The sequence below is a fragment of the Flagellimonas zhangzhouensis genome, from assembly GCF_900102925.1.
GTDB lineage: Bacteria > Bacteroidota > Bacteroidia > Flavobacteriales > Flavobacteriaceae > Flagellimonas > Flagellimonas zhangzhouensis.
Window position 1 is genome coordinate 115,344 of the sequence record NZ_FNKI01000003.1, and the last position, 57,671, is coordinate 173,014.

The following is a 57,671-nucleotide window of genomic DNA, read 5'->3' on the forward strand; positions in this document are numbered from 1 at the left end:
ACACACCTAAATGGTTAATTGATACCTCAGTTTTACAGAATATTGATCATTCGAGCTATTTTGAAAACTTAAGAAGGGTGCAATCTCGACAACTAAACCAATTGATGGGTATTGAAACCTTAGGTAGATTAATCAATACGGAAACTTTGGATGGCGAACAATATGGCGCCTATCAAATGTTGAGCGATTTACGAAAAGGCATTTGGAAGGAGGCCTATCAAAATAAAAGCGTGGACCTGTACCGAAGAAACCTTCAAAACACCTATTTGGAACGATTGACGGAACTGCTTTTGGATGAACATTCTGCTAGCTACAATGTAGAAACCTCTGATGTAAAAGCATTGGCATACGGCGAATTAAAAGCATTACAAAGTACATTGAAAAGGGCCAAAAATGGTAACATCAATGCTATGACCAAATATCATTATGAAAACACCATCGCTAAAATTGACAGTGCGCTGGATGAATAAACTTTTGTTTTTGGCTTAGTCGACAATCCAATTTTTGAATAAATAAATAGCCATTTATAATTGGGCTTGACTAGGGTGCTTTTTTTGCTAAATTTGCCATCAGCCATAATTTAATACTTGAAATGGGAAGAGCATTTGAATTTAGAAAAGCACGAAAAATGAAACGTTGGGCCGCAATGTCCAAAGCGTTTACTAGAATTGGAAAAGATATTGTAATGGCAGTTAAGGAGGGTGGCCCTGACCCCGATGCCAATTCCAAGCTGCGTGCTGTAATTCAGAATGCCAAATCGGTGAACATGCCAAAAGACAACATCGAGAGAGCCATTAAAAGAGCCTCCGATAAAAGTCAAGGTGATTATAAAGAAGTACTTTTTGAAGGCTATGCACCACACGGCATTGCCATTTTAATTGAAACCGCCACGGACAACAATACCCGTACGGTAGCCAACATTAGAAGTTATTTTAATAAATGTAACGGTAGTTTGGGTACATCAGGTTCGGTTGAATTCATGTTTGACCATACCTGTAACTTTACCATAAATGCTGAAGGTCTAGACCCAGAAGAATTGGAACTGGAATTGATAGACTTTGGTGCTGAAGAAGTTTTTGTGGATGAAGACGGAATCCATATTTATGCACCATTTGAGAATTTTGGGGCGCTTCAGAAAGAGTTGGAATCCAGAGAAATTGAAATCATCTCATCTGGCTTCGATCGAATTCCACAGGTGACCAAAGAGCTCAATGAAGAAGAGACTGCCGATGTAGAAAAGCTTTTGGAAAAAATTGAAGAAGACGATGACGTTCAGAACGTTTTCCACAGCATGCAAGAATAATCTAAAGAGACCAAAATAAAAAAGGGGCAAGATTAAATCTTGCCCCTTTTTTTATCTAAATCTTTCTTAAGAAATACTTTGTGTCAACTTTAGCATTTTGTCTGCCAAATCTGCAATGGCAGCCGAGTATCTTTCATCCCACTCTTCCAATCGTTCTGTTGAGCTAGAGGAAATTTCGTATTCCAATCCAGGAAGAATCCATGAAGCATATCCACTAAAAGGATCGGTAGATGCGTACAATGATTTGTACCATGAACCAAAATACATTCCTTTTTCATCAATAAAGCTCTTTTCCAAAGCCAACAATTGTTTGTTGACATCTTTGATTTCCTTTTTGGATAATTTACCACTGGCCAAAGCAGTTTTAATTGCACTGGTCAATCCCTCTGCATTTTTTTCCAAAACAGCAATGGATTGCTCCACTTTGTCAAATCCACCAAAGCCTTCATCATACTTTTTGATTTTTTCAACCGCATTGGCAAAGTGACCCTTTAAATCAGTCGCATAGCGTTCCACATCGTAAGGAATCACTTCTGCATTGGCCATTCTCAAGGTCATTAAACCAGTCCACTGTTCAATGGTTCCTCCCATTTGAAATTCTGGATCCACGAACTTTTCATAAAAATTAAAGCTATCGTAGTTGGTGTGGTACAAGGTTGGGCCACCTGCTCCCCCGCTTAACGATGGAACTCCTACGTGCATATAAAAAGCAATATGGTCAGAACCACCTCCTAAGTTTCCTATGCTTGGCTCTTCTTTATTCCCTCTCCATTGGTCATAAAGGGTTTTTTCGGTGTAAGGATAGTCCACTTTTTGTGCCATTTCTGTCACCAAGTTTTTCAAACTTGGAGCCGAAGAAGCACCAAAGTTTTTACCAGAAACTCCTCCATCAAAATTTAAATAGGCCACTGCTTTGGCATCGAGTTCATCGCGCTTTTGCTCCACCCATTCCGAAGAACCGATCACGCCATGCTCCTCAGCATCCCAATGGGCAATAAGTATAGATCTTTTAGGCCCATTTCCACTTTTTACCAATTTTCCAATGGTTTCACTTAATGACAACAACATAGCAGTTCCACTATTCGGGTCGGTTGCACCAAAGGCCCAAGCATCATAATGACAACCCAAAATGATCCACTCATCTGGATAGGTTGTTCCTTTAAAAGTTCCCACCACATTATTGATACGAACAAATTCTTTGGGTTGATCCACTTTTAAACGAACGGTCAACTCATCACCACCATCCAATCGGTAAGTGTAAGGAAGGCCTCCTTGCCATCCGCTAGGAACAACAGCACCTTTCATTTTTCCAATAATCTCCTTTGCCGATCCATAAGATAATGGCAAAACAGGAATGGTATGCAAAGTGGTTTCGGATGGGTCCAAGCGCTTGATTTTTTTCTTTCCATCCAAAGGTAGCGATGGCTCAAAAGGTGTTAAGGGATCACCCTCGTAATCCGTGGTTAAAATAGAGCCACGCTGAATGGCACTTTCATTAAAGTTATGTCCTTCTGGGTATACCAAACCTTTGGTGTAACCACTATCAGCAGGATCGGTATAAATTATAAGTCCAGCAGCGCCAAATTGTTCGGCGAACTTCGCTTTGAAACCTCTAAAGTTTTTACCATAACGGGCAATGACGATTTTTCCTTTGATGTCCACTCCCATTTCCACCAATTTTTCGAAATCTTCTTTGGTTCCGTAATTGGCATACACCACCGTTGAAGTCACATCTCCACTACCTGAATAAGCGTTCCACCCTTTTTCCAGAGTTGGGTCGGATGAAAATCTATCTTCCTTTAAAATATCTTCTCTTTGGTTCAATGGCATACGGTGCGGCGTTACCAATTCCACCACTGAGGAACCACCCGTGGATGTCATGTAAATATCATAGGGATATTTTTCCACTTTCATTCCTGCATTTTCCATAACGGAAACCATATAGTCAGCCACTTCTTCATTGGCTTTGGTTCCAGAAACGTGTGGTTTTGCAGTCAACGTTTTAAGGTGCTCCTTGAATTTTGGAAAATCAACGGTTTTTAGGAAGGTGGATTCCAGAGTTTCCTGTTCTGCTTTTGAAGCAGAGCTATATCCTTTCCATTCCTGGGCAGATACAATTGAGGTTGATATCAACCCTGCAAAGGCCAATATCCGAAAGCAATTCTTTCTTGAATTTTCAAGCTTCATAATTTGAGTTAGTTTTGGTTCCTCAAATATAACGGTAATAAGGTTTAGAATTAAAGGAGAAAGCCCCATCTTAAAATAAACAAGGGCAAGTTTTACACCTGCCCTTGAAGTCATCAATATTGTTTGAAATTATAATCCGAATTTATTTCTGGGACAAAAATTTTATTTCATCAGAATATTTGGTTTCCATTTTAATGGATTCAACCTCCAACAACAAAATTTCACCATCTTCAACATCGTATGGTTTCCAATTGGGCAAACCTTTTCCATTTGGGTTACCCGATTTGGCAAAATTGACCCAATAGCTAGACATTTGGTCTTCAAAAACTCGCTCTTCAGGTTTCCAAGGCCGCTTCCATTGATCTAATGTATGCAAGGCAAAAGGAACCTCTGAAGTATGAAATGCGCCATAATTGGGAAAATCGGGCTTGTCTGTTGGCACGTGCTGAAACTCATAGATCCAAGTTTTTTTTGAATTGAATTGTGCTAATTTATGTGCTGGAACTCCTGCAAAATCTAAAAGCGCTAACTTCTCCTGCTCCTTTTGTGCTTCTTCATTATTGTTCACTTTAAAAAGGGTTTGAAAGGCATCAAAACGGTTGGCAAACCTATCCCGACCCAATTGGTTAAAACTTTCTTGTGTTACATTTGGTGGTGTTAAAAAATTACCGTCGCCCGTAACCCATCCTGTCAAAATGGGAACTTGATTTTGTTGTCCACTTTCAAAATGTGCAGCGATATCGTCTGGTAAAAAGTATCCGTCTGAAACTACCCCAAAACGTCCTGCAGTAGGTTGATTGCCCAATTTCAAAATACTGTCAGCTGACATATCTCTCAATTCTGCTAAATTTTGGGCTCCTGCCAATTGCATAAACGTTTCTCCTTGCTGTTCCGCATCCTCAAGATTTTGCATCAAACGTCCAGATAAAATGCCTCCACTTTGCGCGATGGCCTTATGGAAAAATCCATTGGCTAAGGGAGAGGCAATTTGCGCATTTACACTAAAAGAGCCTGCTGATTGTCCTGCAATGGTAACGTTATTTGGATCACCACCAAATGCTTCAATATTATTTTTGACCCATTTTAGTGCCTGCAATTGATCCATTAAACCATAATTTCCAGAGGCATTGTATCCAGATTCTTCACTCAACTCGGGATGGGCCATAAAGCCAAAAACGCCGACTCTATAGTTGAAACTGACAAACACCACTCCTTGTTCGGCCATATCCTGCCCATCGTAAATATCACAATTGGCTGACCCACTGCTAAAACCACCGCCATAAATCCATACAAAAACAGGCAGTTTTTCATTTTTGCTTTTCGCTGGCGTCCAAACATTCAAGTAGAGGCAATCCTCACTCAAAGGTTCAGGCTTTGCAATAAATTCTTCCGTCCAAGAGAAAAATGGCTGAGGAGTATTTTGGATAGGGCTTGGTCCAAATTCAAAACAATCTTTAACACCCGTCCAAGACTCTGCAGGTTGCGGAGCTTTCCACCTTAAATCACCAATGGGAGGTTGTGCAAAAGGTATTCCTTTAAAAATTCGGACATCCTTGTTTTCATACCCTTTTACTTTTCCATCTTGGGTGCTTACAATATTTTGAGCCAAAATTGATAGTGGAAATAGGGCTATCACCAATAATAGCCCATTAACCAATTTTACTTTGCGCATATTGAATTTCCTTTAAATTATCTTCTCTCTATTCAAATTTGGAGGCATCTAAATTGAAGAATCGAACTGCGTTGTTAAAGAAAATATCTCTTTTTTGCTCTTCGGAAAGGTAGTTTGCACTTTCAATAACTTGAATAGAGGTTTCAAACAATTCTGGCCACATCATAAAATCGGTTCCATATAAAATTCGTTTTCCGAATCCTGCCTGTACCAATCTTTTAAGGTAATCGTGAATTTCTTCCAAAGGATAGGACCAGATAAATCCAGCCAAATCCACATAAACATATGCATTGGCACCCATTAATGCAATCATTTGGTCGGCCATGGGATAACCTGCATGCATTACCCAAATTTTCAATTTAGGGTGTCTTGCCAACATATCTTCCAACAAGAATGGCTGTCCCAACGACGCTCTATAAGCAGGTCTGGTAATATTGATGGTTCCGTTACCACCAGTTCCCATGTGAATCCCTACTGGAATTCCCAATTCTTCAGCTACACCAAAGTACTCGTCCAGCGACATATCGCTAGGTGACATTCCTTGGTATTGTGGAGCCACTTCTCCCATTACTTTGTAAAAACCAGTGGAAAGTGAATCGCGAAATTGCTCTACGGTCATTTGGTCGGCATTACTGATGCCCAAGGATGGGATAATCTTATCTGGAGCCGCTTTGTGCCATCTATGGATCACCTTCGCATCTCCACTCACCACCATGGTGATATTTAATTCTTCATTGGCCCTAAGAATGGCGGCATCCATTTCGGCATCGCTCCTAGCAGGTTGTAAAGGATTTATACAATCGGTGTTCATAAATACTGGTGGATCCTGGTTGGGGTCTCCTCCAGGCATATCTTTTAAGAACCACGGACACATTGGAGATCCATTTGGGTTACCTCCCATGGCATGTACGTGTACATCTATAATGGGTTTTCTTTTTTTGGTTTCTTGTGCATTTGTTGTAAAGACCAAGCATCCAGACAATAGGACAAATGCCAAGGATTGTTTTACAACTTGGTTGATAGATAGTTTCATAAAAAAGTTTGTTTAGTAATAAGAATTCAATTTAACGGTTTTATTCAAAACAAAATCAACAATTATGTTAAGCGGCGGGAATCATCAGGTATTCAGCAGTTTCCCAAGGGTTGACGACATTGCAATGGCTTAACATAATCATTGATAAATTGGGATTAATCAAAGTATAAATATTAAAAATTCAAAAAACCTACCTCTTGCCATTTTACAGATTCATGGATTTATTAATTTGGTTGTCCAACAAACTCAATAACTAAATGCGGAGAACCAATAAAGACTGGCTTTTTGGGTTTTCGTTTTATAATGGTCAATAGAAATGGCCATTTGAACAATGAAAGTAATTAAAGAATCATATTGCTCCTATTGTAGTGCATTGCAAACTCCTTTTGAAAGCAACAATTTTTGTTCTAGGCATGGACATACCAATGATAAGATCTTTGGAAATGTTTTCTACATCAAGACCAATCAACTGGTATCGGAAGAGCATAAATCCCGTATTTCTATTCGAGGAGTTCTAAATGGATATCAACATTATTACGTGGACAATCGAGATCTTTTGTTAAGTAAACATAAGTTCGTGGTTTTTGAAAATGAACAAGCATTTTCCACAAAAATAGAATCTCCCTATCCTACCGAAGCAGTCATTGTGTCCTATGGTCAAGAAGATCTTCATGCCATAATCAATAGTTTTTCCAGTTCTTTTGATGATATGCTAGACGGAATACCTTCCACAGCATCTATTTGGGACATTAAATTGTTCGACAGCACTTACGACATGAGCAAGGAAATGTCGATTGCGATGCACGATCTTGCAGAAGCGATTCAAATGAATGTTAAGGACGAGTTGTTTTATGAAGAAATGCGATTTACCATTATGGAGAAAGCATTGCGACATCTGTTGACCACTGAAAAAAAATTGTTGCAACTCTCCATTAAAAAGGAATCCACAAAAATTGAGCATTATAGACGGTTATTAAGATCCAAAGATTATATCCTATCACACTTGGATCAAAAGCTTTCATTGGAAGAAATAAGTACTGAAGCATCCATGTCGCCCTACCATTATATTCGCAGTTTTAAAGGAGCTTTTAAACTTACTCCCATGCAATTTGTGGTTCAGGAGCGCTTATCCCTCGCCAAAGATTTAATTCAACACACTAACTTACCCATTTCTCAGATTCTTATTGAAGCTGGATATGATAACCCAAGTTCGTTCTCACGAGCGTTTAAGAAAAAATACGGAATCACCCCACTTTCCTACAGGGCGGCCTAGGTATCTCCCAACCTATTTTTTGATTGTTTATTGAAATTTTTGGTTTTCTATTTCTTCGACCAAAATTTTTTCAAAAACTGAATTTAACTCCCTGAAAAAAGTAAAGCCTTAATCTCCCAGATTGAAAATGCCAAATAAGGCACAATTATCCTTGGGCAATAATAGTAGATTGCAACAAAATTAAAGTTGTTTTCCCTTCTTCAAAATGAATACCAGAATACCCTTGCTTCAAGTGTCTTGAGACCTCAATTTTCAAACCATTATCGATATCAAAATTGCAGAGTTCCGTTCCTTGAACGGAAAATTGCTCTATCATAATTTTAGTGTGTGTTGATTTTTTTTCATAATCGCCAAAAGGGGTGCAATGGCAGTTGCACCCCTTATTTTTTCTCCTATTGGGAAGTTTAAAAACTATATTCTGGAATTTTACCTTTTACACCCTTATAGAACTCATGAATTTTTTCAAAATCATTGGCTGGGTCATCCGAAGTAAAGAAGGGTTTTCCAATTTTGATTTCCTTTTTGCCAAAATCAAAAGCTACCATCACAATAGGGACGTTTGCTTTTTGGGCAATATGATAAAAGCCCGTTCTTAATTTGTCTACTTTTTTACGGGTGCCCTCTGGTGCCAAAGCAAACCGAAACACCTTTCTTTCGTTAAAAATCTGAACTATGGCATCTACGGTATTTGAGTTTTTACTGCGATCTACGGGAGCACCACCTGTCCATCGAAAAAACCATCCGAATGGTGGTTTAAACAAACTCTTTTTACCGATATAATTGATTTCTTCCTTAATGACTTTTCGAATTAACAGACCAAGAAAAAAGTCCAGCCAATGGGTGTGTGGCACCACAATAACAACACATTTATCCAAATTAGGAAAGTCGCCATTGAGCTTCCATCCCAATAATTTGAAATAAATGAATCTGGCAATTCGTTGCATTTTTGTGCTGTAGCCACCCCAAAGGGATGTATTATCTTATATTTTCTGGAACATCTCCTGAAGTTTTTCTGGAGTAATGGTCTCTTTCCAATCTTTCCCCAATGCATTTTCCCAAAGGGGTTCCAAACTGAGGGAAACACCAATCATTATATCAAAATCGTCTTGGGTAAGGTTGGCACAAATTCCTTTTGGCAATTGAATGTCATGCTTCTCCATCATTTGGTTGAAGAGCGCAACTCCCTCTGGATAAAATTCTTCCAAATACTGAAAAACTAAACAATTTCCAATGCCGTGTTTTATTCCCAGCTGGTAGGAAAGTCCGTAACTCATGGCATGGGCAATCCCCACTTGGGAATAGGCGATGCTCATTCCCCCGTGCCAAGAGGCCATCATCAATTTATCCCTAGAATCACTTTCAGAAATATCACCAAGAAAAACCTCCTTGCATAGTTCCATGGATTTTTCTCCGTAACTCTGGCTAAAGGCATTTAGGTAAGTTCCTGTCAAAGACTCCACGCAATGAATAAAACAATCCATGCCCGTGTAAAACCATTGATCTTTGGGAACAGTTTTGGTAAAATCAGGATCTAAGAGCACTTGGTCAAAAGTGGTATAATCGGAATTAATGCCCAACTTTTTCTCTGGTCCCAACAACACCGTAGTTCTTGATACCTCGGCACCTGTTCCACTAATAGTAGGCACCCCAACGTGGTAAAGGGCAGGTTTTCCCACCAAATCCCATCCTTGGTACTCTTTTGCCAAGCCTTTATTGTTGAGCAAAATGGAAACGGCCTTGGCCAAATCCAAAAGGGTTCCCCCTCCTATTCCAATAACTCCAGATGGGAGTTCACTATATTTTTCCCGTATCTGTGCCACCAAGGCATCCACTTGCGCAGTTTTGGGTTCTTCATCTGCAGAGATAAAAATAATCTCGTCATTGAACATGGTAGGCACCTTGGATACAAATTCCTCATTTTCGAAAAAATCGTCCACTAAAAAGATAAATGGCGCCTCCGAGCTTTTTCGTTTGGGCAACAATATATCTCCCAATTGGGAAAAACATCCCGACCCAAAAATAACTCTGGGTACCATTGGGAAATTTCGAAATTGGGTCTTCATATCTTGGGTTATGCTATTATTCTTCAAATTACTATCTAGCTTCATTAGTTGTCCAAATACTTCAAAATGTCTTTAAGGCTGTTGAGTTTTAAATGATTGTTCACCATTTCATCTTCTGCAACCATTTCATGTGCCCAAGTTGTATGAAAAGGCACATGTACCGCTTGGGCTCCTATATTTAGGATGGGCAACACATCCGATTTTAGTGAATTGCCTATCATTAAAAACTCGTTTACGTCAATATCCAAATGCTCCAGCAAATTGCTGTAGTTGCTTTCCTTTTTATCACTCAATACTTCAACATGATGAAAGTATTGGGAAAGTCCTGATTTTTCCAGTTTTCGTTCTTGATCCAACAAATCTCCTTTGGTGAGCACGATCAAGCGGTATTTTCCCATTAAATTAGAAAGCACCTCTTCAACGCCGTCCAACAACTCCACGGGATGTGAAATCATCTTTTTACCAAGATTCAAAATTTCGGAAATGGTATTTTGCGAAACTTGGTTATTGGAAAGATCTAGTGCCGATTCGATCATGGAAAGCATAAAACCTTTGATGCCATAGCCATAAATATCGAGGTTAGCCATTTCCATTTTAAACAGCTCTTGATCTATCTTATTTTTGGTCTCGTATGCATCCAAAAGTTCGGCGAATTTTTCCTCTGTATCCCGAAAATAGGTTTCGTTTACCCAAAGGGTATCGTCGGCATCAAAGCCAATTACCTTTATGTTCGAAAAATCTACTTCCATACCTTTCTTGCGCGATCTAAATCTTCTGGTGTGTCAATTTCGATTCCAGTTACATGGGTTTCCACCATTTTAATTTTCTTTCCGTATTCCAAAAACCGAATCGCTTCAATTTTCTCCTTAGCTTCCAAGGTTAACATAGGCAATCGCTGAAAATCCATCAGCGCTCTTTTTCTAAAAGCGTAAATTCCTTTGTGTTTGTAATAAGTAGCCTCAACTTCTTTATCTCGGGGATATGGTATCGGGGACCGAGAAAAATACAAGGCAAAATTTTGGTTGTCGACTATCACCTTTACCGTGTTTGGGTTTGAAATTTCATCCCAATCCGTAATGGGGGTCATCAAAGATGCCAAATCGATTTCCTTTTCTGAATCTTCTTTGAAAACCTTAATAATCTTTTGAAGGCTTTCGGAATCAATAAAGGGTTCATCGCCCTGCACATTGATCACAATGTCCACCTCCATATCTTCCACGGCTTCGGCAATACGATCACTTCCGCTTTCATGTTTGTTCTTGCTCATGATCACCTTCCCATTAATCTCAGAAATCACATCTGAAATAATTGGACTATCGGTCACCACATATACTTCATCAAACAATCCTGTATTAACGGCTGCTTCGTAGGTTCTAACAATTACCGGTTTACCTCCTAAATCTTGCATGAGTTTTGCAGGAAATCTAGAGGCTTGGTATCGAGCCGGAATCATGGAAATTATTTTCACTTTTCTGATGTTGATTTTATGTTATGCTTTGGGTCGCAATTTTCTATATATTCTAAAGATAAACACCAAAATTACGATAACCAATATCGCGGCAATTGGTGGTACCAAAATGGATGCTGTGGAAACCGCGACAGCCGCCCCTGTTTCAACAGTGGACACCAACGGGTTTGCCAATCCGCCCGTAGTGGCCGAAGAGGTTAATCTACCTGCTGCATTGGCTCCTTTTATCGCGGTTGCGGTTCCTCCGCCAGCAATAATGGCCAAAGACCAGGTTACAACGGGGTCTAAATCGGCTACGGTAGAAACCATGACTGCAGTACCGGCAATTCCAGCCAACGGAATCGCCAAACTATCTAGAGCATTATCCACCCATGGAATAAAATAGGCGAAAATCTCTACTAAAGTGGCAACTCCAAGAGCGACCAAAGCCGCCAAACTGCCAATCCATTGCCAGCTATCGTTAAGTTCCCAAATTCCCAAATATGCCGATAAACTCAGGGCAAAAAGAGGCAGAAAAACACGAAAGCCTACAGAGGCTGCCAATCCAATTCCTAAAAATATGCTGATTATAGTATCTGGTTCAATGTTCATGGTGATGTCTAAAGTAAGTTTTTCCTAGTCAAGAAAAAAATCATCTTTAAAACCTATTAAATAGAGCTGTTTTTTGGCTCTAGTTACAGCTGTGTACAACCACCGTAAATAGTCTTTGCTCACACCATTGGGCAAATAAGGTTGCTCCACAAAAACGGTATCCCATTGCCCTCCTTGGGATTTGTGGCAGGTAATTGCATAGGAAAACTTCACTTGAAGCGCATTAAAAAATCTGTTGTTCTTTACTCCCAAAAACTTTCGGTATTTGGTTTTTTCGTGTGCGTAATCTTTCATCACTTCTTGATACAATCGATTTCCATCCTCGTAAGATAATGAAGGTGATTCGGCGTTTATAGTGTCCAAGAGCAAAACTGTTTCAAATGGTTTTTGATTTGGATAATCTACCATCTTTACTTTTACTTCAGCAAAAGTGAATCCATACAATTCTTTGATAGCGAAAAGTTCCAGAATTTCGATAATATCTCCATTGGCAATAAACCCAGCTTCGGAAGTGGCCTTCAACCAAAAATAGTTGTTTTTTACCACCATCATATAATCCCCAACGGCAATATCATTTTCCAAGAAAAGGATGCGCTCCCTAATATTTTGATTGTAAAGATTCGCTCTTTTATTAGATCGGACAATAATGGCAGTTTCTTCTTTACCATTTTCTGAATACGATGAATCAATGGCTTCTTGTATCTCATTACCATCTATCAACCGAATTATATCCTTATAATGTGCCAAATCAAATTTGAAGTCGTCGAAATATTCGGATTGTAGTTGCTCCCTTAATAAGGTTGCATTGTGTAATATTCCCGAATTCTCCCGTTGACGCATTACCTCATCCAATTCCAAATACTCAATTTCCTTATCATAATTTAAGGAGAGTCGATTTTCATCCAAAGCAGGGCTTAAATCCAATTTTACGGGAGGTAACTGCGCGGTGTCACCAATCAAAATCAACCTGCAATTGTGACCTGAGTGCACATAAAACATTAAATCATCTAGCAAAGAACCATTTTCGAAGAGTTTGGAATCGGCAGGAGTATCTGGAATCATGGAAGCCTCATCTACTATAAATATGGTATTGCGATGTTTGTTCGGGGCCAATACAAATTGAATACCTCCACCAGATTGTTTTTTGGGAAAATATATCTTTTTATGAATGGTAAATGCCTTACTACCGGAATAAACGGACATCACTTTGGCTGCTCTACCAGTGGGTGCCATTAAAATGGCACTCATTTTCATTTTCCATAAATTATTTACCAAAGTGGCTATCAAGGTAGTTTTCCCTGTTCCTGCAAACCCTTTTAACAGGAATACTTGGTCCTTTTTTCCGTCTAAAACAAAGCTAGCCAACTTTTTAAGTGCCAAACCTTGCTTTAGAGTAGGTGAATGGGGAAATTTTTCGGTTAAAATTTTTAGAAATTCAGGTGTGTTAAAATCCTTCATGAGCCTTAAATATACCACGGTTTTTTAAAGCAAAAAGTTTCCTGATTAAAAAAAAATTGTAGATTTGTCAGTAACCACTAAATTAACTTTGAAAGACTGTATCAGATATGTTAAATTTAATTCTTATTGTTGTTTTAATATGCCTTGTAACCGTAGGGCTAGTATTCTTGATTGACAGGTTATTACCTCAAAAAATCAAACCAGTTTTGGTAATTGTTTTCGGACTTTTCAGCATTTACCTAGGTTACATGATATATGAATCCATCAATGCCCCCATCGAATTCAACAAAGTTAGAAAAGAAAGATTTTCTCAAGTAATTTCTAAACTTAAAGACATTCGTGATTCGCAAGAAGCGTACAAGACCGTTAATGGTAAGTATGCAAATGATTTTCAGAGCCTTATTCAATTCATCGATACAGGCAATTACACCATCACTACGCAACGTGATTCATCTTTCATGAGGTATGACAGAGCTTATCAAATTGATATGCAACAGGATACCATCATTATTGATACATTGGGTACTGTAAGTGTAAAAGATTCTATTTTTGGAGCCGATACTCGTTACAAATCCATGATGGACGTGCCTTACGCTCAAAATAATGAGAAGTTTGAAATGAAAGCTGACATTATTGACAAGAGTGGGTACAAAGCTCCTGTATTTGAAGCTAAGGTGAAAAAAGAAGTAGTGCTTTACGATCAACCAGCAGATTTGTTGGAAAAAGAAAAAGCACACCAAAGTGTTGAAGAAGTAAACGGTACCGAAATTAAAGTAGGTTCGTTGACAGATGTTAGTACCAATGGAAACTGGCCTCCTATTTACGATAGGAAAAACAACTAACTATAGAACAGAAAGTAAAAAATACTACCTATAGGAAACTGTCCATTCAAGCTGGCTTGAATGGACTTTCTTTTTGTGTGTCGGATACGATCACCAATAAAATATTGGCGTTCGAAAAAGTTCGATTCAACACACCCTCTACGCCGTACCTTTTATTAAAGGAGTTAAAGGCCAAACTCAGCGATCAAGGAGACATAGGTCGAAACTTCTCAGAAGTAATGGTCATCCACAAAAACAATATGTTCAGTTTGGTGCCCAAACCACTTTTTAATGAGGAAGAACTCCCAAACTATTTAAAGTTCAATGCCAAAATAATGGCGAACGATCTTATCGCGTACGACGAGATTCCCAATCAAGAATTGGTGAACGTTTACATTCCCTACACCAATATCAACAATTACATTTTTGAGCTTTTTGGGGAATTTGAATTCAAGCATAGTGGTACGGTTTTGATCTCAACCTTGTTGAACCAAAATCGAATGGGTACAGAACCTGTTTGTTATGTTCAAGTTTCTGACAAGGAAATGGAAATGATGGTGGTAGCGGATAAAAAATTATTGTTCTACAATCAATTTGAGTTCAAGACTAAAGAAGATTTTCTCTACTACCTATTGTTCAGCATGGAACAATTGAATGTGGATTTGGAGAAGGTACAATTAAAATTGTTCGGAGCAGTTTCCGAGGGAGATCCAATTTACGAGCTGTGCTATACATATGTAAAACACGTTTCTGTTTTTGTGCCCAGCAATCCAAGTTTCCCAATTGATGAATTGGAAAACGAAAGCATTGACTTCTCCATTTTAAGTGCATTATAAATGCGGATTATTTCTGGAACATATAAAGGAAAGCGACTGACCGCTCCAAAAAAATTGCCCGTTCGCCCCACGACGGATATGGCAAAGGAGTCACTTTTCAATATATTGAATAACCGTTTTTATTTTGACGAATTAAAAGTGCTCGACCTTTTTGCTGGTACCGGCAATATCAGTTACGAATTTGCTTCTAGAGGTGTTGAGGACATTACTGCTGTGGATGCCTTTCCAGGATGCATTCAATTTATTACCAAGACAGCAAAAGAATTGGAGTTTTCCATTGATGCCATTAAGGCGGATGTTTTCAAATATTTGGAACGAAACTCTGAAAAGTTTGACCTTATTTTTGCAGACCCTCCCTATGCTTTTGAGACCGAAGAATTTTTGAAGATTGCCAATTTGGTTTTTGAGCAAGATTTATTGCTGGAAGATGGCGTTTTAGTGATTGAACATTCAGACCAAACTGACTTATCAGAACACCCAAAATTTTCGGAACAAAGAAAATACGGAAGTAGTATTTTTAGTTTCTTTGAAATAGAATAAAAGCAGGCCATAAGCCGGATTCTGTATACCCTTATCATTTATCTAGGCCTTTAGTTACCCAAAGGCTCGAACCGCCTACCCTCCAACTCGAGCGTGCAGCCCTCAAACATTGGTTTACATGACGTTTCACCGCATAGAGTTTACCTGATTTCACTACAGCCGAACTGTACTTGCTTTCTGTTGCACTTGTCCTCGCCTTTCGACGGACGGGCGTTACCCGCTATGCCGCACTATGGTGTCCAGACTTTCCTCTTCGAACCTGTACAAACAAGCTCGCAGCGATAAGGTGGCCTGCTGGCGGCAAAGGTAATCCTAATTGTTAATAAAAAAAGACTTTAGTAGAGGGATAGCCATAGCTTTACCCGCTCCTATTTTTATATTTGTATTTATTCAATGGCAGCAACTTTGGAACCTTTTGTAGTATCGGCGAGGAAATACCGCCCCCAAACATTTAAAGATGTTGTGGGACAGGAGGCTATTACCAATACCTTGCTCAACGCCATCGATAACAACCACTTAGCACAAGCCTTGCTTTTTTGCGGTCCAAGAGGGGTTGGAAAAACCACCTGTGCCCGTATTTTGGCCAAGCAAATCAACCAAGATGGTTCCGAAAGGGAAGATGAAGATTTTGCGTTCAACATTTTTGAGCTGGATGCCGCTTCCAACAATTCCGTGGACGATATCCGAAGTTTGATCGATCAAGTTCGAATTCCACCTCAAGTTGGAAAATATAAGGTTTACATCATCGACGAGGTGCATATGCTCTCCCAATCGGCTTTCAATGCATTTTTGAAGACGTTGGAAGAACCACCAAAGCATGCCATTTTTATTCTGGCAACCACTGAAAAGCATAAAATCATCCCCACCATACTTTCAAGGTGCCAAATTTTTGATTTTAAGCGAATCACGGTTAAAGATGCCACCGAATATTTAAAATATATTGCCGATCAACAAGATATTGAAGCCGAAGAAAGTGCCCTCCACATTATTGCCCAAAAAGCAGATGGAGCCATGCGAGATGCGCTGTCCATTTTTGACCGGGTAGTAAGCTTTTCAGGCAAACAGTTGACCCGTAAATCTGTAACGGAAAACCTCAATGTTCTAGATTACGATATTTACTTTTCGGCCACCGATTTAATTCTGGAGAACAACATTCCTGAACTTTTGGTGCTGTTCAACAAAACGCTTTCATTAGGTTTTGATGGACACCATTTTATCACAGGATTGGCTTCGCATTTTAGGGATTTGATGGTGTGTCAACATCCTGATACATTAAGTTTATTGGAAGTGGGTGAAGATGTGGCCAAACACTATCAGGAACAGGCCAAAAAAGCATCTACAACCTTTTTATTGCAGGCCTTGGATATGGCCAACGACTGCGATTTAAAGTACAAGACCAGTAAAAATCAACGGTTGCTCGTTGAACTTACCCTTATGAAATTAGCCTCCATCACTTTCGATGGAGAAAAAAAAAACGCTGATTTTATAATTCCAGCCTCCTATTTTAAGGATAAATCGAAAGCAACAAACGGACAGACCACTTCAATTCCTGCACCAGAACCACCTGCCAAACAGGTTGAAGCACCCATTTCATCAGAACCAAAAGTAACCGTAACACCAACTCCAGAACCACAACCCGAAAAGGAATTGGTGAGCGAGCCAAAATCCAGTTACGAACCCAAAAAAATACAGTTAAAAGGAGCTGAAAAGCGTGTTTCTGGACTTTCCCTGTCAAGCATCAAGGTGAAAAAAGCTCATGTGAACACCAAAGCTGTTGATATTGACGAAGCGAATTTACCCAAAGATCTTTTTGACGAAGCTTCGATGCAAAAGCATTGGGACGATAGAGTACATTTATTGGAAAATCAGGGACGTAAAATCTTGGCGAGTAATTTTCAAACGGATGTGCCAAAACTCAAAAATGAGCACACCATTTGGATTGAGCTACCGAACAATACCATGAAAAAGGAAATTGAACGGGAACAGAGTCTGATGATGGATTATCTCAAAGAAAAGCTGAACAACTACTCCATCAGCTTGTTTATCACGGTAAATGAAGAAGTAGCCAAAAAGTTTGCCTTTACCCCTGCCGAGAAATATGAAAAGCTTCGGGAGAAAAACCCGAATATCGATTTACTACGAAAAGAGTTCGACCTAGACTTTTGATTTGTTTACAAAGCGGGTGCGCATGCCAAGAATCAACATGACAGCGGCAGCGATTAAAGAGCCCAAAGATTCTCTCCCCTCTTCAATATTTACGGTTTTCATGCCGTGGTCCAATTGTACTCCCTCATAAGTTTCAGGCCAATACACCACAAAAAGCACCAAAAAGAAAATGGTCAAGATGAAATAAACGATAGGTTTCAGTTTTCTCATCAAAAACAAAATGGAGGCGGCGGCTGCAGCCAAATAGATTAAAATCCACTTAAATGCATCTGGATCATTGTATTGTACCGCAATGGCATAACCAAATAAAAGTGTAAAAACAATGGCGAAGATTTTGAAAAATGTTTCCATAATTTAGGTTGTTACATGGTTTTTTAGAATTTCATTTACTTCTGTTGCAAGTAATTCTGATTGAGTCAGTTTATCCGAATTGTTAGTGATCAAAATTGGCCAATCATCTTTATCTTCAGGGATTCTTCCGTGAGAGCCCTTTATCAATTCAGCCTTTAAAGGGATGATGTCCAAGACGGTTCTGAATCCCAATTTCTTTTTGAGGAGTTTCCATACCACTTTCAGCATGGTGAATTTATCCGCTGGGTCGGTCAACATTTCAACGGGATCATACCCAGGTTTTTTATGAATGTCCACCATTCTTGCATAATCGGGTGCCACGGCATCATCTTCCCAAAAATAGTAGGTGAACCAGCTATCCTTATCAGCTACCAAAACAAAGTCGCCTGCTCGCTCATGATCCAAATGGACTTTATCCAGTTCGTTTTTTGGAATCACTCGTTCAACCCCAGGAATCGTTTTCAGGTATGCAAACAGCTTGTCACTTTCCGTTGGATCTTTTACATACACATGGGCAATTTGATGGTCTGCAACAGCGAAAGCCTTACTTGCCCCAGCATCCAAAAGTTCGAGACCGCGTTCAATTCGTATATCCAAATAACCTTCTTTGCGTAAATATCGATTGATGTGGATAGGATTTGAAACGTCTGTAATGCCATATTCGGACAATAGAACAACGTTTGCCGATTGAGTATCGTAGTATTCCACCAAATCCTTTACAACGACATCTATCTCGTTTAAATCTTTTTGTATAATATTAAAATCAAGGCCATAACGCTGAATGTTGTAATCCAAATGCGGCAAATAGACCAAGGTCAAGGTAGGATTGTTTTCCTTATCCATTTCCACGGTGGCATCTGCAATCCATTTGCTCGATTTAATGGAGGTTTTAGGGCCCCAAAAATTAAATAATGGAAAAGTCCCCAACTTCTCTTGCAGCTTGTCGCGCAAGTCTGAAGGATAGGTATAGATATCTGGAATCTTCCTGCCATCCGCCAAATAATTCGGTCTAGGTGTGGCACTAAAATCCACAGTGCTGTACATATTGTACCACCAAAACATATTGGCACAGGTAAAGTTTTGGTCCTTTTGCTTGAGTTCGTCCCAAATTTTATCTGTTTGCACCAAAGGATTGCCCTGTCTCCAGAATTTTACCTCCAATTCATCCTTAAAATACCAACCATTGGCCACGATACCATGTTCTGAGGGCCATTTCCCAGTGAGATAGGTACTTTGTACCGAACAGGTCACTGCTGGCAACACAGGTTGAATAACACTACCCTTTCCCTTTTCCAAAAAAGATTTGATAAATGGAGTGTACTCCCCAATCAATCTTTGGGTCAATCCTACAACATTGATAACAACGGTCTTCTTCATTACAATCTGGATTTCATCCAATTCAACTCCCGTGCAATGGATTCGGTAATGGGAACTTTTAGTTTTTCGGGCAACACATCCCAAGTATAGGTTTCCACTTCAATATGGCTGCTTACAAAATGTTCTTTCAAATAGTCCAACACCTTTTCTATTTGATCTTGGGTAGATTGCAGCAAGCCATAATCCTTTAAAAAGATAGGCACATGAAAATGGGAACGCAATTCATCAAATGGTGCTTTTTTCTCCAAAATCATGGGAAGATCATTATAAGTGACCACCTTTCCATTCACTTTTTCGGTCACTTGGTGCAAGTAAATGGGCTCATTAAATTGAGCCAATGTACTCCACAACTCATCTACTTTGTCTTCGTTAAAAAGAATTTTGAGTGCTGCACTCACTTGGATTTTCCCCACTTTTATTCCAACATGCTTTAACTGATTAAAAGTTAACGTTGGCTCTTCGTAGGCTAATGCGAAATGACAAACGTCATAGCAAACGGTAATATATTTTTTAAGTAAGGCCTCGGATTCCTCCTTGTTGAATTCCAATTCCCCAAATATTTTAATGGCTTCTGGAATTAAATAGGTGTCATAAAAATCGAGTACCTCTTGGGTGTTCTCCAAAAAGCCGTCGGGTTCGGGTTCTATGTCCAAATGCATATAACGGCCCGATTTTTTTTCGGTTTGATACAGTTCTAATGCTACCTGAACCATATTAGCTGCCCCTATTTGGAAAGCTCTGTGCTTTTCCTCATCAGTATTGAACCAATGTTTATAAGAAACTGGAGATGTGGAAATTCCGCACTCCAAATCTTTTGGTGCTAAAAAGTCCAGTTGCTTGAAAAGTCGTAAAGTATATTTTAATCTTTTATCGGTAGTCCAATCAGGAACATGTACTTGGTCTTTTACGGGTTCACCATGGAAGTTCCCATAGGGAAATCCGTTCATGGTAAACACATAACAGTTTATCTCGGTAAGCCAATCCTTGAATTCCTGCAATTGCTCATCAGTGACTTCCTCACTTGCGGCATTGCTCAAACGCAGTCCCAGCCCAAAAGGTTCGTTCGGGGATACATCGTTTTTAATTGAGGGGAGATTTTGTTTAAGGCTTGTATAGGTTTCTTCCCAATCACCTCCTGCGTGAATGTTGGTGCAATAGGTTAAGTGGTAATCTTTTATTCTCATAAGGAGTTCTGCGGTTTGTACATAAAGCTACGGGCTGCTTCCTCCATTACTTTGTAATCTATAGTATGTACGTCTGTTTTTTTGCCAATTTCAGGAATAAGGGTTATGGTAAGTTCGCCTCCCAAATGCTCCCTGAATTCTTCAATTCCTTTGAGGAGTTCTTGAATTTCCGAGTCAGTTTCCAAGGGCAAGTCCAAGTCAAAACCGACTTTTTTCAAAACGGACAGAATTCTATCCAAATCTCCATTAAAAACGCCAATCAATTTGGCATAGACCATATCCATCGCCATTCCTATAGCTACCGCCTCTCCATGACGCACTTGGTATTGGGTCATGTATTCCAATTTATGGGCCGACCAATGTCCAAAATCCAACGGTCTGGAAGAGCCTTTTTCAAAAGGATCACCTCCTTTGGAGATATGTTCCATGTGCAATTCGGCACAACGATGAATCAAATAGGCCATTGGCTCCAATTCACGATGGGCTAGGGCCTCTGCATTGGCTTCAATATATTCGAAAAAGGTTTTGTCCTTGATCAATGCCACTTTAACAGCCTCAGCAATTCCTGCTACCCAATCACGTTGCTCCAGGGTCTTCAAAAATTCCAAATCGTTGATAATCGCATAAGGAATGGCAAACGTTCCCAGGAAATTCTTCTTTCCGAAAGCATTTACACTGTTCTTCACTCCGACCGCTGCATCATTTTGAGATAATACAGTTGTTGGAATTCGAATCAACTGTACTCCTCTATGGGCGATCGTTGCTGCATATCCCACCATATCAACCACAGCCCCTCCACCAATGGCCACCACAAATGAATGTCGGCAAATGGCATTGTTATTTATGCCCTCCAAGCATTTATCAACGCTCTTTTGGTCTTTTTTGCTGTCTTCACCACCTGGCACCACAATCAATTCCGTAAACTGTATTTGATGTTTAAAATGGTCGCAATAGGCTTGAATTTGTTTTTCTAAACCTGAATGGGAATCAAAAACACCCTGATCCACAACAAATTGACATTTGATAGGCTCGTTGGGGCGATAAGCTTCCAGCACATTTTTAAACAAAGGGTTTTCCAATGCAAATAAATGCTGGGTGAAAAGAAGTTGATATGTGTACCGTACGTTAAATTCTTGTTGAATCGTAGGCAATGTACTTATGTCCATATGTTATGTAACTGCAAATTGTTTTGCCAAAAAAATCGATAATGGCAATAATAAAAGTATTAAAAGTCCAACCAAAATATTGGAATAGGCCACTGCAATAGCTGCATCCAATAAAATTATGGACAATACTCCAGCTTTCACTGCTTTTTTGATATTGTTGGGTATATTTTCCTTGTATGCGATAACCAATGGCCTAAATACCATCAAAGCGAAAAGCAGTAAAAACACCAAGTATGTTAGATTGGATGCTGCATAAACCATATGCAAAGCTCCAATTCCAATCAATACTATCACATATAACAAACCTGCCAGCAAAATATTGCCTTTGTTTTTACCGTGAACCTCTCCTCTACTGATCATGGTCACCGCAAAAATAAACACGATGGGAATCAGCACATAAGGCCAATTTTCAAAATCATTGAACAACGAAATGCCCATTAAAAGGTTCAAACCACGGCAAATCCCCATATTAAGTGGTCCAAAAAAGGAATGATGTTTTGCATACTTGTCATAAGAAAGAATGGCAAGCGCCAATAGCACAGCAACATATCCACTCAGGGTATTTGCTAAAAAAGCCAACCCAATTCCGATTACCAATAAAAGAAAACCGAACAAGCTTGCTTTACCTAAAGGTACAACACCACTTGGGATGGGTCTTTCTGGTCGTTCCACTTTATCAATTTCGATATCAAATACATCATTGAGCACCACACCACCTGCATATAAAAATACAGATGCCATGATCAAAAGGAATGCTGAATAAGGGACATCCAACGGAAATTCAAAGGTTGACAACCCTAAGAATAATCCTGAAATGGACATTCCTGCAATGATATCGGCTGCGGCGGTAGGCAAGTTCGCAGGCCTACACAACTGAAGATATGCCTTTAAACGCGGCCCCATTAAACGATTTTGTTGTCCTCTACTTTGGGCTCTTGGCCTCTCAGAACACTGTTGTCATCATAGAGTTTACGTTGGTCAATGGCCTCAGGGGTCAACCAGTGCTCCTCGTTCATTTTTCCTGATCTACCGAAGAAATCCAATGCATTTTGGTAACATGTTTTTACCACATCTTCGCGTGGAATACCATTCTGCAACATCAAATTGGCTGTTTTTGGAACGGCCAATGGATCACTTACACCCCAATCGGCAGAACTATCCACAATAATATTGTCGCTGCCGAACTTTCGAACGACTTCGACCATGCGTTGATTTCCCATTTTTGTTTTTGGGTAGATGGTAAAGGCAGCGATGAATCCACGATCCAAAACATCTTTTACTGTTTCTTCATTGTTATGATCGATAACCACCATACCAGGGTCGATTCCATGCTCCAAGCAAACTTCCATACTGGTTATAGTTCCCGCCTTTTTATCACGGTGTGGTGTGTGTACTTGAACCATCATGTTAAAAGCTTTGGCCAATTCCAACTGCTCTCTAAAGAAACGGTCTTCCGCCTTGGTTTGATCATCATAACCAATTTCACCAATGGCCACTACATTTTCCTTATGAAGATATAATGGTAATAGTTCCATCACTTCTTCGGCCAAAGGAACATTGTTGGCCTCTTTGGAGTTCAAACCAATGGTACAATAATGCTTGATTCCGAACTGGGATGCCCTAAAAGGCTCCCAACCCACAAGACTACTAAAGTAGTCCTGAAACGAACCTACCTGGGTTCTAGCTTGTCCCAGCCAAAAAGATGGTTCTATAACGGCAACAACACCCGCTGCCGCCATGGCCTCATAATCATCCGTAGTTCTCGAAGTCATGTGAACGTGAGGATCTATGATCATTAATTTATCATTCATGATACTATAAATTTTTCCAGGTTAAATCACCCTGTTCTACTTTGGGTAGGTGGGTGTCATGTTTTTTGAGTAATTCTTTAGCTTCATCCAAGTTGGAGTGAAAACAAACCAATGTTCCCGCTTTTTGCTCCCTTTCATTTTCACTTTGCAAAATCCGTTCTATATCATTTACCAAATTCCCTTTTATAAAATTGGAAACGGGTCTCCAGAACATCGGATCAATTTCTCTTGAGGCTGCCCATCTTTCATGCGCGTAATCGGAAATGATACGGGTTAAATCTGCATTGGCCATTTTTTCAATTTCAGGAATTTGTTTCAAGTCTTGCATCATAAATGCTGACTTGAGGTACATCTGATTCCATTCATGGTTGGAAAAATAGCGAGATGGATAGGGATTATGTTGCGAAATGGCATTAAACACCGTAGCGATATTAGTCCGCAAGGCTTCAACGGCCGCAAACTTGAAATGTTCTGGTTCTGGTAATAGAATCAAAAACTTCAAAAAGGTTTCCAACTCGGTTTTATCGGCTACTTGAATCAATTGCTGCACAGATTGCAAGAAATCTTCACTTGCTTCCAAAGCAGCGGTCAAAATAAAAATTCTGGCCATCTCCAAGGTCGATGCTTTTTGCACCTCCAAATACGATTTCCATTCAAAATCTGCAGTACCAAAATTGGTGATGGATTTATCTTGAATTTTGGAAGCACAAAGGCTATAGGTCATGTATAAATCCCTTTTACTTTTTGTTTCAAGGATTTTATCCATTGCACCTATCAACCATTGATATTCGGACTCTGACAGGTTTAATTGTAATATATCGGAGAGATACTCTTTAGAGGTTTGGACCATAAGAATAGACTAGAATCTGTTGGTTCTACAAATATAACGAGGGTTGGGGGAATTTATTTAATCCTATCAGATTATCTTTGCGATAAAGATTTAGAATGATGCTAGGCCTGAAATTACCGACCGACCCGAGATGGGTGAACATTGTAGAAAAGAATATCGAAGAAATCTTGACCGATCACGCGTATTGCGAGCAAAAAGCGGCAAGCACGGCCATTTCGTTGATTATCGGCTTCCCAGAAAAATCGGAATTGGTAAAGGAAATGACTGCTCTAGCCCGTGAAGAAATGGGGCATTTTCATATGGTACACGACAGAATCTTGAAAAGAGGTTGGGTATTGGGCCGTGAACGCAAAGATGAATACGTTATCGAATTGATGAAGTTCTTTCCCAAAGGTGGAAGTCGTGATACACATTTGGTACACAAACTTTTGTATGCCGCCTTGATTGAAGCACGCAGTTGCGAACGATTCCGTTTGCTTTCTGAAGAAATCAACGATGAAGAACTATCCGAGTTTTACCGCAATTTGATGGTGAGCGAAGCCAACCACTACACCATGTTCCTAAAATTTGCCCGAAAGTATGGCAACAAGGAGGAAGTGGATAAAAAATGGCAAGACCTCTTGGATTACGAAGCTGAATTGATGAAAAATTTGGGTAAAAAGGAAACCATGCACGGTTAACGGCTTGGTAATTCCCTTATGATTTCAACTTATCTTGATAGTAAAAGTACATTTCGAACTGAGAGCGTAATTCAGGGACATTTTTAGGTCGCTTTTTATATGCATTGTCCTGTTTTGCAGAAAAGACTCTCGCCTTAAGGTTGTCCCTCCATGAAATATCGAATGTATCCAACAGTTCTTGTCTGATGTCTGGATCATAAATTGGACATCCTACTTCTACCCTAAAATCAAGGTTACGGGTCATCCAATCCGCCGAAGAGATATAGATTTTCGGGTCACCTCCATTTCCAAAAATGAACAATCTTGGGTGTTCCAAAAACTTGTCAACCACACTAATGGCCTCAATATTTTCACTCATGCCCTCAACTCCTGGAATCAAACAGTTTATGCCACGAACAATCATCTGAATCTTGACTCCTGCTCTACTGGCCTCATACAATTTATCCACCATCTCGTAGGAAGTAAGGCTGTTCATCTTAATTTTGATGTAAGCCTCTTTACCTTGCTCGGCGTTTTCGATTTCCCTATCAATCAACTTTTTAAAGGTTGATTTGGTATAATGTGGAGAGACAATTAGGTGCTTATATTTATTGATTTTGTAGTTGGTCTCAAAGAATCCGAATACTTTGTTCATATCCTTTAGGATACCCTCGTGGGCCGTAAACAAGGTGTAATCGGTATAGATTTTGGCGGTGGATTCATTAAAGTTTCCTGTACTGATAAATCCATAGCGCTTTAATCCCTCTTCTTCTTCACGTTCAATCATACAAATTTTACTGTGCACCTTTAGACCTGGCACACCGAAAATCAGATTTACGCCCTCATCTTGTAAATAATTGGCGTATTCGATATTGTTTTGCTCATCGAATCTAGCCTGTAACTCAATTTGCGCCGTAACTTGCTTCCCATTTTTTGCAGCATTCACCAAAGCATGGGCAATTTGGCTATCACTAGCCAAACGGTAAATCGTAATTTTAATAGAACGTACCAATGGATCTAAAGCGGCCTCCCGTAAAAATTTGGTCACATAACTAAAAGTATGATAAGGCGCATAGATCATGTAGTCCTTGTGGGCTATCATGTTCAGCAAACTCCCTTGCATGCTGAATCCTTTTACGGGTAAGGGGTCAATTTTATCGTACATCAAATCGAATCTTCCCAAACTTGGGAATCCCATATAATCCCTACGATTATGATATCTACCTCCAGGTATCACACTATCAGTATCGGTGATATCCATTTTATCTTTCAAGAACTGGAGCGTGTCTTTATGGATTCCCTTATCGTACACAAAACGAACGGGATCACTAATTTTTCTGTGCTCTACACTGGAAGATATTTTCTCGATAAAACTTTTACTCAGATCGTTGTCAATATCCAATTCGGCATCACGGGTAATCTTGATCATGTGCGCCGAAATGGATTCAAAATCGAACATCGTAAACACACTGTCCAAGCAAAAACGAATCAAATCATCCAACATGATGATGTAATCCTTGCCATCCTCTTTGGGCAACACCACAAAGCGGTCAATTCCTTTAGGAATTTCTATCAAGGCATATCGATTGTGCTTTCCGCCCGCTGCCCCATATTTCATTACAATTTTAACAGCGAGATAGGCTGCTGTATCTTTCAATAACGGAAATTCAGCAAGGTCATTCAAGATGATGGTCATCAACTCTTGATTCACCTTTTTGAAGAAGTACTCACGGATAAATTCCGCTTGGCTTTCGCTTACTTCAGTTTCCTTAATGATGAAAATATTTTCTTCGCGAAGCTCACGATCAATTTCCTTAAAAATCTCAAGACTACGGGTTTGTTGTGCGATTACAATTTTGGTGATTTCTTCCAAAAGATCTTGGGCCTTTTCTCCACCCAAAACACTTTTTCCAGATTTACCAGCTTCCACAATTCGCTTTACAGTGGCATACCGTACTTTGAAAAACTCATCCAAATTGTTACTGAAAATTCCTAAAAAGCGTAGACGGTCAATCAGTGGAACACGCTTATCTTTGCTTTCTTGAAGCACCCTAGCATTAAAATGTAACCAGCTGATTTCCCGATTTATATATTCGTTTTTTGTTTTTACCATCTATTATTTCAAGTGTTTTGGAAAGACCATTTGTTTAGTGGTGCCCTTGGCTATTTTTGACCAATCATCCACACCAAATGTAATGTGAACCAGTCCAGCCGTGGGAACGTTTTCAATATACTGATCTCCCCAAGTATTTGCAAGTGAAGTGAACGCATAATTATGCCCAAATATGGCAACGGTGTTAAAACGATTGTCCAATTGCTCCACAAAATGCTGTACGCTACCTCCCGAAAAATCATACAGCTGCTCGTTAACCCTGAAATTATTAAAATCAAAGTTTAGAGTTCGTGTGAAAATCATGCTAGTATGTAAGGCTCGATTTGCTGGACTTGAAAAAGCAAAGTCTATTTCGGGAGCATGCAATTTGAAGGTTTTGGCCACTAAATGCGCATCGTTGATGCCTCTTTCCTGCAAGGGTCTATCCTTATCGGAAACATCATAATCCCAAGAGGATTTACCGTGTCGCATTAAAATGAGTTGCTTCATAACCAAAAATTAAGGGGCCAAACGTTCTATTTTCCAATCATAATCCTCCTGCAAGGTGTAGCGGATTCGGTCATGCAAACGGTTGGGACGCCCTTGCCAAAATTCCATTGAAACAGGACGCACCAAATAACCTCCCCAATGCGGCGGACGTTCCACTTCTTTGTTTTCGTATTTTTCCTCCAGTTTTTTCAATTCCGCCTCCAGGTATTCCCGAGATGGAACCACTTCGCTTTGGCTGGAAACCACTGCACCCAACTGACTGCCGTGTGGTCTGGATTCGAAATACCCGTCGGATAGATTCTCTGCAATTTTTTCCGCTTTGCCCTTTATGATAATTTGTCGTTCCATGTTGGGCCAAAAAAAGGATAAACAAAGGGATGGATTGGCTTCAATGGCTCTGCCTTTTTCACTGTGGTAATTGGTATAAAAAATGAAACCCTCAAAAGTAAATTTCTTCATCAAAACCACCCTACTCTTGGGAAATCCGTCCAAACCAATAGTAGAAACCGTTACGGCATTTGGTTCATCCACACCATCGGATGCTTCCACTTCATAGAACCATTTTTGGAATTGTTCCATCGGATTCTCCTTTATGGAGGCCTCTGTCAATTCACTTTTCTCGTACGATTTTCTGTAGTTGCCAAGGTCTTTTTGCATACTGTGAAGTTCGTTAAAAAACGAATCAGGACAAAGGAACCTCTTTGGAATTTTTCAACCCTTTTTACAGTTGAAAGGTCTTGCCATCATCCCCCAATTCCACATTGGCAAAAACTTCTTGCGCCTCTTCTTTAAATAGGTCGATGGATTTGTAACGGGTGGAATAATGTCCTAAAATCAATTGTTTGGCATTGGCCTGTTTGGCAATTTGTGCTGCTTGTTTGGCTGTAGAATGTTTCGTTTTGGCACACAACTGGGATTCAGAATCCAGAAATGTGGATTCGTGATAAATGGTATCGACCGATTTTAATTGCGGTACAATGCTTTCCTTGTAAACGGTATCACTGCAAAATGCATAGCTTTTGGGGTCTGGTGGATCCACGGTCAGCAATTTGTTAGGGACGGTATTCCCATTTTTGGCATTACCGTCCATCCCATCCTTAATGTTATGAAATTGACTTCGGTCCACCCCATATTTTTTGGCAGCCTCAACATTCAAGGTTCTAGGTGCTTCCTTTTCTTTAAAAAGAAAACCATTGGTGTACACACGGTGCTCTAAAGGAATGGTTTCTACAGTGACCTTATCGTCCTCAAAAATCAATTCTGGGGACTTGGATTCCAGTTCATGAAATAGCAAAGGATAATTGGTCCATGAATCACCCAATTTTAGAAACAGGGTGATGGCTTCTTTGATGCCCTTTGGGCCATATATATGTAGTTCCTTATCTCTACCCAACAATCTAAAAGTGGAAATAAGACCTGGCAAACCAAAAAAATGATCTCCGTGTAAATGCGAAATAAAAATATGGTTGATTCTCGAAAACTTGATCTTATACTTCCGCAACTGCACCTGTGTTCCCTCTCCACAATCGATCAAAAACAAATGGTTTTTAACTTCAAGTACCTGTGAGGTCGGGTTGGTAAATGTTCTAGGTGTAGCGGCGTAGCAACCGAGAATCGTCAATTTCATATGCCGAGGTCGCGTTCTATTTCTTCCATTTCAATAAGGTCACTCGCCTCTTGTAAAGTAGGCACTAAACTTATTTCATCTGGAATTTCATCGTAACTTATTTTATCTGTAACCAAAACAAACGATTTTCCCGAACCTTTGTGGTTGTTGGACATGTCCAAAAATTCCAAAAGATCGTTTGCCTTTAGGTTACTGAATGAAAATAGGTTGACAACTATGTTGTCGTGTTTAATTTTGGGGTAAGCTTTGTTCAAATTTTCCAAAAATGTGGAAAGTGAAGTTTTCTCTTGGAAAACTATCGTGGTAGTTCCGTCTTTGTCGAGAATCATCTTACTTAATTTTAGAAGCCAATAAATATAGTACTGCCATACGAACCGCCACCCCATTTTCTACTTGGTGAAGTATAATGGATTGATCGGAATCGGCAACGTCACTTGTGATTTCCACGCCTCTGTTGATAGGTCCTGGGTGCATGATCACAATTTCTTTGTCCAAACTGTTCAACAGCTGTTTGTTCACCCCAAATTGTTGGGTGTACTCCCTTGTAGACGGGAAGTAACTAATGTCCATGCGTTCGTTTTGCACACGAAGCATATTGGCCACGTCGCACCATTGCAGTGCTTTTCGCAAGTCGGTTTCCACAGTCACTCCCAAAGATTCAATGTGCTTTGGAATCAATGTTTTGGGGCCACATACTTTTACGTTGGCGCCTTGTAATTTTAGGGCAAAAATATTGGATAAAGCCACTCTTGAGTGTAAAATATCACCCACAATCACCACGTTTTTTCCTCCTACATCGCCTAGTTTTTCTCGAATTGAAAAGGAATCCAAAAGCGCTTGTGTAGGGTGCTCATGAGCACCATCCCCAGCATTTACTATGGCAGCCTTTACATGTTTGGAAAGAAAAATTCCAGCTCCAGGATTGGGGTGACGCATCACCACCATATCCACTTTCATGGATAGGATGTTGTTTACGGTATCGATGAGGGTTTCTCCTTTTTTAACAGAAGATTGTCCTGCTGAAAAGTTGACCACATCTGCCGAAAGTCTTTTTTCGGCCAGCTCGAAAGAAAGTTTGGTTCTTGTACTGTTCTCAAAGAAAATGTTCGCAATGGTAATGTCCCTTAAGGTTGGAACTTTTTTAATGGAACGGTTGATAACTTCCTTAAAATGGTCGGCGGTTTCAAAAATAAGCGATATATCCTTTTTGTTCAGATATTTGATCCCTAACAAGTGATTTACACTTAACTCGCTCATTCTATTCTATTTGCTTATTAAATATACTTTATCTTCCCCATCATTTTCTTCCCACATCACCTTAACTTTTTCGTTGTTGATGGCATCTACCTGCCTACCCCTATAATTGGGTTGAATGGGCAAATGGCGACTGAATCTTCTATCAATCAAGGTCAACAATTCTATATTGCTCGGTCTTCCAAAGGACTGAATTGCAGTTAACGCTGCTCTTATACTTCTCCCTGTGTAAAGCACATCATCAATAAACACCACTTTTTTATCCTCCACCAAAAAATTCATTTGGGTTGAATTGGCTTTTAAAATCTCTCCGCGACCAAAATCATCCCTAAAAAAGGTGATATCAAGGAAGCCTAGATTGATGTCTTTTACCTTGTATTCTGTTTTGAGAATTTTTGCCAGCCTTTCCGCCAAAAAAACACCTCTGGGCTGAATTCCGATGAGTGCGGTGTCTTTAAAATCAAGATGGTTTTCCATCAATTGACAGGCCAAACGATGCAGTATGATGTTGATTTCTTTGGAAGTAAGCAGTACTTTTTGACTCATATGCGATGTGACCGACTCTGTTGATTACAAAAGTAAGCAATTCTTTAAAATGAGGATATATAAAAAAAGCCCCGTCTGTTTCCAGCGGGGCTTCGTATCATTGAAAAGTCCGATTACTTTTTCTTGGAATCGGCTTCCATTTTATCCTTCAAGGCTTGCAACTGTGAGTTAGCATCTCCAAGGGTTGGTGCAGCTTCATCAGAAGATGCTGCTCTTTTCTTGGCTGCTTTCACATTTCTATCTTCTTGCTCTCTAAAGATTGCAGTGTGGCTGGCCACAACTCTTTTGAAATCTTTATTGAACTCGATGATCTTGAATTCTGCTTCTTCACCTTTTACAAGTTTCTTACCATCTTCTTTTTCCAAGTGACGTGATGGAACAAATCCAACGATGTCCTCATTAAAATCGATAGTAGCTCCTTTGTCAACAATCTCGGCGATAGATGCTTTGTGAACGGTACCTTCTGCGAACTCTTCAGAATATTTATCCCAAGGGTTCTCAGTAGTTTGCTTGTGACCAAGGCTCAACTTACGCCCATCAACATCCAATTCCAATACTTCAACCTCCAAAGTGTCACCTACAGCAACAAACTCAGATGGGTGCTTGATTTTCTTGGTCCAAGAAAGATCGGAGATATAGATCAAACCGTCGATTCCTTCTTCCAACTCTACGAATACACCAAAGTTGGTAAAGTTTCTAACGATTCCTTTGTGTCTAGATCCAACAGGATATTTAGTAGTAATATCGGTCCATGGGTCTGGAGTCAATTGCTTGATACCAAGAGACATTTTACGATCTTCTCTATCCAAAGTCAAAACAACTGCTTCAACTTCGTCACCTACTTTCACGAAATCTTGAGCTGATCTTAAGTGCGTAGACCAAGACATTTCAGAAACGTGGATCAAACCTTCAACACCTTCAGCAACTTCGATAAATGCACCGTAATCAGCGATTACAACTACTTTACCTTTTACTTTATCACCTACTTTGATCTCATCACCTAGGGCATCCCATGGGTGTTTCTCCAATTGCTTAAGACCTAATTGGATTCTTGATTTGTTATCATCAAAATCAAGGATAACAACGTTCAATTTCTGATCAAGCTCTACAACTTCGTTCGGGTGGTTGATACGGCTCCAAGAAAGGTCGGTAATGTGGATCAAACCATCTACACCTCCAAGGTCGATAAATACCCCGTAAGAAGTGATGTTTTTCACTACACCTTCCAATACTTGTCCTTTTTCCAACTGACCGATGATCTCTTTTTTCTGCTCTTCGATGTCAGCTTCGATCAACGCTTTGTGTGAAACAACTACGTTCTTGAATTCGTGGTTGATTTTCACCACTTTGAACTCCATGTTCTTCCCTACGTACTGATCGTAGTCACGGATTGGTTTCACATCGATTTGAGAACCTGGCAAGAACGCTTCGATACCGAATACATCTACAATCATACCTCCTTTGGTACGACATTTTACGAAACCTTGAACGATTTCTTCTTTGTCGTGGGCATCGTTTACGCGATCCCATGCTTTGATGGTTCTTGCTTTACGGTGAGACAATACCAATTGACCTGTTTTGTCTTCACGGATATCTATAAGTACCTCAACTTTGTCACCTACTTTAAGGTCTGGGTTGTAACGGAACTCATTCAACGAGATCACACCTTCAGATTTGGCGTTGATGTCGATGATGGCCTCACGGTCTGTCATGTGTACAACAGTACCTTCCACAACTTCCTCATCGGCAGTGTCCACAAAGTTTTCCTCTACTAGAGTTTCGAATTCTTGAAGCTTGTTGTCGTCAACACGCTCAATTCCTTCTTCGTACTTTTCCCAATCAAAATTTTCAAGAAACTCTTGAGGATCTTGTTTAGGTTGTTCTGTTTTTACTTCTGTTGCTGCGGCAGTTTCTTCTACCTCAACGTTTTGTTTTTCTTCAGCCATTTTGCTGATTTTAATTTGTATTTCACGTTTTACAAGAGTTAAACAATTACCGTGAAAGGGTTTTTAGTTTTGTTTCAATTTCCTTTTCGCTCTTGCTGCCTTGCCAAAAAGGAGTGCAAAAATACAATTAATTTATTGATTCACAAAGCATCCCACCCTAGGTTTCGCACAAAAAAAGTATAACTATTATTTAATAGTATAATTTGAGGGTAATGGTTACCTTGAAGCTACATTTCATTAACTATAAATTTTATTATTATGAGCGTAAAATCAAAGTACCAACCTGTGTTGGATCTGGGCGAAAAATTGGAAGTAAAAAACGGTGATGTGGTTGTCGAAGGCGACATCTTGAAAATAAAAGGGATGACTAAAACCCAATATGAAAAGAACTTGTTGTGGGATAAGATCAAAGAAATTGGTGGTGAAAAACCTTCGGATATCAAGGCCAATATCACGGTGGAAGATGATTCCGTTTATGCCTACCACACGGTTAAAAGCGGGGAGTCGTTAAGTTTAATCGCCAAACATTATTATGGCGACCCCATGAAGTACACCAAAATTTTTGAGGTTAATACGGACCAGTTGAAGAATCCCGATTTGATCCACCCTGATCAAGTGTTGAAGATTCCGAATTTGTAGAAATATGTCAGTTCGAGCCCTTCGACTTCGCTCAGGATAAACTCTGATCGAGAACTCGATATCATCTCGACTGCGCTCGATGTGACAAAAATACAAGGCGCCCTTTGGGCGTCTTTTTTGTTTAAAAAATTAAAACCTAAACTTAAGTTAGCCATGTAGATTTAAGACTTGTTTTCGGTTAGCTTTTGTTGACTATCTTTAGTGTATCACTAATTATCAATGGATTAGTCAACAAAACCACCAACCAACCTCTTATGATCAAATTCTTCAGGAAAATTCGGCAACGCTTACTTTCCGAAAGCAAATTCAGTAAATATTTTGCCTATGCCGTGGGTGAAATCATACTTGTGGTCATCGGAATATTGATTGCCTTACAGATCAATAATTGGAATGAAAAGCGTAAAGCTAAAATTGTGGAGGCCAATTTTTTTGAGGATGTTCTTCTGGATTTAAAAAAGGATCAGGACAGGCTTGAATATTATGAATTGTTTTATACCAAAAGGGCCGAGTACCTGGATACGCTACTGACTTATCTGAGGAATCCACAAAAAACCATGGGCATCGACAAATTTCAGCAATATGTGGAACCCTTATATTACACGGCAACACCTACAAGCTATTCCACCTCTTTTGAATCGGCCAAGGCATCTGGCATATTCAACGATATTGAAGCCAAAGACCTTCTCAAGGAACTATCTCAATACTACAGTGATTTTGCCTTGATGGCGAATAATTTCGCTTCCATTACCCGATATGTGGAAAATAAATTTGAGCCCATTATGTATAACTTTCCCGAAGGGAACATGAACCAAAACACTGGGAATTTGGTCATAAACGAAGAGAACACACAGACATTTTACAATAAAATAGCCTCCATTAAAGACAATCGAAACATTCCAATTGACTATGAAATAATATTAAAGACCCCAAGAATGGAAAACTACATTATTGGGGATATGGGGAGGACATCCAATGCCATTGGAAAAATAAAATCGAGGCAGGAAAAGCTGCAAGTGCTCATTCACAAAATTGAAGAACGTGATTAAATTCTTTAGAAACATCCGTAAAACATTACTCAACAAAGGAAAAACAAATAAATATCTGAAATTACCTGTTACGTAAAATCGAAAATGCGTTCAAACTGAAAATTGAACAAAGCGCCCTTTGGGCGTTTTTTGTTTTTTTAAAGGTTATTACAAAAGAATGTAAGGTGTCCTAATTACAATCGACCTTGTGGATAACTATATTGCACCAATAATAACAAAAAAGTTCAGGGTTAAATCAAAAAATATGAAAAATTCGATCTTACCATTCTTTCCAGTTCTTTTATTTTTTTTGAGTTGCGGGAATTCACAGATTAACAAAACGGTTAATAATCAAATCATTGACAACGAAATTATTACTCTAGACCAATCAAAACTGATTTTTGAACATACCAAGGTGTTTCCAAACAATACTCAACTTGCTTTGGCATTTATAGAAAATGGTTCCACCAAGTTTTATGGTGTAGAAAAACGTAACGACTCCATTTTTACCGTTCAAAATCGGAATAATGCATTCGAAATTGGTTCCATCACCAAAGTATTTACTTCAACCCTACTCGCTGATTTCGTTATTGAAGACAAATTAAAATTAGAAGACCCTATTAACCCTTACTTTGATTTTGGGTTTAATGAAGAACAAGAAATTACCTTTAAAACTTTGGCAAACCACACCTCTGGTCTTCCAAGAATGCCCTCAAATTTTAACTTCGATATCAGTAACCAAGACCCATTTTCCAATTACGACGAAGAAAAGTTAAATTACTATTTGGCCAATGAAATGGATTTATCTTTTGATGAGGATGGCAAATATGAGTATTCAAATTTAGGAGCTGGATTATTGGGATACACCCTGTCAAAAATTGGCAATAAACCCTTGAACCAATTATTCCATGAAAGGATATTTTCAAAATATAAAATGTCAAACAGCACTATTGGGAGTGAAAATGTCTCTGTTTATTTGGTCCAAGGTCAAAGCCCCGAAGGACTACCTGTACAAAATTGGAATTTAGCCTCATTATCTGGTGCAGGAGATATAATTTCGACCACAGAAGATCTTTCCAGATTTGTATTGGCGCAATTTCAGGAAGATGATAAAGTTTTGACATTGACAAGAAGCGAGACACATGTTATGAATACTAAATCCAGCATTGGATTAGGGTGGCATATTCGAAAAGATCCATCAGGAGAAAATTGGATTTGGCACAATGGAGGAACTGGTGGCTATACTTCCTGTATGGTTTTGAACACGGAAAGCAAGAATGGAGTTATTGTGCTATCTAATGTTTCTGCCCTTGGCGACCCCATGGTACACATCGACGAACTTTGTTTTGAACTTATGAGGAACCTCTAAAATAAGAGAACACTCTTATATAAAATTGTTATCGCTACGCATCCTTCGCAATCACCCGTTTCGCAAATTCGTAAATGCGCTCAAACTGCTCCTCAATGCCCATATCACTATTGTCAAACTCAATGGCATCTTTGGCTCGGGTCAAGGGTGAAATAGTTCGAGTAGAATCAATACGGTCACGTTCCTGTACATTAAAAAGTACTTCATCATAAGAGACCTCCTCGCCTTTTTCCAACAATTCTTTGTATCGGCGTGCTGCACGGGTCTCGGGCGAAGCGGTCATAAACAATTTTAGTTCCGCATCTGGGAAAACGACGGTGCCAATGTCACGACCATCCATAACAATGCCCTTGTCCTTGCCCATTTGCTGTTGCATCTGAACCAACTTTTCACGCACTTCCTTTAATGAAGCTACGGTACTCACTTGTCCCGATACTTTCATGGAACGAATTTCGCGCTCCACATTTTCCCCGTTCAAGTACATTTCGGAACGCCCCAATTCCCCCGTGGGTACAAATTTGAGTTCGAGCGACGGCAATTTTTCAATCAATGCTTCAGCATCCAGTTCTCCTTTTTCGTTGATTAACGCCTCATTCAAGGCAAAAAGGGTAACGGCGCGGTACATCGCGCCGGTATCCACATAAATATAATTGAGTGCTGTTGCCAATCGCTTGGCAATGGTACTTTTCCCCGTAGAGGAGAACCCATCAATAGCTATTGTAATTTTTTCCATGTACTAAAAATAGGTAGAATTAAAGGTATTTTGGTATGACAACCGTCATGAAATTTAAAGGGTCTTGGCATTTTTCACCTTTTGCTTGGTGATGGCCAAGTCGATTACCTCACTCATATCCGTCACATAATGGAACGTCAATCCTTTTAGGTAATCTTCCTTAATTTCCTCAATATCCTTTCTATTCTCTTCACACAGAATAATTTCTTTGATGCGTGCTCTTTTGGCCGCCAAGATTTTTTCCTTAATTCCGCCTACAGGTAACACTTTACCACGAAGGGTAATCTCACCCGTCATGGCCAAGCTTTTCTTCACCTTTTTCTGGGTGAACAAACTCACCAAAGAAGTCAACATGGTGATCCCTGCACTAGGACCGTCTTTTGGAGTTGCACCTTCGGGCACGTGAATGTGCACATTATACTTGTCAAAAATATCGGGGTTGATGCCAAAAGTATCTGCGTTGGATTTAATGTACTCCATCGCAATGGTAGCCGATTCTTTCATCACCTTACCTAAGTTTCCGGTAATATTCATCATCCCCTTTCCTTTGGAAAGAATGGATTCGATAAACAAAATATCGCCACCCACGCTGGTCCAAGCCAATCCGGTAACCACACCGGCCACTTCGTTGTGCTCGTATTTGTCGCGCTCCAATCGGGCAGGTCCAAGTATCTTTTCAATATCCTCGTTGGTCAATTTGAGGTTGTACTCCTCCTCCATCGCAATGGATTTGGCCGCAAATCGAACCACTTTGGCAATTTGTTTTTCCAGACCACGCACCCCGGATTCACGGGTATAGCCCTCCACGATTTTTTCCAATTGACGCTTGCCAATTTTCAAATCCTTCGTGGATAGTCCATGTTCCTCCAACTGTTTTGGTAACAAGTGACGCTTGGCGATTTCCACCTTTTCTTCGATAGTGTATCCCGTAACGTTGATGATCTCCATTCGATCTCGCAATGCAGGCTGAATGGTAGACAGATTATTCGCCGTAGCAATGAACATTACTTTGGACAAATCGTAGCCCATTTCCAAGAAATTATCGTGGAATTCTGCATTTTGTTCAGGATCCAATACCTCCAACATGGCCGAAGATGGATCTCCTTGATGACTGTTGGAAAGTTTATCGATTTCATCCAAAATGAAAACCGGATTGGATGTTCCTGCTTTCTTTAAACTTTGAATGATTCGACCGGGCATGGCCCCAATATAGGTTTTACGATGTCCACGGATTTCCGCTTCGTCTCGAAGTCCACCCAAGGACATACGCACGTACTCCCTGCCCAAAGCTTCCGCCACGGATTTACCCAAGGATGTTTTACCAACCCCAGGAGGTCCATATAAACAAAGGATGGGCGATTTCATATCGTTACGCAACTTCAATACCGCCAAATATTCAATAATGCGACGTTTTACATCTTCCAGACCATAATGATCACGATCTAGAATCTGTTGTGCTCTTTTTAAATCGAATTTATCTTTGGAAAACTCTTCCCAAGGCAAATCTAACATCAGGTCCAAATAGTTGCGTTGAATGGAATATTCAGCTACTTGTGGGTTCATCCGCTGCATTTTGGCCAATTCCTTCTCAAAATGCTCCTTGACCTTTTTGTTCCATTTTTTCTTTTTGGCCTTTTCGCTCATTTCATCCACCTCTTCCTCATACGATAAACCGCCCAACTCTTCTTGGATGGTCTTCATCTGCTGGTGAAGGAAATACTCGCGTTGCTGTTGGTCCATATCGCTACGCACCTTGCTCTGGATATCGTTGCGCAGTTCCAGTTTTTGAAGTTCCATGTTCATGTACTTCAAAGTGGCCAAAGCTCTTTCCTGCAGGTTCGGAATCTCCAACAATTCTTGTTTTTCCGCTACGGAAAGGTTCATATTGGAGGACACAAAATTAATCAGGAACGAATTGCTCTGAATATTTTTGATGGCAAAAGTTGCCTCACTTGGAATATTCGGGTTGTCCTTGATAATCTTAAAAGCTAATTCCTTGATGGAATCAATAATGGCCTCAAACTCCTCATCGTTAGGTGCTGGACGCTCTTCTTTGGCTTCCCTCACCTTAGCGGTCATGTAAGGCTTCTCGGTGATAATACTCTCAATCTGAAAGCGTTTTTTCCCTTGAATGATCACTGTGGTGTTACCATCAGGCATTTGAAGCACACGTAGAATGCGCGCCACGGTTCCCACAACATTGATATCCTCAACCCCAGGATTTTCGGTCTGCTCATCTTTTTGAGACACCACTCCAATGGTCTTGTTGCCGTTATTGGCGTCCTTGATCAGGTTGATGGATTTATCCCTACCTGCCGTAATCGGAATAACAACCCCAGGAAACAAAACCGTATTGCGCAATGGAAGCACCGGTAACACTTCCGGAAGCGCCTCATTGTTCATCTGCTCTTCGTCTTCAGGCGTCAACAACGGAATCAATTCCGCATCCTCGTCCAATCCCTGTAGTTCTATATTGTCAAATTTGGTAATTTTCATCTCTCCCATAACATCTTTTCGGTCATTTTGTCAGAATTGACAAAATACCTTCAGTTTTAATACTTCTTCATGCGACCTCAACACCTTATAAATCAGCATTTACAAGCTGCAAAAGTATTTTGGTCATCTAGTATTGGGCAATTCCTGTGCCATTAAAAATCAAATTTTAACAAAAAACTGTAACAATTGGTAAATTGGTTCATCTATAAGACAAACCATTCATTTTTTGAGCCACCAAAATGAACATATTGACACGCTGCTGAAATCGTGCATGCAGGGAAAACAAAGTGCACAATTGGAGATTTACAATCGCTATTACAAAGCCATGTACAACACAGCTTTTAGGATTGTAAAACATTCAGCTGAAGCAGAGGATGTGATGCAAGAATCGTTCTTGAGCGCATTCACCAAACTGCACACATTCAAAGGAGACGTCGCCTTTGGAGCTTGGTTAAAGCGGATTGTGATCAATAACAGTATTTATCATTACAAAAAACAGCAGAAAACAAATGCTGTTGATCTGGATGATGTAATGTACAAGGTCGAAGATAATGATGCGGTTGCTTCGGACCACAATGGTTATACAGAACTGAAGGCTCAAAAAGTAATGGAGACCATGAAAAGTTTGAAAGACAATTACAGAGTTTCTTTGACCTTACATTTGATCGAAGGATACGATTACGAAGAGATCAGTGAGATCATGAACATTAGCTATGCTAATTGCAGAACCACAATTTCGAGGGCGAAAGAAAGCCTGAGAAAAAAGTTGACCTTAAATGTTTAGTTATGAAGAAGGATAGTTTAGAAAATTTGTTTGATAGGTTACAAGGCGAGTTTGATGTTGAAGAACCACAAATGGGACACCAACAACGGTTCTTGGATAAATTGAACCAGTCGCAAGGCACCATTGCCCTGCCCAACAAAGGAAGAAATTGGTGGAAATCACTTTCCATTGCCGCTTCGGTGGCCTTGGTAGCCGTCTTAGGATATCAGGTTTTAGCACCGCGACCTAGTATTGAGCAACAGGTAGTGGAAATGGCCCCAGAAATATCCGAAAGCCAATTCTACTTTGCCAACCTTATTGAACAACAGGTAAAATTGTTAGAGGATGAAAAGTCACCCGAAACCGCAAAGTTGGTGGATGACACCTTGGCACAATTGCACCGCTTGGAAAATGACTATAAAGGCATGGAGGAAGACTTGGTAAACGGCGGTGACAGCAAAATGATCATGAGTGCGATGATCACCAATTTCCAAACCCGAATCGAATTATTAAAAGAAGTTTTGAGCCAAATAGAAAATATTAAAAATTTAAAATCCCAAAATGATGAAAGCTTTACAATTTAAGTACATCCTTTTCGCCTTGGCTTTGATTCCGATAGCCATTAACGCAAATCCAATCAAGGACAAGCTCAACGGCAAGTACACCAAAGAAAAAACCATTAAAAAAGAGTTCAATGTGAATTCTGATGCGCTCCTTAAAGTGAGCAATAGCTATGGTAACCTTAACCTTACCTCTTGGAACGAAGACCGCGTGGTAATAGAGGTTCAAATTAAAACGAATGGCAACGACGAAGACAGAGTTCAAGAACGTTTGAACGAAATCAACATAGATTTTGAAAACAGTTCCAGCATGGTTTCCGCCAGAACCGATTTTGGCAACAAAAACAGCGGATGGAACTGGAGCTGGGGCAAGCGTAAAAGCGTAAGTGTGCAGGTGAACTACACCATCAAATTACCTGTAAAAAACAGTGTAAACCTCAACAACGATTACGGAAACATTTATTTGGATCGTATCGATGGTCATGCCAAAATCAAATGTGATTATGGTAAAATGGACATTGGCGAATTGCACGGACGCAACAACGAATTGCGATTTGATTATACCTCCCGTTCCACTTTTGAATACATCAACAGTGCTGAAATTGTATCTGACTACTCTGGTTTTACCATAGAAAAAGCAGGCAGCCTGACCATTAGAGCGGATTACACCAACGGGGTTATCAATCAAATGGAGAATTTGGATTATTCCAGCGACTATGGATCCATTGAAGCCAAAGAAGTAAAAAATGTAACTGGAAACGGGGATTATATCGGTGTAAAACTGGGTACGGTTCACGGAAATGTGGCCATCAACTCCGATTATGGTTCCATTAAAATAGACCGATTGGCCCCCGATGCAGGCAATGTGGAAATCAGAACCGATTACACGGGCATTAAAATCGGATACGACCCAGGTTATAACTTTGATTTTGAAATAAACACCGAATATGCAGGTGTAAGCGGAAAAGACGATTTTGAAATCAACATTAGTAGAGAAAAATCCAGTGAAAAATATTATAAAGGCTATTACGGAAAGCCAAACTCTGGCAACATGGTGAGCATCACCAGTGATTACGGAGGCATATCATTCTATCAAAATTAACATCAATTCAAAAAACAATTTAAAGACAAAAACATGAAAAAATTCATCACACTAGGATTGGCATTATGCACGGTTGCAATTTCCAGCGCTCAATGGGGCGGAAAAAAAGTAAAAGGAAATGGCGATGTGGTTACCATTGAACGCTCTGTGGGCGATTATGATGCCGTGTCCTTGGCTGGTTGGTTCGATGTAGAAATCGTATCGGGCAATGAAGGAGAATTGACCCTAAAAGGTGAATCCAATTTATTGGAATACATCGAAACCGAAGTGAAAAATGGCAAATTGGTCATTAAAACCGAAAAAGGGATCAACTTAAAACCATCCAATTGGAACAGCAGTATTGTAATCACTGTTCCTGTAGAATCCATTGATGCCGTTAGTTTGGCAGGTTCTGGTGATATCGTGGGTCATACAACCATTAAAACAAATAACTTCAGTACAAATCTTGCTGGATCTGGAGATATTACCTTAGAAGTGGACGCAAAAAGTATCGATGCTTCCTTGGCCGGTTCAGGTGACATCAACCTTTCAGGAAAAACTACCGATTTTGAGGTATCCATCGCTGGTTCTGGTGACATAAAAGCTTATGATTTAGAAGCTGAAAATGTAAAAGCATCCATTAGCGGTTCTGCTGATATTAGAGTAACAGCCAACCAATCGATTGAAGCCAGAGTTTCCGGTTCTGGAGACATTCATTATCGTGGCAATCCAACTAAAATCAATACCAAATCCTCCGGTTCCGGAGATATTACCAAAGGGTAACCTAAGGGAGTTTACCAACAATCAAAAAACGAAAAAATGCCCTGAGATAATCAGGGCATTTTTTTATTTCTTATCTGGGTTTACCTTGTTGACTCGAACCAACAAAAAGATGCCCACTAAAAAGAAAATGGCCAAGAAAACAGTGCTGTTACGCATACTTCCTGTAAACTGAGCGACAACACCATATAAAAAAGTTCCAATGATGATTCCGATTTTTTCGGCCACATCATAAAAGCTAAAAAAGGAGGTGGTATCGGTAGTTTCAGGTAAAAATTTGGAATAGGTAGATCTAGACAATGCTTGAATTCCCCCCATCACCACACCTACCAAGGCAGCTGCAATAAAAAAGTCAGTCGGGGTTTGAAGAAAATAAGCGTACACACAAAGCACCGCCCAAAACAGATTCACCCAAATCAAAGTGGTGATGTTCCCAATGATTTTGGACAGATAGGCTGTAAGGTAGGATCCACCGATGGCAATCAATTGAATGATCAAAATACTAGCAATTAAACCAATCTGACGGAATTCATCGGAACCCCAGTCAATTTCCTCTTCACCAAAGAATGTGGCAATTAGCATAATTGTTTGCACGGCCATACTATACACAAAAAAGGCTCCTAAATAACGTTTTAAACGAGAGTTTTCTCCTAGTTGATGCCATACGAGTTTCAGCTCTTTAAATCCATTTAAAATGATGTGGTGCCTTGCTCCTTCCCTTTTATAGCCTTTTGGAAGATGTTTAAATGTATATTGACTGAACAAAGCCCACCAAAGGCCCACCATAATGAAACTGTATTTCATCATCATCACCTCAACGGGTTGACCATTGATCTCTTCAATCCCCATGGATTCTTTCACCACTGGCGATAAAAACATGATCATACAAAGATTGATCCCCAATAACAATACACTGCCAATGTAACCTAAAGAAAAACCCTTGGCACTGATATTATCTTGTTGTTCAGGATAGGCAATGTCCGGCAAATAGGAGTTATTAATGGCAAAACTGACCCAAAACCCCACTAATCCAAAGAAATAACAAAGCAGTCCAAAATAAATGTTCTCCAACGAGAACCAATACAATCCGATACAGGAAATGGCTCCCAAATAGCAGAAAAACTTGAGGAACATTCGCTTGTTACCCAAATAATCGGCTACGCCAGATACCAATGGTGTGATGATGGCAATAAAAACAAAGGCCAAAGAAGTTACATAACTGATCAAAGGAGCACGGGCGATTTCCCCGCCAAACATGGCTACCTTCTCAACTCCAGCGGCCCGAAAAAGGGCCCCATAAAAAATGGGGAAGATGGCCGAAGAAATTACCAAACTGTACACTGAATTGGCCCAATCGTAAAAAGCCCATGCATTCAATAATTTTTTACTGCCTTTGGCTGCCAATACTTGTACCATATTTTCTGCTATAAAAAAATGTCATTCCAAAAGTCTAGAAAACCTCTTGAATATTTGAGGTTATCTTAAAACTTGAAATGACATTTCAACTATGTTATTTTTTAATTGAATGAGGTAACCCCAAACTTTTTGGCCTCTGCCTTTGCATCTGGAGCCCAAGCAGTCAAATTTGCGATTCTTGTGTCGTTTGATGGGTGTGTGCTCAAAAATTCAGGTGGAGCCTGTCCGCCAGCAGCTTTCATTCGCTTCCATAATTCAGCAGCTTCATCTGGGTTATACCCTGCAATGGCCATAATCTGTAACCCAATTTTATCCGCTTCGGTTTCATGACTTCTACTAAATGGCAACATTACCCCAACACTGGATCCTACACCATAGGCTTGATTGAACAAACCTCTTGTTTGCTCATCTTGTATGGCCACATTGCCAGCTACAGCGCCAATTTGCTGAATTGTACCTGCACTCATACGCTGAGCACCGTGATCGGCCAAGGCGTGGGCTACTTCGTGTCCCATAACTACAGCAATGCCTGTTTCATTTTGCGCAATGGGAAGTATTCCTGTATAAAAAACGATTTTCCCACCTGGCATACACCATGCATTCACAGTTTCATCTTGTACCAAATTATATTCCCATTGGTAATCCTTTAAATAACCTGGATATCCATTGGCAGTCAACCAACGTTCTGCTGCTGATGCTATTCGCTGACCAACTTTTGTGATCATTTGTGCATCCGACGTGCCTTTAACGACCTTATTCTCTTCCAAAAATTGATCGTACTGAGCAAAAGCCGTAGGAAACATTTGGCTGTTCGAATAAAAATTTAGGGTGCTTTTTCCCGTAAAAGGATTGGTCTTACAGGATACTACCGCAAGAAAAATTGCTGCGGAAAGAAATAATCTTTTCATAGTTATGTCAATGTTTTTGTAATCGAAAATTACAAAAATTATTTTCCGAATATGTGCAACTCAGTGAAATCCTTACTGATTTCAATAGAGTTACTGCCATTCAATTTAATATCCTTTGGATTTACTTCTTCGTTATCCACCTCGACCATTCCGATTTTGAAAGGTAGTCCGTGAAATGACATTTTTATTTTCTCGTAAGGTGTGATGAAATTACCATCCTTAAATTGTTGAATGATCAATTCGTTCTCCTTACCGGTCAATCTAAACTTGCGTAAACTGAATCTTCCCTTTTTATAATCGTAACCGTCTTGTTGGTCTTCGTACACTTCGGAGTTTTCGGTACCCTCTTTGAAGTAAACATCTATGTTCAATTCGGTTATTTCCTTTTCTCCTACATATTGTTGTACGGGATATTTTGGAATCATGGCTCCTTCTTTCACAAATAAAGGCACACGGTGAATTTCGGCAGGCACCCATCTTTCAATGTTTCCAGTCAACAATTCGTCAGTCCAATAGCTGTACCAATTCCCTTTAGGGAAATACATGCGACGCCCTTGTGCATTTGGCTCCTGAACCGGACATACCAACATTTTCTCCCCGAATATAAATTCATCGGTTCTGAAATGGGTCTGGGTATCTTCTTGATCGTAGAATACCAAAGATTGAAGCATTGGCAATCCGTCTTTGATGTATTTATAGAACATGGTGTAGAGATACGGCAACAATTGGTACCTCAACTCAATAAATTCTTTTACAATGCTGGTTATTTCTTCCCCAAAAGACCATGGTTCTTGTTCGCCATGATCACCACTGGAGTGTACCCTGCAGAATGGGTGGAATACCGCTAATTGAATCCAACGGGCGAAAAGTTCGCCATTGGGCTGCTCGGCAAAACCTCCAATATCGGAACCAACAAAGGAATAACCACTCATACACATACGCTGCATCTGCACGTTGGCAATCCATAAATGCTCCCAAGTGGCTACGTTATCCCCTGTCCAAGTAGCGCAATAGCGTTGCGTACCCGAATATGCTGCACGGGTTAACACAAAAGGTCTTTTTGGGAAGGTGAACTTTTTTAAACCTTCGTATGTGGCACGCACCATTTGCATACCATACACATTGTGTGCTTTTCTATGGCTACATGGGTGTCCGTCGTAATCGTGGCGTACATCCAAATTGGCCGTTTTGGTCGGCACTTCCATAACAGCGGGTTCATTCATATCGTTCCAAACCCCAGCTACTCCCAATTCGGCAATCATTTCTTTGTAGAGTTCGGCCCACCATTCCCTAACTTCTGGATTGGTAAAATCGGGGAACTTACATTCTCCCGGCCACACTTTTCCCTTAAAATGAGGTCCATCTGCCCTTCGGCAAAAGAAACCGTTGTCCATGGCCTGCTGGTACACCCAATAATCTGGATCTATTTTAATACCTGGATCGATCATGGTAATCACCTTGAAACCATCCTCGCCCATTTCCTCGATCATCTTTTTAGGATTTGGAAAATATCTATTGTTCCAAGTAAAGCATCTAAATCCCTCCATGTAATCGATATCCAAATAAATGGCATCACAAGGAATTTTATGCTCCCTAAAGCCATCGGCAATCTCTCTTACCTTTTTTTCGGGATAATAACTCCATTTGGATTGATGAAAACCTAAGGCCCATAAGGGTGGCAATTCAGGAACACCAGTTAAATCGGTATAACTTTCCACCACCTTGCTCATTTGAGGTCCGTAGAAAAAGTAATAGTTCATTTCTCCACCATCGGCCCAAAAACTGGTCACATTTCGCTTTTCGTTGGCAAAATCGAAATAGGTGCTGAACGAGTTATCGAAAAATATACCGTATGCTTGGCTTTCCTTCAGTCCAACAAAAAATGGAATGGCCTTGTATAGTGGTTCTTGGTCTTTTCCATAAGCATAGGAATCGGTTACCCAGTTGTTCACCCTTTTTCCTTTTAGGTTCGTGTGGGATGCCTTATCGCCCATTCCGTAGTAACTTTCACCAGAATGGCTCACCTTGCTCATCTTTACCACGTTCCCACCGTAATCAAAGTTTTCTTCCCAATGGAAACCCAATTCATCCTCGCTCAAAACCACATCGTCCAAATTGGCAATCTGCACTTTTAGATTGGACTTGTTTACATATATTTTCAGTTTGGAAGTGGTAACTACGTACTCTGGAATCTCATCATACACTTTAAGTTTGTTGTAACCTAAGTTTACATCTTCATTTAAAGCATAAGAGAAATCGGGTTCAAAGACCAATTCGGTGGCATATCTAAATCGTACCACGCTATCACGCAAGATGGTCAGTTGTAAAATCACCCCGTTCTCGGTAGTGAAATACATCTTTTCGTTCTCTTGCTTAAAATCTACTATATGGTTGGGGAACAGATTCCCTCTTTTTTCAATTTCAGTATTCGTAATCATACTTAATCAGTTGAGAATCACAAAAGAAATACAAATGCCCGAATAATGAAACATATGTTATGAAAAGCAATCAACTATAACGTTATCGTATGTGTTATTTGTACACAACAACGCCCAATGGAGGTAGGGTCATTACTACGGATTGATCATACCCGTTCCAAGCAGTTTTTGAAGGTTTCATGGTTTTCTTGCCAATTCCGCTTCCAGAATAGCTTTTGTCATCGCTATTGAACATTAATTTTAAGGTGGAAGTTTTTGGCACCCCAACCCTATAATTTTCTCTGGGTACGGGTGTGAAGTTACAGGCAATGATCAAATCATCTTTAGGGTCGTTCCCTTTTCTGATGTAGCTTATCACCGTATTTTCAGTATCGTTGTATTCAATCCATTCAAAACCTTCTTGGCTAAATTGTTTTTCGTAAAGTGCTGGACTGGATTTATACAGCTTGTTCAAATCCTTGATGGTTTGTTGTATTCCTGAATGAAAATCATACTGAGTGAGGTGCCAATCCAAACTTTCTAGGAAATTCCATTCGGAAGATTGACCAAATTCACCTCCCATAAACAACAAATTGCCGCCTGGATGCGTAAACATATATCCAAATAGCAACCTTAAATTGGCAAAACGCTGCCATTCGTCCCCTGGCATTCGATACAACAATGAATTTTTGCCATATACCACCTCATCATGTGAAAAGGGCAACATAAAGTTTTCGGTAAAGGCATAAGTCATGCTAAAGGTGATATCGCTTAGATCATAAGATCTGTAAATAGGTTCTTTTTTAAAGAATTCCAAGGTATCGTGCATCCAGCCCATCATCCATTTCATTCCAAATCCCAATCCACCAAAATGAACAGGTTTGGTAACTCCTGCAAAAGCAGTTGATTCTTCAGCAATGGTCTGTACTCCTCTGAAACTGGCATAAACTTCTTGGTTCATCTCCCGCAGGAATGACATAGCCTCCAAGTTTTCATTATTGCCATACATATTGGGTTCCCATTCGCCGTCTTCCCTTGAATAATCCAAATAGAGCATTGAGGCTACCGCATCGACACGTAGTCCATCCACATGGAACTGATCCAACCAATAAATGGCATTACTGATCAAAAAGGCACGAACCTCATTGCGGCCGTAGTTAAAAATGAGACTTTTCCAATCGGGGTGATACCCTCTTCTTCTATCAGGATGCTCGTATAAATTTGACCCATCAAAAAAGCCAAGTCCGTGTGCATCTTCTGGAAAGTGTGAAGGCACCCAATCCAAGATTACGCCGATTCCCTTTTGGTGCAATCTATCCACCAAAACCTTAAAGTCTTCAGGTTTTCCAAAACGGGATGTTGGCGCAAAATACCCTGTTATTTGATATCCCCAAGAAGGGTCGAAGGGAAATTCCATCACGGGCATAAACTCTACATGGGTAAAGCCCATTTCTTCCACATAATCTGCCAACTCGTCGGCCAATTCCAAATAGGTCAAAAATTCCCAACCATTTTTCTTTTTCCAAGACCCCAAATGCACCTCGTAAACGGAATAAGGTTTATCCAACCCGTTAATGGTTTCACGGGTTTCCATCCAAGCCTCATCTTTCCAATGGTGATTGTCTTCCCATACCAAAGAAGCAGTTTTGGGCGGTTGTTCGCAATAACGTGCAAACGGATCGGCCTTTTCCGTCCAAATATTATTGTTGTGGGAGTGTATTTTGTATTTGTACTTGGTTCCCTTGTCCACGCCAGGAATAAAACCTTCCCAAATTCCACTACTGTCCCAACGAACATTCAATTTGTGTTCCGAATCGTTCCAATGGTTAAAATCGCCAATAACACTCACCGATTTTGCCGAAGGAGCCCAGACCGCAAAATAAGTCCCCTTTACTCCATCCACCTCGGTAAGGTGCGACCCCAATTTATTGTAGAGCCGAAAATGTTTCCCCCCTTTAAAAAGGTCAATGTCAAAATCAGTGAATAAACTATGTGGAACTACCTTGGACATAACTGAGGAATTTGTTTCTTACAATAATACACATCTTTAATTAAGAATCCGATTTTGAATTGGGTTATTCCCTACGAAAACCATTAATTTTAAAAAATGGAACGCTTTTTGATTTTCATCCAAAACAGTGAAAACAAAAACAAATCAAAAATCCAAAATCATGAATAAATTTAGTACAATTTTAGGTGCAGCCTTAGTTTTATTTTTAACCGCCTGTGAAGGTCCACAAGGTCCTCCAGGATACGATGGACTTGATGGATTGGATGGTCTAGATGGCATCCAAGGTCAGGTTGTAGAAGTAGAAGGAGTAAACTTCGGATACGATGCTGGCGCCAACCTTTTTAGCACATTGATCAATTTCTCCGATATCACCGATTTTGAGGTTTTTGAATCAGATGCGGTTTTAGTGTACCGTTGGGCTGGCTCGATTACTTTGAATGATGGTAGTGAAGCCGATTTATGGAGTCAAATCCCACAAAATTATTTTTTGGAGGAAGGTACCATCCAATATGTGTTTGAGCACACCTTTGTAGATTTAGAATTGTTCATTGATGGGAATTTCGATCTTTCTTTCTTGAGTACCGATTTTACCGATGACCAAATTTTCAGGATTGTCTTTGTGCCGAGTGAATATGCTGAAGCCAATGATTTGGACACAGCAAACTTTGACAGTGTAATGTCATCCTTGAATATTAGCGAAGGACAGATCATGAAATTGGACGTGAACTAATTTCAGATAAAATAAAAGGAAAAGTCCCGTTGTTTTCAATGGGACTTTTTTGTGCTTATTTTTGAAAGGAACCATTCAATTTATCGTCTACTTATAAAAAGTCGAAACATGGGAAAAAGATTGCTATTGATTGCACTTGTAGTTTTTGTAGGCTGTAAGGGCAATTCTCAAAAAAAAGAAAATAAGAATACTACCCAAAAAGAAACCACTTACAAAGTAAACAAGACCGATGCCGAGTGGAAGGCAGAACTTTCTGAAATGGAATATCTTGTGCTACGTAAAGCAGCAACCGAACGTGCTTTTACCAGCGAGTTGCTTAAAATCAAAGAAAAAGGTACCTACGTATGTGCAGCATGTGGTACTCCTGTTTTTAGAAGTGAATACAAATACGAATCTGGAAGTGGCTGGCCAAGTTTTGATCGCGAAATTGAAGGTAATGTAGCTTTTGATGTGGATTATGATATTGGTGTAGCCCGCACCGAAGAACATTGTGCTACATGTGGTGGACACTTGGGCCACGTTTTTAACGATGGACCGCGAAACACTACGGGAGAAAGACACTGTATTAATGGTGTAGCTCTGGACTTTATAGCCGACAAGAATTAAAAAACCAATCCCAATTTTCGATGGACAAAAAATACGGTGTAGCAAAAACAGAAGCGGAGTGGAAAGAACAACTTTCTGCTGAAGAATATTATGTATTGCGTCAAAAAGGAACTGAAAGACCCCATACTGGTGAATTCGACCTTCATTTTGAAAACGGCGACTACTTCTGTAAAGCCTGTAACGCCAAATTGTTCGAAAGTGAACATAAATTCCATAGTGGATGCGGTTGGCCTTCCTTTGATGAAGCCGTAGAGGGTGCCATTGAGTACATCAGGGATACTTCGCACGGAATGATCAGAACCGAAACCGTCTGTGCCAATTGTGGTAGTCATTTGGGCCATGTTTTTAACGATGGTCCGCGAGAAACCACGGGTATGCGCTATTGCATAAATTCGGTGAGCATCGATTTTGATCCTGAAACCTAATGGACTTTCCTGAAAACTATCTTTCCAACGTCAAATTTGAATTCCATCGGTACAAAACCATGGGGGATGCAACTTTTGATCAATTATCAGAGGAGGATATGCATTGGAAATATGCTGAAACCGATAATTCCATAGCCGTTATTGTTAAACATTTAGCTGGCAATATGCTGAGTCGGTGGACCCAGTTTTTAACCGAGGATGGCGAAAAATCATGGCGAAACAGAGAATCGGAATTTGTTGATTCCCTAACCTCCAAAGAAGAAATTTTGGCCTATTGGGAAAAGGGCTGGAACTGTCTATTTACTGCTTTGGACGGCATCAATACCTCCAATTTTGATTCAAAAATCAAAATTCGCGGGGAAGCGCATACCATAGTGGAAGCCATCAATCGACAATTGGCGCACTACCCCAATCATGTGGGTCAAATAGCCTATATCGGAAAGATGATAAAAGGCAATGATTGGATTTCTTTATCCATACCCAAAGGAGGCTCCGACGCCTTTAATAAAAGCATGTTCAAATCGAAATAATACAGATTTCACAAACTCCTTTATTTTTGAATTTTTCACCTTGGGATTTGGAGTATGATTTCCGTACTTTTGCACCTGCCTAGCATAAAGCTATGCTTCGAATCTAACTATTAAAATAAAAATCTAATGAGCAAGTTCGATATAATTGTTTTGGGAAGTGGACCAGGTGGATATGTAACCGCTATCAGAGCCTCCCAATTGGGTTTTAAAACCGCTATTATTGAAAAAGAAAGTTTAGGTGGTGTGTGTTTGAACTGGGGATGTATCCCAACAAAAGCACTACTAAAATCTGCTCAGGTTTTTGAATATTTGAAGCATGCGGGAGATTATGGTCTAAGCGCTGAAAATGTTGATCACGATTTTGATGCCGTAGTAAAAAGAAGCCGCGGTGTTGCCGAGGGAATGAGCAAAGGTGTTCAGTTCTTGATGAAGAAAAATAAGATTGAAGTGATCAATGGTTTTGGTAAGGTAAAATCAGGAAAAAAAGTGGCTGTGACTTCAGACGGTGGCGAAACCACTGAATATACTGCTGACCACATTATTATAGCAACTGGTGCTCGTAGCCGCGAATTGCCAAGCCTACCACAAGATGGTAAAAAGGTGATCGGTTACCGTGAGGCCATGTCCTTAAAAGAGCAGCCAAAGAAAATGATTGTTGTAGGTAGTGGCGCCATTGGAATGGAGTTTGCCTATTTCTACCATTCAATGGGTACTGTAGTTACCGTTGTGGAATACATGCCCAACATTGTTCCTGTAGAGGATGAAGATGTTTCCAAGCAATTGGAGCGTAGCTTCAAAAAAACAGGAGTAAAAATCAAAACCTCCGCTGAAGTCACTAAAGTGGACACTTCTGGTGAAGGCGTAAAAGCTACCGTAAAAACATCCAAAGGTGAAGAAATTTTGGAAGCTGATATTGTATTATCTGCTGTAGGTATCAAAACCAATATTGAAAACATCGGGTTGGAAGATGTTGGAATTGCCACGGATAGAGATAAAATCATGGTAAATGATTACTACCAAACCAACATACCAGGATACTATGCCATTGGTGATGTTACCCCTGGACAAGCTTTGGCGCACGTTGCCTCTGCTGAAGGAATTCTTTGTGTTGAAAAAATAGCTGGAATGCACGTAGAAGCCTTGGATTATGGAAATATTCCTGGTTGTACCTACTGCATCCCAGAAGTAGCATCTGTTGGTTTGACCGAAAAACAGGCCAAAGAAAAAGGATACGAACTTAAGATTGGTAAATTCCCATTCTCTGCAAGTGGTAAAGCCAAAGCAGCAGGAAATCCAGATGGTTTTGTAAAAGTAATTTTCGATGCCAAATACGGTGAGTGGTTAGGTTGCCACATGATCGGTGTTGGCGTTACCGATATGATTGCAGAAGCGGTTGTTGCAAGAAAATTGGAAACCACTGGACACGAAATCCTAAAAGCAGTTCACCCACACCCTACCATGAGTGAGGCTGTGATGGAAGCTGTTGCGGATGCCTACGATGAAGTTATCCACCTTTAATCGCAAACATGCTTAAAATTTTTAGGGCCACCGCCATTTTAGAGGGCATTTCCTATTTGCTGTTGTTTGGCATGAGCATGCCATTAAAACATTGGGCAGATATTGCCGAACCCAACCAAGTTGTGGGTATGGCACATGGAATTTTGTTTATCCTTTATGTGGTTGTGGCCGTAGTTTTTTGCTGGGAGCGCAAATGGAGCCTTAAAAGGTTTTTTGTACTCTTTGTTGCGTCCCTTCTACCTTTTGGGACATTTTATGCCGATAAAAAATATTTGAAAGAGTTAGCCTAGAAAACTCTGAATGGCCAAATCATAACTTTGGAGTCCAAACCCAAGGATGACACCTTTGGCGCCTGGTGAAATATAGGAAACATGGCGATACTCCTCTCTTTTGTGGGTATTGGAAATATGCACCTCAACTACTGGAGTTGTAATTGCTTTAACTGCATCACCTATGCCAACAGAAGTATGTGTGTAAGCTGCGGCGTTTAAAATAATGCCATCAAAACTGAAACCGACTTCTTGAATTTTACCTATGAGTTCCCCTTCAATATTGGACTGGAAATATTCCAGTTCAGCTTGAGGGAATTTTTGCTGTAGAGTTTCAAAATAGGTCTCAAAAGTGGTACTTCCGTATACTTCGGGTTCTCTCTTACCCAACAAATTCAAATTTGGGCCATTAATGATCATTAGTTTCATGCAATCAAAAATACAATAAAAAGGAAAGGACGGAGAAATTCCGTCCTTTTAGCCTTAAAATCTTATGTATTTTAATTAAAAGCAAACTGCATCCCAAAGCCAAAGGCTCCGATGGCATTATCACCTTCACTTAACACGATAGCAGGTCGCCAATCAAAGTTGACCACAAATGGAACCCCATTTACTTTAAAGTCCAATCCAAGGTGAGGACGCAAGGCAAATCCATTATCAACATCCTTATAAAACACAATGCTCGGTCCCACACCCGCGTACCAGCGAAGTCCTCTAGCACCTACTATTCCTTTGTGATAGGAATATAAGAAGGTAACCATGGTAGCATTGTCCTCAAAAAGAAAATCAGCTTGGCCCACATGATGGTCAGAGAAAAAATATTTTCCCGATGCTCCAAAAAAAGTGGCTTCATCATAAATATCGATGCCCAACCCCAAGGCAGCTTTATAATTGGTTTGTGCCTGTACGGCCATAGATCCCAGCATAGCAAATGCCAAAACAAAAAGTAATTTTTTCATTTTATAAGTATTAATTGGTTAAGTATTCATGGTTCAACTGTCCGATTTGGGGTTATGAACAGTCTTTATTTTTTTTAAAAAAGGAACAAAAGTCCCAAGGCAACCATTGAAAAGCTCGCTCCATTGTTGCTAATAGTAATGTAAGAAGCGTTCAATTCCGTGTTACCCGTTATGTTATATCCAATGCTTGGTCTCAAATAAAACCCACCGTCATTTTCTTCATTTACACCTACGGCATATCCGATATCAGCACCCAATTTAAATTGATAGGTCGGGTACATTCTAATAGCTCCAGCAACAGGAATAAATTGAATATCCTCAAAAGAATAGCCAATTGTACCACCCGCAACGGTATCCGATTCTCCAAAAGCGTGAATATAACCACTGGCCAAGCCTAAATCGAAAAGCTCAGAAACACTCCAATGGTGTGCTAAATCCAATCCCAAGCCAAAACTTGAGAAATCGGAATAATCCCCTACTGGAATACCAGCAAATACACCTGCTTTAAAGCTACTTCTGTCCACTTGTTGTGCCGTGGCCACAAAGCCAAGGGCCATAATTGCCACTACTGCTAATAAAATCTGTTTTTTCATTGTTAAAGTTTTACTAATGCCTAACGCAATCGCTTAGGTATTAGTGTATAGAATGCGCTATAAATCCTACAAAAAACCATTAAATTGAGCGTTTGTTTTAACTCGACGGTGAAAATATTTCTTTACATCCATTTTTGATTCTTCCGTTTGACGAATACTGGTTTTGAATTGACCAATGCCCTTTTACAATTAAATTTTACGTCAATATTGTATTTATCTTTACCCTATGAACTGGGAACAGGCAATTAATGATTACCGTAACTACCTAAAAATTGAACGTGGCCTGTCCAAGAACTCCATCGTTAATTATACGTTGGACCTCCAAAAATTGGTGCAATACCTCAACGACCATGAAATAGAGGAAAAGCCCATTAAAATTGACCGTGAAATAGTTCAACAGTTTATTTATGATATTGCCAAAACAGTTAACCCCCGAACACAGGCACGTATTATTTCAGGATTAAAGGGATTTTTCAATTATTTGGTGTTTGAAGATTATCGGGAGGACAATCCGATGGATTTGATCGAAACGCCAAAAATTGGACGAAAACTTCCTGATACACTTTCTGTAGACGAAATCAACGATTTGATAAAGGCCATTGATCTTTCCAAACCTGAAGGGGAACGCAACAGAGCCATTTTAGAAACCCTATACGGATGTGGGCTACGTGTTTCGGAATTGGTTGGTTTAAAACTATCCGACTTATTTTTTGAAGAAGATTTCATAAAAGTGACAGGAAAAGGAAGCAAGCAACGGTTTGTACCCATAAGTGATGTCAATAAAAAATACATCAATATTTACCATAAAGAGATTAGAGTTCATCTTCCCATTCAAAAGGAACATGAAGATTTTGTTTTTCTCAACAGACGTGGAAAGCAATTAACACGCGCAATGATATTCACTATTATCAAACGCTTGGCCGAACAAATTGGGCTCAAAAAGAACATCAGTCCGCATACCTTTCGGCATTCATTCGCCACCCATCTTTTGGAAAACGGTGCCGACCTTAGGGCCATTCAACAAATGTTGGGACATGAAAGCATTACAACTACCGAAGTGTACATGCACGTAAATCGAAAACACCTCACAGATGTTCTCGAAAAATATCATCCTAGAAAGATTGAGGATTAAAATTTTACTCGAGTTCCCAATTCAATTCGGGTATTTACATCCTCTAATCCTAAACTATGAAAGTCATAGGTTCCCAGAGGTTGCACCAACTTTATTCCCATCATCATATTGGGGCGAATATCTTTTTCAACTCCGAAAAACAATTCTTGTCTAGGCACTGGATTTGGAAATCCTTTACCTTCATTGTATAAATCCCACTCTTGCTGATAACCGCCAATAACACTTGTGGTTTCGCTGATTCGTTGCTTTAAACGAGCTGCCAATTTAAGCCGATCCGCACCCCATCTTCGGTAATGTTCACCACCTAATCCGATTTCAGTATTTTCCCAAATACGACCATTGATTCGGAACCATCCGTAATGATCTATTTCGTTAAAACTTGGATAAGTAAAACCTTCTATGTAAAAAAAGGAATCCTTCTCGGGTTCTTCAAGTTGTATCGCTTGGCTATAGCCAATTTGACCCAATAGCACTAGTAGCGCTATATGATAATTGTGTAGTTTGAACATGGTAAGTGTTTGACAATGAAGTTACCATGTTTAATGTATCCTCCACCTATATTAGTGAAACTTTAACCTTTAGGTTATTCTTGTTTGAGCGTATCCCGCTCTGCTCTATTTTGCTTTTTGAACGGACGGATAATCAATCGGGCTTCACGGTCGAAGCGAATATAATTGTACACCCAATTGATAAAAACCACTACCCTATTCCTAAATCCAATCAAAAAATAAAGGTGAACGAACATCCAAACAAACCAAGCAAAAACACCTTGAAATCGAATATTCGGCATATCGACAACGGCTTTGTTTCTTCCTACGGTTGCCATACTACCCTTATCCCGATATTTAAACGGTTTCATGGGAATATCATCAATCAACCGAACAAGGTTTTCCCCTAAATTTCTTCCTTGTTGAATTGCGGGTTGCGCCATCATCGGATGTCCATGTGGAAATGCTTCCGTCTCCATTTGTGCTACATCACCAATGGCAAACACCCCCTCAACACCCTGAACTTGGTTAAACTGATCCACCTTTAATCGATTGCCTCTGGCCAACAAGTTTTCAGCATCCAATCCTTTAACGCCAACAGCACGTACTCCCGCAGCCCAAACCAAAGTTGCTGCCTCAAAAACGGTATCGCAATCAGTGCTGACAACTTTTCCATCGTAATCGGTTACCCGAATATTTTTCCACACATTCACCCCGAGTTTTTCCAGAAACCTTTCCGCCTTTTCGGATGCCTGTTCACTCATCGCAGGTAAAATTCTATCTCCACTCTGGATCAAATTTATTTGTGCCCGTCGGGTATCCAAATCAGGGTAATCTTTAGGTAAAATCCCCTTTTTAATTTCTGCCAAGGCTCCTGCCAACTCCACTCCAGTTGGGCCACCTCCGACAATCACAAAATTCATGAGAGCCTCTCTTTCGTGTAAATTATCTGTGAGGAGGGCTTGCTCAAAATTCTCCAATATCAAGCTTCGCAAATTCAAGGCCTGTGGAATGGTCTTCATGGCCATGCCGTTGTTTTCAATGCCTTTATTGCCGAAATAATTGGTTTCAGAACCCGTAGCGATCACCAGATAATCAAAAGTCATCTCCCCGATATTGGTTTTGATACTTTTCTTATCGGTGTCTACCTCCATCACATTGGCCAACCTAAAATAAAAATTAGGGTAGCCCTGCAATACTTTTCGAATTGGATAGGCAATGGAATCTGGCTCAAGTCCACCTGTGGAAACCTGATAAAGCAGAGGCTGAAAATTATGATAGTTATGCTTGTCCAGAAGGACAACTTGGGCATCTTTGTTACTTAATTTTTTAGCTAGGGCAATGCCCCCAAAGCCACCTCCGATGATTACAATTCGGGGATAACTTGACTGTGGAATATTCATGCTTGACATGCCAACAAATTTACGTATTCCCGTGCA

Annotated in this window: 58 protein-coding genes and 1 other RNA gene (1 of these 59 only partly in view); 22 read left to right on the forward strand and 37 right to left on the reverse strand. The window is 39.9% G+C overall.

The features are described from left to right. A protein-coding gene (locus BLQ18_RS14040) for a zinc-dependent metalloprotease (protein WP_090297917.1) crosses the window boundary here: on the forward strand, positions 1–470 show its end. 1,984 nt of this gene lie to the left of the window's left edge; the window shows 470 of its 2,454 coding nt (coding positions 1,985–2,454); its start codon lies off the left edge, out of view; it ends in the stop codon at positions 468–470. Positions 471–592: 122 nt separating this feature from the next. Next, on the forward strand, positions 593–1,303 hold the full coding sequence (locus BLQ18_RS14045) for a YebC/PmpR family DNA-binding transcriptional regulator (protein WP_090297921.1): 711 nt from the start codon (positions 593–595) through the stop codon (positions 1,301–1,303). 66 nt (positions 1,304–1,369) lie between these two features. Here BLQ18_RS14045 and BLQ18_RS14050 read toward each other — a convergent pair whose 3' ends face one another. From BLQ18_RS14050 to BLQ18_RS14060, 3 genes are all read right to left on the reverse strand, one after another. Then, positions 1,370–3,490 carry a M28 family peptidase gene (locus BLQ18_RS14050; RefSeq protein WP_090298227.1) on the reverse strand — a complete coding sequence of 707 codons (2,121 nt, stop codon included), beginning with the start codon at positions 3,488–3,490 and terminating at the stop codon, positions 1,370–1,372. Positions 3,491–3,632: 142 nt separating this feature from the next. Further along, entirely contained in the window at positions 3,633–5,162 is a 1,530-nt protein-coding gene (locus BLQ18_RS14055) for a carboxylesterase/lipase family protein (protein ID WP_090297924.1), read from the reverse strand. 28 nt (positions 5,163–5,190) lie between these two features. Beyond that, on the reverse strand, positions 5,191–6,195 hold the full coding sequence (locus BLQ18_RS14060) for an amidohydrolase family protein (RefSeq protein WP_090297927.1): 1,005 nt from the start codon (positions 6,193–6,195) through the stop codon (positions 5,191–5,193). Positions 6,196–6,526: 331 nt separating this feature from the next. Here BLQ18_RS14060 and BLQ18_RS14065 point away from each other — a divergent pair, with 331 nt between their 5' ends. Beyond that, the gene (locus BLQ18_RS14065; RefSeq protein WP_090297930.1) at positions 6,527–7,468 is read left to right on the forward strand and encodes a helix-turn-helix domain-containing protein; all 942 of its coding nucleotides are present in this window, start codon (positions 6,527–6,529) and stop codon (positions 7,466–7,468) included. A gap of 145 nt (positions 7,469–7,613) precedes the next feature. Here BLQ18_RS14065 and BLQ18_RS17035 read toward each other — a convergent pair whose 3' ends face one another. The 7 genes from BLQ18_RS17035 to BLQ18_RS14095 form a co-directional block, all read right to left on the reverse strand. After that, the gene (locus BLQ18_RS17035) at positions 7,614–7,784 is read right to left on the reverse strand and encodes a hypothetical protein (RefSeq protein ID WP_175443775.1); all 171 of its coding nucleotides are present in this window, start codon (positions 7,782–7,784) and stop codon (positions 7,614–7,616) included. Between the two features lie 88 nt (positions 7,785–7,872). Continuing rightward, entirely contained in the window at positions 7,873–8,412 is a 540-nt protein-coding gene (locus BLQ18_RS14070) for a 1-acyl-sn-glycerol-3-phosphate acyltransferase (protein WP_090297933.1), read from the reverse strand. A 36-nt stretch (positions 8,413–8,448) separates the two neighbouring features. Further along, a complete protein-coding gene (locus BLQ18_RS14075) occupies positions 8,449–9,531 on the reverse strand; it encodes an iron-containing alcohol dehydrogenase family protein (protein WP_245668137.1) in 1,083 nt (360 codons plus the stop codon). Positions 9,532–9,575: 44 nt separating this feature from the next. Next, positions 9,576–10,280: an HAD family hydrolase gene (locus BLQ18_RS14080; RefSeq protein WP_090297939.1), complete on the reverse strand. Its 705-nt coding sequence runs from the start codon at positions 10,278–10,280 to the stop codon at positions 9,576–9,578. Further along, positions 10,271–10,984 carry a 3-deoxy-manno-octulosonate cytidylyltransferase gene (gene kdsB, locus BLQ18_RS14085; protein ID WP_175443776.1) on the reverse strand — a complete coding sequence of 238 codons (714 nt, stop codon included), beginning with the start codon at positions 10,982–10,984 and terminating at the stop codon, positions 10,271–10,273. Before kdsB ends, BLQ18_RS14080 begins: the two co-directional genes overlap by 10 nt. 36 nt (positions 10,985–11,020) lie before the next feature. Beyond that, entirely contained in the window at positions 11,021–11,584 is a 564-nt protein-coding gene (locus BLQ18_RS14090; RefSeq protein WP_090298230.1) for a DUF4126 domain-containing protein, read from the reverse strand. A gap of 30 nt (positions 11,585–11,614) precedes the next feature. Further along, positions 11,615–13,048, reverse strand: a complete 1,434-nt coding sequence (locus BLQ18_RS14095) for an ATP-dependent DNA helicase (protein WP_090297944.1) — start codon at positions 13,046–13,048, stop codon at positions 11,615–11,617. Between the two features lie 194 nt (positions 13,049–13,242). Here BLQ18_RS14095 and BLQ18_RS14100 point away from each other — a divergent pair, with 194 nt between their 5' ends. From BLQ18_RS14100 to BLQ18_RS14110, 3 genes are read left to right on the forward strand one after another with little or no spacing between them, the layout of a single operon-like run. After that, on the forward strand, positions 13,243–13,890 hold the full coding sequence (locus BLQ18_RS14100; RefSeq protein WP_175443778.1) for a hypothetical protein: 648 nt from the start codon (positions 13,243–13,245) through the stop codon (positions 13,888–13,890). A 2-nt stretch (positions 13,891–13,892) separates the two neighbouring features. Beyond that, entirely contained in the window at positions 13,893–14,705 is an 813-nt protein-coding gene (locus BLQ18_RS14105) for a DUF3822 family protein (protein WP_090297949.1), read from the forward strand. Then, complete coding sequence (locus BLQ18_RS14110; RefSeq protein WP_090297951.1) at positions 14,706–15,245, forward strand: RsmD family RNA methyltransferase; 540 nt, start codon at positions 14,706–14,708, stop codon at positions 15,243–15,245. On the opposite strand, the gene rnpB is transcribed toward BLQ18_RS14110, so the two are convergent. Continuing rightward, positions 15,241–15,543: RNase P RNA component class A (rnpB, locus tag BLQ18_RS14115), an RNA gene on the reverse strand. The genes BLQ18_RS14110 and rnpB overlap by 5 nt on opposite strands. Before the next feature lie 107 nt (positions 15,544–15,650). Here rnpB and BLQ18_RS14120 point away from each other — a divergent pair. Next, the gene (locus tag BLQ18_RS14120) at positions 15,651–17,411 is read left to right on the forward strand and encodes a DNA polymerase III subunit gamma/tau (RefSeq protein WP_090298233.1); all 1,761 of its coding nucleotides are present in this window, start codon (positions 15,651–15,653) and stop codon (positions 17,409–17,411) included. Here BLQ18_RS14120 and BLQ18_RS14125 read toward each other — a convergent pair. From BLQ18_RS14125 to BLQ18_RS14155, 7 genes are read right to left on the reverse strand one after another with little or no spacing between them, the layout of a single operon-like run. Continuing rightward, complete coding sequence (locus tag BLQ18_RS14125; protein ID WP_090297955.1) at positions 17,400–17,762, reverse strand: transmembrane 220 family protein; 363 nt, start codon at positions 17,760–17,762, stop codon at positions 17,400–17,402. The genes BLQ18_RS14120 and BLQ18_RS14125 overlap by 12 nt on opposite strands. Positions 17,763–17,765: 3 nt before the next feature. Then, on the reverse strand, positions 17,766–19,139 hold the full coding sequence (locus tag BLQ18_RS14130; RefSeq protein ID WP_090297958.1) for an alkaline phosphatase family protein: 1,374 nt from the start codon (positions 19,137–19,139) through the stop codon (positions 17,766–17,768). Continuing rightward, entirely contained in the window at positions 19,139–20,323 is a 1,185-nt protein-coding gene (gene eboE, locus BLQ18_RS14135) for a metabolite traffic protein EboE (RefSeq protein ID WP_090297961.1), read from the reverse strand. Before eboE ends, BLQ18_RS14130 begins: the two co-directional genes overlap by 1 nt. Beyond that, positions 20,320–21,489, reverse strand: a complete 1,170-nt coding sequence (locus tag BLQ18_RS14140; protein WP_090297964.1) for a 3-dehydroquinate synthase — start codon at positions 21,487–21,489, stop codon at positions 20,320–20,322. The genes eboE and BLQ18_RS14140 overlap by 4 nt, the downstream gene beginning before the upstream one ends. Before the next feature lie 3 nt (positions 21,490–21,492). Further along, positions 21,493–22,392, reverse strand: a complete 900-nt coding sequence (gene eboC / locus BLQ18_RS14145) for a UbiA-like protein EboC (protein WP_090297967.1) — start codon at positions 22,390–22,392, stop codon at positions 21,493–21,495. Next, entirely contained in the window at positions 22,392–23,300 is a 909-nt protein-coding gene (locus tag BLQ18_RS14150; RefSeq protein WP_090297969.1) for a TatD family hydrolase, read from the reverse strand. Before BLQ18_RS14150 ends, eboC begins: the two co-directional genes overlap by 1 nt. A 4-nt stretch (positions 23,301–23,304) precedes the next feature. Beyond that, the gene (locus tag BLQ18_RS14155) at positions 23,305–24,150 is read right to left on the reverse strand and encodes an EboA domain-containing protein (RefSeq protein WP_090297972.1); all 846 of its coding nucleotides are present in this window, start codon (positions 24,148–24,150) and stop codon (positions 23,305–23,307) included. A gap of 98 nt (positions 24,151–24,248) precedes the next feature. Between BLQ18_RS14155 and BLQ18_RS14160 the strand changes: the two genes are divergently transcribed. Continuing rightward, positions 24,249–24,830, forward strand: a complete 582-nt coding sequence (locus tag BLQ18_RS14160; RefSeq protein WP_090298236.1) for a MiaE family protein — start codon at positions 24,249–24,251, stop codon at positions 24,828–24,830. Positions 24,831–24,846: 16 nt separating this feature from the next. Here the strand turns inward: BLQ18_RS14160 and ppk1 are convergent, their stop codons facing one another. From ppk1 to rpsA, 8 genes are all read right to left on the reverse strand, one after another. Next, on the reverse strand, positions 24,847–26,922 hold the full coding sequence (ppk1, locus tag BLQ18_RS14165) for a polyphosphate kinase 1 (RefSeq protein ID WP_090297975.1): 2,076 nt from the start codon (positions 26,920–26,922) through the stop codon (positions 24,847–24,849). A 3-nt stretch (positions 26,923–26,925) separates the two neighbouring features. Further along, positions 26,926–27,411, reverse strand: a complete 486-nt coding sequence (locus tag BLQ18_RS14170; RefSeq protein ID WP_090297977.1) for a SixA phosphatase family protein — start codon at positions 27,409–27,411, stop codon at positions 26,926–26,928. A gap of 9 nt (positions 27,412–27,420) precedes the next feature. Continuing rightward, the gene (gene pdxH / locus BLQ18_RS14175; protein ID WP_090297980.1) at positions 27,421–28,068 is read right to left on the reverse strand and encodes a pyridoxamine 5'-phosphate oxidase; all 648 of its coding nucleotides are present in this window, start codon (positions 28,066–28,068) and stop codon (positions 27,421–27,423) included. Positions 28,069–28,132: 64 nt separating this feature from the next. After that, positions 28,133–29,038, reverse strand: coding sequence for a ribonuclease Z (locus BLQ18_RS14180; RefSeq protein WP_090297983.1), 906 nt, complete (start codon positions 29,036–29,038; stop codon positions 28,133–28,135). Then, positions 29,035–29,367 (reverse strand): ribonuclease Z, encoded by a 333-nt coding sequence (locus BLQ18_RS14185; RefSeq protein WP_090297986.1) that lies wholly within the window; start codon positions 29,365–29,367, stop codon positions 29,035–29,037. The genes BLQ18_RS14180 and BLQ18_RS14185 overlap by 4 nt, the downstream gene beginning before the upstream one ends. A gap of 1 nt (position 29,368) precedes the next feature. Beyond that, complete coding sequence (locus BLQ18_RS14190) at positions 29,369–30,295, reverse strand: aspartate carbamoyltransferase catalytic subunit (protein WP_090297989.1); 927 nt, start codon at positions 30,293–30,295, stop codon at positions 29,369–29,371. Between the two features lie 6 nt (positions 30,296–30,301). Further along, entirely contained in the window at positions 30,302–30,838 is a 537-nt protein-coding gene (gene pyrR / locus BLQ18_RS14195; protein WP_090297992.1) for a bifunctional pyr operon transcriptional regulator/uracil phosphoribosyltransferase PyrR, read from the reverse strand. 113 nt (positions 30,839–30,951) lie between these two features. Beyond that, positions 30,952–32,784, reverse strand: a complete 1,833-nt coding sequence (gene rpsA / locus BLQ18_RS14200) for a 30S ribosomal protein S1 (protein ID WP_090297994.1) — start codon at positions 32,782–32,784, stop codon at positions 30,952–30,954. A 258-nt stretch (positions 32,785–33,042) separates the two neighbouring features. On the opposite strand from rpsA, the gene BLQ18_RS14205 reads away from it, so the two are divergent. The 3 genes from BLQ18_RS14205 to BLQ18_RS14215 all read left to right on the forward strand — a co-directional run bounded on the left by BLQ18_RS14205 (position 33,043) and on the right by BLQ18_RS14215 (position 35,817). Continuing rightward, positions 33,043–33,423, forward strand: a complete 381-nt coding sequence (locus BLQ18_RS14205) for a LysM peptidoglycan-binding domain-containing protein (RefSeq protein ID WP_090297995.1) — start codon at positions 33,043–33,045, stop codon at positions 33,421–33,423. 254 nt (positions 33,424–33,677) lie between these two features. After that, the gene (locus BLQ18_RS14210) at positions 33,678–34,469 is read left to right on the forward strand and encodes a DUF6090 family protein (RefSeq protein ID WP_139150406.1); all 792 of its coding nucleotides are present in this window, start codon (positions 33,678–33,680) and stop codon (positions 34,467–34,469) included. Between the two features lie 244 nt (positions 34,470–34,713). Beyond that, positions 34,714–35,817 (forward strand): serine hydrolase domain-containing protein, encoded by a 1,104-nt coding sequence (locus tag BLQ18_RS14215; RefSeq protein WP_090298002.1) that lies wholly within the window; start codon positions 34,714–34,716, stop codon positions 35,815–35,817. A gap of 34 nt (positions 35,818–35,851) precedes the next feature. Here BLQ18_RS14215 and cmk read toward each other — a convergent pair whose 3' ends face one another. Next, positions 35,852–36,550, reverse strand: a complete 699-nt coding sequence (gene cmk, locus BLQ18_RS14220) for a (d)CMP kinase (RefSeq protein WP_090298005.1) — start codon at positions 36,548–36,550, stop codon at positions 35,852–35,854. A 54-nt stretch (positions 36,551–36,604) separates the two neighbouring features. Next, on the reverse strand, positions 36,605–39,055 hold the full coding sequence (lon, locus tag BLQ18_RS14225) for an endopeptidase La (RefSeq protein ID WP_090298008.1): 2,451 nt from the start codon (positions 39,053–39,055) through the stop codon (positions 36,605–36,607). Between the two features lie 217 nt (positions 39,056–39,272). Here lon and BLQ18_RS14230 point away from each other — a divergent pair, with 217 nt between their 5' ends. From BLQ18_RS14230 to BLQ18_RS14245, 4 genes are read left to right on the forward strand one after another with little or no spacing between them, the layout of a single operon-like run. Next, entirely contained in the window at positions 39,273–39,830 is a 558-nt protein-coding gene (locus BLQ18_RS14230; protein WP_090298011.1) for an RNA polymerase sigma factor, read from the forward strand. Between the two features lie 2 nt (positions 39,831–39,832). Further along, entirely contained in the window at positions 39,833–40,393 is a 561-nt protein-coding gene (locus tag BLQ18_RS14235; RefSeq protein WP_090298014.1) for a hypothetical protein, read from the forward strand. After that, on the forward strand, positions 40,374–41,471 hold the full coding sequence (locus BLQ18_RS14240; protein WP_090298017.1) for a DUF4097 family beta strand repeat-containing protein: 1,098 nt from the start codon (positions 40,374–40,376) through the stop codon (positions 41,469–41,471). Before BLQ18_RS14235 ends, BLQ18_RS14240 begins: the two co-directional genes overlap by 20 nt. Positions 41,472–41,504: 33 nt before the next feature. After that, positions 41,505–42,233, forward strand: coding sequence for a head GIN domain-containing protein (locus BLQ18_RS14245; protein ID WP_090298021.1), 729 nt, complete (start codon positions 41,505–41,507; stop codon positions 42,231–42,233). 63 nt (positions 42,234–42,296) lie between these two features. Here the strand turns inward: BLQ18_RS14245 and BLQ18_RS14250 are convergent, their stop codons facing one another. The 4 genes from BLQ18_RS14250 to glgB form a co-directional block, all read right to left on the reverse strand. After that, a complete protein-coding gene (locus BLQ18_RS14250) occupies positions 42,297–43,646 on the reverse strand; it encodes an MFS transporter (RefSeq protein WP_090298023.1) in 1,350 nt (449 codons plus the stop codon). A 101-nt stretch (positions 43,647–43,747) separates the two neighbouring features. After that, the gene (locus BLQ18_RS14255; protein WP_090298026.1) at positions 43,748–44,554 is read right to left on the reverse strand and encodes a M48 family metallopeptidase; all 807 of its coding nucleotides are present in this window, start codon (positions 44,552–44,554) and stop codon (positions 43,748–43,750) included. Between the two features lie 38 nt (positions 44,555–44,592). Beyond that, entirely contained in the window at positions 44,593–46,992 is a 2,400-nt protein-coding gene (locus BLQ18_RS14260; RefSeq protein WP_090298029.1) for a glycoside hydrolase family 31 protein, read from the reverse strand. Positions 46,993–47,086: 94 nt separating this feature from the next. After that, complete coding sequence (gene glgB, locus BLQ18_RS14265) at positions 47,087–48,982, reverse strand: 1,4-alpha-glucan branching protein GlgB (RefSeq protein WP_090298032.1); 1,896 nt, start codon at positions 48,980–48,982, stop codon at positions 47,087–47,089. Positions 48,983–49,142: 160 nt separating this feature from the next. On the opposite strand from glgB, the gene BLQ18_RS14270 reads away from it, so the two are divergent. The 6 genes from BLQ18_RS14270 (at position 49,143) to BLQ18_RS14295 (ending at position 53,081) form a co-directional block, all read left to right on the forward strand. Beyond that, positions 49,143–49,712, forward strand: a complete 570-nt coding sequence (locus BLQ18_RS14270) for a dihydrolipoamide dehydrogenase (protein ID WP_090298239.1) — start codon at positions 49,143–49,145, stop codon at positions 49,710–49,712. Between the two features lie 108 nt (positions 49,713–49,820). Further along, positions 49,821–50,318 carry a peptide-methionine (R)-S-oxide reductase MsrB gene (gene msrB / locus BLQ18_RS14275; RefSeq protein ID WP_090298035.1) on the forward strand — a complete coding sequence of 166 codons (498 nt, stop codon included), beginning with the start codon at positions 49,821–49,823 and terminating at the stop codon, positions 50,316–50,318. 20 nt (positions 50,319–50,338) lie between these two features. After that, on the forward strand, positions 50,339–50,743 hold the full coding sequence (gene msrB / locus BLQ18_RS14280) for a peptide-methionine (R)-S-oxide reductase MsrB (protein WP_090298038.1): 405 nt from the start codon (positions 50,339–50,341) through the stop codon (positions 50,741–50,743). Then, positions 50,743–51,273, forward strand: coding sequence for a DUF1572 family protein (locus tag BLQ18_RS14285; protein WP_090298041.1), 531 nt, complete (start codon positions 50,743–50,745; stop codon positions 51,271–51,273). Before msrB (BLQ18_RS14280) ends, BLQ18_RS14285 begins: the two co-directional genes overlap by 1 nt. A gap of 126 nt (positions 51,274–51,399) precedes the next feature. Beyond that, the gene (lpdA, locus tag BLQ18_RS14290) at positions 51,400–52,791 is read left to right on the forward strand and encodes a dihydrolipoyl dehydrogenase (RefSeq protein ID WP_090298044.1); all 1,392 of its coding nucleotides are present in this window, start codon (positions 51,400–51,402) and stop codon (positions 52,789–52,791) included. Between the two features lie 8 nt (positions 52,792–52,799). Beyond that, positions 52,800–53,081, forward strand: coding sequence for a DUF3817 domain-containing protein (locus BLQ18_RS14295; RefSeq protein WP_090298047.1), 282 nt, complete (start codon positions 52,800–52,802; stop codon positions 53,079–53,081). Here the strand turns inward: BLQ18_RS14295 and aroQ are convergent. The 3 genes from aroQ to BLQ18_RS14310 all read right to left on the reverse strand — a co-directional run bounded on the left by aroQ (position 53,073) and on the right by BLQ18_RS14310 (position 54,612). After that, positions 53,073–53,489, reverse strand: a complete 417-nt coding sequence (aroQ, locus tag BLQ18_RS14300) for a type II 3-dehydroquinate dehydratase (RefSeq protein ID WP_090298049.1) — start codon at positions 53,487–53,489, stop codon at positions 53,073–53,075. The two genes, BLQ18_RS14295 and aroQ, sit on opposite strands and share 9 nt — an antisense overlap. Positions 53,490–53,560: 71 nt before the next feature. Then, positions 53,561–54,019 (reverse strand): hypothetical protein, encoded by a 459-nt coding sequence (locus BLQ18_RS14305; RefSeq protein ID WP_090298051.1) that lies wholly within the window; start codon positions 54,017–54,019, stop codon positions 53,561–53,563. A gap of 74 nt (positions 54,020–54,093) precedes the next feature. Next, a complete protein-coding gene (locus BLQ18_RS14310) occupies positions 54,094–54,612 on the reverse strand; it encodes a hypothetical protein (protein ID WP_090298054.1) in 519 nt (172 codons plus the stop codon). 226 nt (positions 54,613–54,838) lie between these two features. On the opposite strand from BLQ18_RS14310, the gene xerD reads away from it, so the two are divergent. Continuing rightward, entirely contained in the window at positions 54,839–55,744 is a 906-nt protein-coding gene (xerD, locus tag BLQ18_RS14315) for a site-specific tyrosine recombinase XerD (RefSeq protein WP_090298057.1), read from the forward strand. On the opposite strand, the gene BLQ18_RS14320 is transcribed toward xerD, so the two are convergent. Both BLQ18_RS14320 and BLQ18_RS14325 read right to left on the reverse strand, forming a co-directional pair. Next, the gene (locus tag BLQ18_RS14320) at positions 55,741–56,253 is read right to left on the reverse strand and encodes a hypothetical protein (RefSeq protein WP_090298060.1); all 513 of its coding nucleotides are present in this window, start codon (positions 56,251–56,253) and stop codon (positions 55,741–55,743) included. The two genes, xerD and BLQ18_RS14320, sit on opposite strands and share 4 nt — an antisense overlap. A gap of 74 nt (positions 56,254–56,327) precedes the next feature. Continuing rightward, a complete protein-coding gene (locus tag BLQ18_RS14325; protein WP_090298063.1) occupies positions 56,328–57,635 on the reverse strand; it encodes an NAD(P)/FAD-dependent oxidoreductase in 1,308 nt (435 codons plus the stop codon). Positions 57,636–57,671 lie beyond the last annotated feature (36 nt).

Coding starts and splice junctions, on each gene's coding strand:
- BLQ18_RS14185 (WP_090297986.1), bottom strand. CDS start 29,367: ATGATTCTCGACAAAGACGGAACTACCACGATAGTTTTCCAAGAGAAA.
- BLQ18_RS14170 (WP_090297977.1), bottom strand. CDS start 27,411: ATGAAGCAACTCATTTTAATGCGACACGGTAAATCCTCTTGGGATTAT.
- BLQ18_RS14245 (WP_090298021.1), top strand. CDS start 41,505: ATGAAAAAATTCATCACACTAGGATTGGCATTATGCACGGTTGCAATT.
- BLQ18_RS14260 (WP_090298029.1), bottom strand. CDS start 46,992: ATGATTACGAATACTGAAATTGAAAAAAGAGGGAATCTGTTCCCCAAC.
- BLQ18_RS14130 (WP_090297958.1), bottom strand. CDS start 19,139: ATGAAGAAGACCGTTGTTATCAATGTTGTAGGATTGACCCAAAGATTG.
- lpdA (WP_090298044.1), top strand. CDS start 51,400: ATGAGCAAGTTCGATATAATTGTTTTGGGAAGTGGACCAGGTGGATAT.
- ppk1 (WP_090297975.1), bottom strand. CDS start 26,922: ATGGTAAAAACAAAAAACGAATATATAAATCGGGAAATCAGCTGGTTA.
- BLQ18_RS14250 (WP_090298023.1), bottom strand. CDS start 43,646: ATGGTACAAGTATTGGCAGCCAAAGGCAGTAAAAAATTATTGAATGCA.
- lon (WP_090298008.1), bottom strand. CDS start 39,055: ATGGGAGAGATGAAAATTACCAAATTTGACAATATAGAACTACAGGGA.
- msrB (WP_090298035.1), top strand. CDS start 49,821: ATGGGAAAAAGATTGCTATTGATTGCACTTGTAGTTTTTGTAGGCTGT.
- glgB (WP_090298032.1), bottom strand. CDS start 48,982: ATGTCCAAGGTAGTTCCACATAGTTTATTCACTGATTTTGACATTGAC.
- BLQ18_RS14190 (WP_090297989.1), bottom strand. CDS start 30,295: ATGAGCGAGTTAAGTGTAAATCACTTGTTAGGGATCAAATATCTGAAC.
- BLQ18_RS14070 (WP_090297933.1), bottom strand. CDS start 8,412: ATGCAACGAATTGCCAGATTCATTTATTTCAAATTATTGGGATGGAAG.
- BLQ18_RS14310 (WP_090298054.1), bottom strand. CDS start 54,612: ATGAAAAAACAGATTTTATTAGCAGTAGTGGCAATTATGGCCCTTGGC.
- BLQ18_RS14180 (WP_090297983.1), bottom strand. CDS start 29,038: ATGAAATTGACGATTCTCGGTTGCTACGCCGCTACACCTAGAACATTT.
- BLQ18_RS14235 (WP_090298014.1), top strand. CDS start 39,833: ATGAAGAAGGATAGTTTAGAAAATTTGTTTGATAGGTTACAAGGCGAG.
- BLQ18_RS14150 (WP_090297969.1), bottom strand. CDS start 23,300: ATGAATGATAAATTAATGATCATAGATCCTCACGTTCACATGACTTCG.
- BLQ18_RS14210 (WP_139150406.1), top strand. CDS start 33,678: ATGATCAAATTCTTCAGGAAAATTCGGCAACGCTTACTTTCCGAAAGC.
- msrB (WP_090298038.1), top strand. CDS start 50,339: ATGGACAAAAAATACGGTGTAGCAAAAACAGAAGCGGAGTGGAAAGAA.
- BLQ18_RS14125 (WP_090297955.1), bottom strand. CDS start 17,762: ATGGAAACATTTTTCAAAATCTTCGCCATTGTTTTTACACTTTTATTT.
- BLQ18_RS14050 (WP_090298227.1), bottom strand. CDS start 3,490: ATGAAGCTTGAAAATTCAAGAAAGAATTGCTTTCGGATATTGGCCTTT.
- BLQ18_RS14205 (WP_090297995.1), top strand. CDS start 33,043: ATGAGCGTAAAATCAAAGTACCAACCTGTGTTGGATCTGGGCGAAAAA.
- BLQ18_RS14110 (WP_090297951.1), top strand. CDS start 14,706: ATGCGGATTATTTCTGGAACATATAAAGGAAAGCGACTGACCGCTCCA.
- BLQ18_RS14255 (WP_090298026.1), bottom strand. CDS start 44,554: ATGAAAAGATTATTTCTTTCCGCAGCAATTTTTCTTGCGGTAGTATCC.
- rpsA (WP_090297994.1), bottom strand. CDS start 32,784: ATGGCTGAAGAAAAACAAAACGTTGAGGTAGAAGAAACTGCCGCAGCA.
- eboE (WP_090297961.1), bottom strand. CDS start 20,323: ATGAGAATAAAAGATTACCACTTAACCTATTGCACCAACATTCACGCA.
- BLQ18_RS14045 (WP_090297921.1), top strand. CDS start 593: ATGGGAAGAGCATTTGAATTTAGAAAAGCACGAAAAATGAAACGTTGG.
- BLQ18_RS14285 (WP_090298041.1), top strand. CDS start 50,743: ATGGACTTTCCTGAAAACTATCTTTCCAACGTCAAATTTGAATTCCAT.
- BLQ18_RS14240 (WP_090298017.1), top strand. CDS start 40,374: ATGAAAGCTTTACAATTTAAGTACATCCTTTTCGCCTTGGCTTTGATT.
- BLQ18_RS14155 (WP_090297972.1), bottom strand. CDS start 24,150: ATGGTCCAAACCTCTAAAGAGTATCTCTCCGATATATTACAATTAAAC.
- BLQ18_RS14325 (WP_090298063.1), bottom strand. CDS start 57,635: ATGAATATTCCACAGTCAAGTTATCCCCGAATTGTAATCATCGGAGGT.
- BLQ18_RS14215 (WP_090298002.1), top strand. CDS start 34,714: ATGAAAAATTCGATCTTACCATTCTTTCCAGTTCTTTTATTTTTTTTG.
- kdsB (WP_175443776.1), bottom strand. CDS start 10,984: ATGATTCCGGCTCGATACCAAGCCTCTAGATTTCCTGCAAAACTCATG.
- BLQ18_RS14055 (WP_090297924.1), bottom strand. CDS start 5,162: ATGCGCAAAGTAAAATTGGTTAATGGGCTATTATTGGTGATAGCCCTA.
- BLQ18_RS14305 (WP_090298051.1), bottom strand. CDS start 54,019: ATGAAAAAATTACTTTTTGTTTTGGCATTTGCTATGCTGGGATCTATG.
- eboC (WP_090297967.1), bottom strand. CDS start 22,392: ATGGGGCCGCGTTTAAAGGCATATCTTCAGTTGTGTAGGCCTGCGAAC.
- BLQ18_RS14095 (WP_090297944.1), bottom strand. CDS start 13,048: ATGAAGGATTTTAACACACCTGAATTTCTAAAAATTTTAACCGAAAAA.
- BLQ18_RS14160 (WP_090298236.1), top strand. CDS start 24,249: ATGCTAGGCCTGAAATTACCGACCGACCCGAGATGGGTGAACATTGTA.
- pyrR (WP_090297992.1), bottom strand. CDS start 30,838: ATGAGTCAAAAAGTACTGCTTACTTCCAAAGAAATCAACATCATACTG.
- cmk (WP_090298005.1), bottom strand. CDS start 36,550: ATGGAAAAAATTACAATAGCTATTGATGGGTTCTCCTCTACGGGGAAA.
- xerD (WP_090298057.1), top strand. CDS start 54,839: ATGAACTGGGAACAGGCAATTAATGATTACCGTAACTACCTAAAAATT.
- BLQ18_RS14060 (WP_090297927.1), bottom strand. CDS start 6,195: ATGAAACTATCTATCAACCAAGTTGTAAAACAATCCTTGGCATTTGTC.
- BLQ18_RS14065 (WP_090297930.1), top strand. CDS start 6,527: ATGAAAGTAATTAAAGAATCATATTGCTCCTATTGTAGTGCATTGCAA.
- aroQ (WP_090298049.1), bottom strand. CDS start 53,489: ATGAAACTAATGATCATTAATGGCCCAAATTTGAATTTGTTGGGTAAG.
- BLQ18_RS14295 (WP_090298047.1), top strand. CDS start 52,800: ATGCTTAAAATTTTTAGGGCCACCGCCATTTTAGAGGGCATTTCCTAT.
- BLQ18_RS14270 (WP_090298239.1), top strand. CDS start 49,143: ATGAATAAATTTAGTACAATTTTAGGTGCAGCCTTAGTTTTATTTTTA.
- BLQ18_RS14140 (WP_090297964.1), bottom strand. CDS start 21,489: ATGGACATAAGTACATTGCCTACGATTCAACAAGAATTTAACGTACGG.
- pdxH (WP_090297980.1), bottom strand. CDS start 28,068: ATGCAAAAAGACCTTGGCAACTACAGAAAATCGTACGAGAAAAGTGAA.
- BLQ18_RS17035 (WP_175443775.1), bottom strand. CDS start 7,784: ATGATAGAGCAATTTTCCGTTCAAGGAACGGAACTCTGCAATTTTGAT.
- BLQ18_RS14080 (WP_090297939.1), bottom strand. CDS start 10,280: ATGGAAGTAGATTTTTCGAACATAAAGGTAATTGGCTTTGATGCCGAC.
- BLQ18_RS14075 (WP_245668137.1), bottom strand. CDS start 9,531: ATGAAGACCCAATTTCGAAATTTCCCAATGGTACCCAGAGTTATTTTT.
- BLQ18_RS14320 (WP_090298060.1), bottom strand. CDS start 56,253: ATGTTCAAACTACACAATTATCATATAGCGCTACTAGTGCTATTGGGT.